This is a genomic window from Nonomuraea typhae (assembly GCF_009760925.1).
Classification (GTDB): Bacteria; Actinomycetota; Actinomycetes; order Streptosporangiales; family Streptosporangiaceae; genus Nonomuraea; species Nonomuraea typhae.
Genome location: NZ_VRLV01000018.1, coordinates 166292 through 221629 on the forward strand (window position 1 = coordinate 166292; position 55338 = coordinate 221629).

At 72.3% G+C, this 55338-nt stretch carries 53 protein-coding genes and 1 pseudogene (2 of these 54 only partly in view); 25 read left to right on the top strand and 29 right to left on the bottom strand.

Annotated elements, in window-relative coordinates:
* From FVE25_RS45485 to FVE25_RS45520, 8 genes are all read right to left on the bottom strand, one after another.
* On the bottom strand, positions 1 to 465 hold the beginning of the coding sequence (locus tag FVE25_RS45485) for a phospholipase A2 (protein WP_157253744.1). Its footprint begins 3636 nt before the window's first position; the window shows 465 of its 4101 coding nt (coding positions 1–465); the start codon lies at positions 463 to 465; the stop codon falls past the left edge of the window.
* 107 nt (positions 466 to 572) lie between these two features.
* Entirely contained in the window at positions 573 to 1880 is a 1308-nt protein-coding gene (locus FVE25_RS45490) for a tetratricopeptide repeat protein (RefSeq protein ID WP_181019922.1), read from the bottom strand.
* 232 nt (positions 1881 to 2112) lie between these two features.
* Entirely contained in the window at positions 2113 to 2619 is a 507-nt protein-coding gene (locus tag FVE25_RS45495) for a MarR family winged helix-turn-helix transcriptional regulator (RefSeq protein WP_157253746.1), read from the bottom strand.
* 94 nt (positions 2620 to 2713) lie between these two features.
* On the bottom strand, positions 2714 to 3667 hold the full coding sequence (locus tag FVE25_RS45500; RefSeq protein ID WP_157253747.1) for an ABC transporter permease: 954 nt from the start codon (positions 3665 to 3667) through the stop codon (positions 2714 to 2716).
* Positions 3664 to 4581, bottom strand: a complete 918-nt coding sequence (locus tag FVE25_RS45505) for an ABC transporter permease (protein WP_157253748.1) — start codon at positions 4579 to 4581, stop codon at positions 3664 to 3666. The genes FVE25_RS45500 and FVE25_RS45505 overlap by 4 nt, the downstream gene beginning before the upstream one ends.
* Positions 4574 to 6100 carry a sugar ABC transporter ATP-binding protein gene (locus FVE25_RS45510; RefSeq protein ID WP_157253749.1) on the bottom strand — a complete coding sequence of 509 codons (1527 nt, stop codon included), beginning with the start codon at positions 6098 to 6100 and terminating at the stop codon, positions 4574 to 4576. Before FVE25_RS45510 ends, FVE25_RS45505 begins: the two co-directional genes overlap by 8 nt.
* Complete coding sequence (locus tag FVE25_RS45515) at positions 6087 to 7151, bottom strand: ABC transporter substrate-binding protein (protein ID WP_157253750.1); 1065 nt, start codon at positions 7149 to 7151, stop codon at positions 6087 to 6089. Before FVE25_RS45515 ends, FVE25_RS45510 begins: the two co-directional genes overlap by 14 nt.
* A 12-nt stretch (positions 7152 to 7163) precedes the next feature.
* Positions 7164 to 9683, bottom strand: a complete 2520-nt coding sequence (locus FVE25_RS45520) for a PA14 domain-containing protein (protein ID WP_157253751.1) — start codon at positions 9681 to 9683, stop codon at positions 7164 to 7166.
* A gap of 144 nt (positions 9684 to 9827) precedes the next feature.
* Between FVE25_RS45520 and FVE25_RS45525 the strand changes: the two genes are divergently transcribed.
* The 4 genes from FVE25_RS45525 to FVE25_RS45540 all read left to right on the top strand — a co-directional run bounded on the left by FVE25_RS45525 (position 9828) and on the right by FVE25_RS45540 (position 14317).
* Positions 9828 to 10628: a DeoR/GlpR family DNA-binding transcription regulator gene (locus tag FVE25_RS45525; RefSeq protein WP_219825945.1), complete on the top strand. Its 801-nt coding sequence runs from the start codon at positions 9828 to 9830 to the stop codon at positions 10626 to 10628.
* Positions 10629 to 10676: 48 nt separating this feature from the next.
* Positions 10677 to 12167 carry a sugar ABC transporter ATP-binding protein gene (locus FVE25_RS45530; protein WP_157253752.1) on the top strand — a complete coding sequence of 497 codons (1491 nt, stop codon included), beginning with the start codon at positions 10677 to 10679 and terminating at the stop codon, positions 12165 to 12167.
* A 24-nt stretch (positions 12168 to 12191) separates the two neighbouring features.
* Positions 12192 to 12734, top strand: a complete 543-nt coding sequence (locus FVE25_RS45535) for an isochorismatase family protein (RefSeq protein ID WP_157253753.1) — start codon at positions 12192 to 12194, stop codon at positions 12732 to 12734.
* Positions 12735 to 12898: 164 nt separating this feature from the next.
* A complete protein-coding gene (locus FVE25_RS45540; protein WP_246268475.1) occupies positions 12899 to 14317 on the top strand; it encodes an amidase in 1419 nt (472 codons plus the stop codon).
* A 73-nt stretch (positions 14318 to 14390) separates the two neighbouring features.
* On the opposite strand, the gene FVE25_RS45545 is transcribed toward FVE25_RS45540, so the two are convergent.
* The 6 genes from FVE25_RS45545 to FVE25_RS45570 all read right to left on the bottom strand — a co-directional run bounded on the left by FVE25_RS45545 (position 14391) and on the right by FVE25_RS45570 (position 19670).
* Positions 14391 to 15062 carry a response regulator gene (locus tag FVE25_RS45545; RefSeq protein WP_157253755.1) on the bottom strand — a complete coding sequence of 224 codons (672 nt, stop codon included), beginning with the start codon at positions 15060 to 15062 and terminating at the stop codon, positions 14391 to 14393.
* The gene (locus FVE25_RS45550; protein ID WP_157253756.1) at positions 15059 to 15994 is read right to left on the bottom strand and encodes a sensor histidine kinase; all 936 of its coding nucleotides are present in this window, start codon (positions 15992 to 15994) and stop codon (positions 15059 to 15061) included. Before FVE25_RS45550 ends, FVE25_RS45545 begins: the two co-directional genes overlap by 4 nt.
* A 5-nt stretch (positions 15995 to 15999) precedes the next feature.
* Positions 16000 to 17523: an alpha/beta hydrolase gene (locus FVE25_RS45555; RefSeq protein WP_157253757.1), complete on the bottom strand. Its 1524-nt coding sequence runs from the start codon at positions 17521 to 17523 to the stop codon at positions 16000 to 16002.
* A 73-nt stretch (positions 17524 to 17596) separates the two neighbouring features.
* Positions 17597 to 18370, bottom strand: coding sequence for an alpha/beta fold hydrolase (locus FVE25_RS45560; RefSeq protein ID WP_157253758.1), 774 nt, complete (start codon positions 18368 to 18370; stop codon positions 17597 to 17599).
* 20 nt (positions 18371 to 18390) lie between these two features.
* The gene (locus FVE25_RS45565; RefSeq protein ID WP_157253759.1) at positions 18391 to 19227 is read right to left on the bottom strand and encodes a pyridoxamine 5'-phosphate oxidase family protein; all 837 of its coding nucleotides are present in this window, start codon (positions 19225 to 19227) and stop codon (positions 18391 to 18393) included.
* Positions 19228 to 19229: 2 nt separating this feature from the next.
* Positions 19230 to 19670, bottom strand: coding sequence for a VOC family protein (locus FVE25_RS45570; RefSeq protein WP_157253760.1), 441 nt, complete (start codon positions 19668 to 19670; stop codon positions 19230 to 19232).
* Between the two features lie 83 nt (positions 19671 to 19753).
* Here FVE25_RS45570 and FVE25_RS45575 point away from each other — a divergent pair, with 83 nt between their 5' ends.
* On the top strand, positions 19754 to 20281 hold the full coding sequence (locus FVE25_RS45575; protein WP_246268483.1) for a CGNR zinc finger domain-containing protein: 528 nt from the start codon (positions 19754 to 19756) through the stop codon (positions 20279 to 20281).
* On the opposite strand, the gene FVE25_RS45580 is transcribed toward FVE25_RS45575, so the two are convergent.
* On the bottom strand, positions 20278 to 21249 hold the full coding sequence (locus FVE25_RS45580) for an aldo/keto reductase (protein ID WP_157253762.1): 972 nt from the start codon (positions 21247 to 21249) through the stop codon (positions 20278 to 20280). The genes FVE25_RS45575 and FVE25_RS45580 overlap by 4 nt on opposite strands.
* 51 nt (positions 21250 to 21300) lie before the next feature.
* Here FVE25_RS45580 and FVE25_RS45585 point away from each other — a divergent pair, with 51 nt between their 5' ends.
* On the top strand, positions 21301 to 21753 hold the full coding sequence (locus FVE25_RS45585) for a hypothetical protein (RefSeq protein WP_157253763.1): 453 nt from the start codon (positions 21301 to 21303) through the stop codon (positions 21751 to 21753).
* Here FVE25_RS45585 and FVE25_RS45590 read toward each other — a convergent pair.
* The gene (locus FVE25_RS45590) at positions 21740 to 23326 is read right to left on the bottom strand and encodes an ABC-F family ATP-binding cassette domain-containing protein (protein WP_157253764.1); all 1587 of its coding nucleotides are present in this window, start codon (positions 23324 to 23326) and stop codon (positions 21740 to 21742) included. The two genes, FVE25_RS45585 and FVE25_RS45590, sit on opposite strands and share 14 nt — an antisense overlap.
* Positions 23327 to 23427: 101 nt before the next feature.
* On the opposite strand from FVE25_RS45590, the gene FVE25_RS45595 reads away from it, so the two are divergent.
* The gene (locus FVE25_RS45595; RefSeq protein WP_157253765.1) at positions 23428 to 24534 is read left to right on the top strand and encodes an epoxide hydrolase family protein; all 1107 of its coding nucleotides are present in this window, start codon (positions 23428 to 23430) and stop codon (positions 24532 to 24534) included.
* Here the strand turns inward: FVE25_RS45595 and FVE25_RS45600 are convergent.
* Positions 24531 to 25304, bottom strand: coding sequence for an IclR family transcriptional regulator (locus FVE25_RS45600; protein ID WP_246268485.1), 774 nt, complete (start codon positions 25302 to 25304; stop codon positions 24531 to 24533). The two genes, FVE25_RS45595 and FVE25_RS45600, sit on opposite strands and share 4 nt — an antisense overlap.
* A 126-nt stretch (positions 25305 to 25430) precedes the next feature.
* On the opposite strand from FVE25_RS45600, the gene FVE25_RS45605 reads away from it, so the two are divergent.
* Genes FVE25_RS45605 through FVE25_RS45635 form a run of 7 tightly spaced genes read left to right on the top strand, consistent with a single transcriptional unit; the run spans position 25431 to position 31641 of the window.
* The gene (locus FVE25_RS45605) at positions 25431 to 26405 is read left to right on the top strand and encodes an ABC transporter substrate-binding protein (protein WP_157253767.1); all 975 of its coding nucleotides are present in this window, start codon (positions 25431 to 25433) and stop codon (positions 26403 to 26405) included.
* Positions 26398 to 27387 (top strand): ABC transporter substrate-binding protein, encoded by a 990-nt coding sequence (locus FVE25_RS45610; protein WP_157253768.1) that lies wholly within the window; start codon positions 26398 to 26400, stop codon positions 27385 to 27387. The genes FVE25_RS45605 and FVE25_RS45610 overlap by 8 nt, the downstream gene beginning before the upstream one ends.
* Complete coding sequence (locus tag FVE25_RS45615) at positions 27384 to 28193, top strand: ABC transporter permease (RefSeq protein ID WP_157253769.1); 810 nt, start codon at positions 27384 to 27386, stop codon at positions 28191 to 28193. The genes FVE25_RS45610 and FVE25_RS45615 overlap by 4 nt, the downstream gene beginning before the upstream one ends.
* Positions 28190 to 28900 carry an ABC transporter ATP-binding protein gene (locus tag FVE25_RS45620; protein WP_157253770.1) on the top strand — a complete coding sequence of 237 codons (711 nt, stop codon included), beginning with the start codon at positions 28190 to 28192 and terminating at the stop codon, positions 28898 to 28900. The genes FVE25_RS45615 and FVE25_RS45620 overlap by 4 nt, the downstream gene beginning before the upstream one ends.
* On the top strand, positions 28897 to 29667 hold the full coding sequence (locus FVE25_RS45625; RefSeq protein WP_157253771.1) for an LLM class flavin-dependent oxidoreductase: 771 nt from the start codon (positions 28897 to 28899) through the stop codon (positions 29665 to 29667). The genes FVE25_RS45620 and FVE25_RS45625 overlap by 4 nt, the downstream gene beginning before the upstream one ends.
* Positions 29657 to 30757, top strand: coding sequence for an LLM class flavin-dependent oxidoreductase (locus FVE25_RS45630; RefSeq protein ID WP_157253772.1), 1101 nt, complete (start codon positions 29657 to 29659; stop codon positions 30755 to 30757). The genes FVE25_RS45625 and FVE25_RS45630 overlap by 11 nt, the downstream gene beginning before the upstream one ends.
* Positions 30754 to 31641, top strand: a complete 888-nt coding sequence (locus FVE25_RS45635) for an ABC transporter substrate-binding protein (protein ID WP_157253773.1) — start codon at positions 30754 to 30756, stop codon at positions 31639 to 31641. Before FVE25_RS45630 ends, FVE25_RS45635 begins: the two co-directional genes overlap by 4 nt.
* Positions 31642 to 31643: 2 nt before the next feature.
* On the opposite strand, the gene FVE25_RS45640 is transcribed toward FVE25_RS45635, so the two are convergent.
* A complete protein-coding gene (locus FVE25_RS45640; RefSeq protein WP_157253774.1) occupies positions 31644 to 32792 on the bottom strand; it encodes a TetR/AcrR family transcriptional regulator in 1149 nt (382 codons plus the stop codon).
* Positions 32793 to 32895: 103 nt separating this feature from the next.
* On the opposite strand from FVE25_RS45640, the gene FVE25_RS45645 reads away from it, so the two are divergent.
* Positions 32896 to 34083: a cytochrome P450 family protein gene (locus FVE25_RS45645; protein WP_157253775.1), complete on the top strand. Its 1188-nt coding sequence runs from the start codon at positions 32896 to 32898 to the stop codon at positions 34081 to 34083.
* Between the two features lie 20 nt (positions 34084 to 34103).
* On the opposite strand, the gene FVE25_RS45650 is transcribed toward FVE25_RS45645, so the two are convergent.
* From FVE25_RS45650 to FVE25_RS45675, 6 genes are all read right to left on the bottom strand, one after another.
* Complete coding sequence (locus FVE25_RS45650) at positions 34104 to 34493, bottom strand: GntR family transcriptional regulator (protein ID WP_157253776.1); 390 nt, start codon at positions 34491 to 34493, stop codon at positions 34104 to 34106.
* A complete protein-coding gene (locus FVE25_RS45655; RefSeq protein WP_157253777.1) occupies positions 34490 to 35293 on the bottom strand; it encodes a hypothetical protein in 804 nt (267 codons plus the stop codon). The genes FVE25_RS45650 and FVE25_RS45655 overlap by 4 nt, the downstream gene beginning before the upstream one ends.
* 62 nt (positions 35294 to 35355) lie before the next feature.
* Positions 35356 to 36678, bottom strand: coding sequence for a carotenoid oxygenase family protein (locus FVE25_RS45660; protein ID WP_157253778.1), 1323 nt, complete (start codon positions 36676 to 36678; stop codon positions 35356 to 35358).
* Between the two features lie 118 nt (positions 36679 to 36796).
* Positions 36797 to 37777 (bottom strand): hypothetical protein, encoded by a 981-nt coding sequence (locus FVE25_RS45665; RefSeq protein ID WP_157253779.1) that lies wholly within the window; start codon positions 37775 to 37777, stop codon positions 36797 to 36799.
* A 46-nt stretch (positions 37778 to 37823) separates the two neighbouring features.
* Positions 37824 to 40106 (bottom strand): ATP-binding cassette domain-containing protein, encoded by a 2283-nt coding sequence (locus FVE25_RS45670; RefSeq protein WP_181019923.1) that lies wholly within the window; start codon positions 40104 to 40106, stop codon positions 37824 to 37826.
* 81 nt (positions 40107 to 40187) lie between these two features.
* Positions 40188 to 40796 (bottom strand): TetR/AcrR family transcriptional regulator, encoded by a 609-nt coding sequence (locus FVE25_RS45675; RefSeq protein ID WP_157253781.1) that lies wholly within the window; start codon positions 40794 to 40796, stop codon positions 40188 to 40190.
* 66 nt (positions 40797 to 40862) lie between these two features.
* On the opposite strand from FVE25_RS45675, the gene FVE25_RS45680 reads away from it, so the two are divergent.
* The gene (locus FVE25_RS45680) at positions 40863 to 42068 is read left to right on the top strand and encodes a cytochrome P450 (protein ID WP_157253782.1); all 1206 of its coding nucleotides are present in this window, start codon (positions 40863 to 40865) and stop codon (positions 42066 to 42068) included.
* Here the strand turns inward: FVE25_RS45680 and FVE25_RS45685 are convergent.
* On the bottom strand, positions 42065 to 43228 hold the full coding sequence (locus FVE25_RS45685; RefSeq protein ID WP_157253783.1) for a DUF418 domain-containing protein: 1164 nt from the start codon (positions 43226 to 43228) through the stop codon (positions 42065 to 42067). The two genes, FVE25_RS45680 and FVE25_RS45685, sit on opposite strands and share 4 nt — an antisense overlap.
* Positions 43229 to 43364: 136 nt before the next feature.
* On the bottom strand, positions 43365 to 44243 hold the full coding sequence (locus FVE25_RS45690) for an SDR family NAD(P)-dependent oxidoreductase (RefSeq protein WP_181019924.1): 879 nt from the start codon (positions 44241 to 44243) through the stop codon (positions 43365 to 43367).
* 72 nt (positions 44244 to 44315) lie between these two features.
* Here FVE25_RS45690 and FVE25_RS45695 point away from each other — a divergent pair, with 72 nt between their 5' ends.
* The 3 genes from FVE25_RS45695 (at position 44316) to FVE25_RS45705 (ending at position 47486) form a co-directional block, all read left to right on the top strand.
* Positions 44316 to 45239 carry a LysR family transcriptional regulator gene (locus FVE25_RS45695; RefSeq protein WP_157253784.1) on the top strand — a complete coding sequence of 308 codons (924 nt, stop codon included), beginning with the start codon at positions 44316 to 44318 and terminating at the stop codon, positions 45237 to 45239.
* A gap of 88 nt (positions 45240 to 45327) precedes the next feature.
* A complete protein-coding gene (locus tag FVE25_RS45700) occupies positions 45328 to 46083 on the top strand; it encodes an NAD(P)/FAD-dependent oxidoreductase (protein WP_157253785.1) in 756 nt (251 codons plus the stop codon).
* Between the two features lie 2 nt (positions 46084 to 46085).
* Entirely contained in the window at positions 46086 to 47486 is a 1401-nt protein-coding gene (locus FVE25_RS45705) for an MDR family MFS transporter (protein ID WP_157253786.1), read from the top strand.
* On the opposite strand, the gene FVE25_RS45710 is transcribed toward FVE25_RS45705, so the two are convergent.
* The gene (locus FVE25_RS45710) at positions 47483 to 50608 is read right to left on the bottom strand and encodes an ATP-binding protein (protein ID WP_157253787.1); all 3126 of its coding nucleotides are present in this window, start codon (positions 50606 to 50608) and stop codon (positions 47483 to 47485) included. The genes FVE25_RS45705 and FVE25_RS45710 overlap by 4 nt on opposite strands.
* 85 nt (positions 50609 to 50693) lie before the next feature.
* Between FVE25_RS45710 and FVE25_RS45715 the strand changes: the two genes are divergently transcribed.
* Genes FVE25_RS45715 through FVE25_RS45725 form a run of 3 tightly spaced genes read left to right on the top strand, consistent with a single transcriptional unit; the run spans position 50694 to position 52566 of the window.
* Complete coding sequence (locus FVE25_RS45715; RefSeq protein ID WP_157253788.1) at positions 50694 to 51278, top strand: dihydrofolate reductase family protein; 585 nt, start codon at positions 50694 to 50696, stop codon at positions 51276 to 51278.
* A 21-nt stretch (positions 51279 to 51299) separates the two neighbouring features.
* Positions 51300 to 51785 (top strand): nucleoside 2-deoxyribosyltransferase domain-containing protein, encoded by a 486-nt coding sequence (locus tag FVE25_RS45720; RefSeq protein ID WP_246268487.1) that lies wholly within the window; start codon positions 51300 to 51302, stop codon positions 51783 to 51785.
* Positions 51786 to 51792: 7 nt separating this feature from the next.
* A complete protein-coding gene (locus FVE25_RS45725; protein WP_157253789.1) occupies positions 51793 to 52566 on the top strand; it encodes a carbon-nitrogen hydrolase family protein in 774 nt (257 codons plus the stop codon).
* 1 nt (position 52567) lies between these two features.
* Here the strand turns inward: FVE25_RS45725 and FVE25_RS45730 are convergent, their stop codons facing one another.
* Positions 52568 to 52912: a YciI family protein gene (locus tag FVE25_RS45730; protein ID WP_157253790.1), complete on the bottom strand. Its 345-nt coding sequence runs from the start codon at positions 52910 to 52912 to the stop codon at positions 52568 to 52570.
* A 74-nt stretch (positions 52913 to 52986) separates the two neighbouring features.
* On the opposite strand from FVE25_RS45730, the gene FVE25_RS45735 reads away from it, so the two are divergent.
* The 3 genes from FVE25_RS45735 (at position 52987) to FVE25_RS45745 (ending at position 54923) form a co-directional block, all read left to right on the top strand.
* Entirely contained in the window at positions 52987 to 53772 is a 786-nt protein-coding gene (locus FVE25_RS45735) for a class I SAM-dependent methyltransferase (protein ID WP_157253791.1), read from the top strand.
* 135 nt (positions 53773 to 53907) lie between these two features.
* Positions 53908 to 54432 (top strand): RNA polymerase sigma factor, encoded by a 525-nt coding sequence (locus tag FVE25_RS45740; RefSeq protein WP_157253792.1) that lies wholly within the window; start codon positions 53908 to 53910, stop codon positions 54430 to 54432.
* Entirely contained in the window at positions 54429 to 54923 is a 495-nt protein-coding gene (locus FVE25_RS45745; RefSeq protein WP_246268489.1) for a hypothetical protein, read from the top strand. Before FVE25_RS45740 ends, FVE25_RS45745 begins: the two co-directional genes overlap by 4 nt.
* A 192-nt stretch (positions 54924 to 55115) precedes the next feature.
* Here the strand turns inward: FVE25_RS45745 and FVE25_RS45750 are convergent.
* Positions 55116 to 55338: pseudogene (locus FVE25_RS45750) on the bottom strand (RNA polymerase sigma factor) (it continues 889 nt past the right edge of the window).

Consider the following 55338-nt stretch of genomic DNA (forward strand, 5'->3'; position numbering starts at 1 on the left):
GAGGTAGCGGCCGTAGATGACCTTGAGGGTGTTGCCCTCGACGGTGCCGTCGCCCACCCAGTAGAAGTCGTCGGGCGACTGGTCGGTGTCCACCAGCGACGTCGGCGCGGCGGCGGTGCCTCCGTGCAGCGTCGGGCCGAGGACCGAGCCGTTCTGGACGACCATCGAGTTGCGCAGGAACGGGGCGTTTTTGGGGCGGGAGTAGTCGGGGTTGACGGCGCCGAGGAAGGAGTCGGAGAAGATCCATGCGATGCGGCCGTCGGGGAGTGGGATGGAGACGGTGGCGTCACCGCCGGTCCAGTGGCCGCCGGCGTTGCCGTACCTGCCCCACATGTCGGCGAGGTCGAGGGGCGGCGTCTGAACGGTGGCGGTGGCGGCCGTGGGAGGCGCCTGGAGCAGCCCCATCGTGACGATCACGGACAGGGCTGCGGTGAGTAACCGGGATAACAGGGAGCCGTTGATCACGTCAGGATGTTAAGTCACCATATGACTCTCTGACTAGATGTCTGACAGGACGTGGGCCATGCCGCGGCCGGCCAGGCGGCCGGGCGGATCCGCGAGCTGCTCGAGGGTCAGGCGAGGTAGAGCTTCATGCCGGTGAAGTCGACGGTGACGGTGTGGGGCTTCCAGAAGCAGTGTGAAAACCAGCCCATCGTGTCGAACCCGGTCCCATACGGCAGGGGCACGTTCACCGGCTGGTTCGGGTTCGTGTAGCAGTAGACCTCCTTGGCGGCGGCCTTGCCGAGGCGGATCTCCTTCGGGTAGCAGGGGTAGGCGACGGCCGGGTGGCTTTGGGCGAACGTCCCGACCGGGCGGTCGTGGTCGATGCGGACCCCTAGCTGCTCGGCCGTCGCCCCGCGCATGCCCGCGGCGATCTCGCTGCCTCCGCCGAAGTTCACGCCCACCACCCCGGTGCGGGAGCCGGCGGCGCCGGTGAAGCCGCCCGTGGTGTGCAGGTACTGCTCACGGGCCAGCCACAGCGGCAGGGGTTCGGCGCCCGCCCGGCTGGCGGCGGCGCGTGCCCGCCTGGCCGTTTCCGGCGTGCGGCGGCGCAGGATCAGCTGCCGGCCCGCGTAGTCGAAGGTGGTCAGCAGGTGGTAGAAGACCCACGTGCCGATCAGGCCGTCGCTGTCGGAGTCGACGTCTTCGCCCGACTCCGTCGCCGACCAGCCCACGGGGACGTTGCGCAGGTCGATGCCGCCCAGCGTGAAGGAGTCCAGCACTCCGTAGTGCGCCCACATGGCGCCGCCCTCGAAGTCGATCTTCTGGCTGGCGAGGGGGTTCAGCCCGGCTTCCTTGGCCACCGACGCGCGGATGCTCAGATTCGGGGCGCCGGTGTAGAACGTGAAGCGCTTGGCCGGTCCGCCGTTGACCGACGCCTCGACCAGCGGCATCGGGTCCGTCTGCGTCCACGGCACCCGCGCGGTCTCGCCGTGGACCTGATACGCCTGGCCGCGGACCGCCGCGAACCACTGGGCGTAGCCGTCCTCGCCGGCCGCCTTCCAGTGGGGTGCGGACAGGCCGAGTTTGTCCTGCCGGATGTAGCAGTCGGCCAGGAGGTAGTTGGCGTCCTTGTCGCCGGGCGCCAGGGCGAGGGCCATCTTGAGGTATTTCTCGGCGTCGGGAAACCGGTTGCCCAACAGCGCCACATAGCCGCGCGAGCGGGCCGCGTGCAGGTTCTCGGGGTCTTTCTGGAGGATCTCCTCGTACGCGCGGCCGGCCCGCTCGAACTTCCCGGCCTTGAACAGCGCGTCCGCGTCGTCGCCGGCGGCCAGCGCGGTGGCCGCGCCGCCCAGCAGCGGCGCGGCCACGGCCGTACCGGCCAGCACGGCGGCGCCCCGCAGCAGCGAACGCCGGTCCCAATCTCCGCCGTCAAGCAAGACCTTCTCCTCTTCGTGGTCACCTTCGCCGATGTGATGGGTCCACTGAAGACGGAAGACCGTTGCCGTGACGTATGCGTTTTTCGATACGCCCGCGATACGCGCGTCCCGGCAGCGGGGTTGCCCTGCTGAAAAGCCGAAAGAGGGGCTTGGTGTCCAACGGGCGCCGCCCATCATCGAAGGGTGCGCCCCGTGACATGGACCCCGTGAACCCCGGGCCCATGTCACGCCGTCAAGCCCTGCGGGGTGCGACGTCGCCGTAGGACTCCAGCAGGGTGCTCAGGGCGGCGATCACCTGCCGGCATTCCGCGGGGCCCAGGGCCTGGAGCAGGCGGGCCTCGTTGGCGATGTGCAGGGGCAGGACGCGGTCGATGACCTCCAGGCCGTGATCGGTGAGGCGGATCTTGACCGAACGGCGGTCGTTGTCGTCGCGGGTGCGGGTGACCAGGCCCTTGTCGTGCATCCGGTCCACCCGCAGGGTGATCGCCCCGGTGGTGACCAGGGAGGTCTTGAGGAAGGTGCCCGCGGTCAGCTCGTACGGCGCGCCGGATCGCCGCAACGTGGACAGCACGTCGAACTCGCCGGGTTCCAGGCCGTGCCCGGCCAGGAAGTCTTTGATCTCCTTGTCCCACATGCGGGAGATGCGCATGATCCGGCCGACGACCCCGACCGGCCAGAAGTCGATGTCAGGGCGTTCGTGCTGCCACTGCTCCACCACCGCGGACACGGCGTCGGCCACAGGATCCTCCTACGATTCACGTGAGCGCTCATTTGGTTGCCACTCGTGCAAGTGCTGATTATCTTAGCGCTCATCTTATCGGAGGTGGCTCGGGTCACCCGATCCGCTGGGCCTTGCTGAGCAGGCGCTGGGCAACCACGACCAGCGCCAGGAAGGCTCCGCTGACCACCTGCTGGAGCGAGGAGGTGAGGTTGCCGACCTGGTTGATGAGGCTCTGGATCACGCCGAGGAGCAGCACTCCGGCCACGGTGCCGGTCACGCCGCCCGCTCCGCCGGTCAGGAGCGTGCCGCCGATGACCACCGCGGCGATGACGTCGAGCTCCATGCCGATGCCGAGGATGGTCACGCCGGAGGACAGGCGGGCCGCGTTGAGCGCGCCCGCCAGACCTGCCAGCAGGCCGGACATCAGGTAGACGTAGACCTTGGTGCGGACGACGGGCACGCCCATGAGGGCGGCCGCCTGCTCGTTGCCGCCGATGGCGTAGACGTTCTGCCCGAAACCGGTCCGCTGGAGCAGGACCATCGCCGCGAGCGCGAGGATGACCGTCAGATATACCGGATAAGTCAGCCCAAAGATCTCACCCTGCCCAAGAGCGGCGAAGGCAGGATTTTTCACGAGATAGGTGGTGGCGCCCTCGTGGGAGATCGCCAGCATCAGGCCCCGCACCCCCAGCAGGCCGGCCAGCGTGACGATGAAGGGAGCCAGGCCCGTCCTGGCGATGATCAGGCCCTGCACCAGCCCGGCCAGGCCGCAGACCGCCAGGGGCAGCAGCAGCGCCACGGCGAAGCCGTACCGAGAGCCGAAGGCCGCCAGCACCCCGCCGAGCACGAACAACGAGCCGACCGACAGGTCGATGCCCCCGCTGACGATGACGAAGGTCATGCCGATCGCGACGACGGCCAGAAAGGAGGACGAGACCACGATGCTGGCGGCGTTGTCCGCGGTCGCGAAGGAGTCGAAGCCCAGCGTGCCCACGACGACCAGCACCCCGAGCACCATCATCGCGCCGTGATGCTGGAGCAGGCGGCCGAGCTGTTCGCGGTTCATCGTTTGCCACGCTCCCTCGTCACGTAGACGGCGGCGAGGATGATGACCGCCTGGACCATCTGCGTCCACGACTGGGGCAGGTTGTGCTTGATCAGCGTGGCCGACAGCAACTGCATGAGCAGGGCTCCCATCACGGTGCTGGCGACCCTGATCCGCCCGCCCGACAGCGGGGTGCCGCCGACCACGACCGCGGTGATCGCCGACAGTTCGATGAACATCCCCAGCGAGGTGGGGTCGCTGGCCTGCAGCCGGGCCGTGGCCAGCACCCCGGCCAGCGCCGCCAGCACGCCGGAGATCACGTAGACGAGCACGAGGACGCGTTTGACCGGCAGCCCGGACAGCTCCGAGGCGGCCCGGTTGCCGCCGATCGCCACCACCTGCCGGCCGAACGTGGTCCTGCGCACCAGGAAGGCGACCAGGAGCGTCAGCACGGCCGCGATGATGACGACGAGCGGGACGCCGAACAGCGCGTCGCTGCCGAGGGCGATGAGGTCGGGGTTGCGGAACTCCACCAGTTGCGGCACCAGCACGTTGGCCAGCCCGCGCACCCCGACGAGCAGGGCCAGCGTGGCCACGATCGGCTGAATGCCCACATAGGCGACCAGCGCTCCCCCGGCCACTCCTGCCACGGCCCCGCCGATCAGGGCGACGACGATCGCGACGGCCGCGCCGTACCCCAGGTAGAGGGCGGTGAGGGCGGCGGCGAGGGCCATGACCGAGCCGACGGACAGGTCGATGCCCTGCGTGCCGATCACCAGGGCCATGCCCAGCGAGACGATCACGATGGGGGCGACCTGGACGAGCTGGGTGCGGAAGTTGGCCACGTCCAGGAAGTGCGGGGTGAACAGCACGTTGAACACCAGCAGCGTGAACACGGCCGCGTAGACGCCGTAGTCGCGGATCCACTTACTCATCGGCGTGCTCCGCGATGGCCGCCATGATCTTCTCCTCGGTCACGTCGTCGCCGGACAGCTCGCCGACGACCGTTCCGTCGCGCAGGACGAGGATCCGGTCGGCGCCCTCGACCAGTTCCTCGAGGTCGGACGAGATGAGCAGCACGCCCAGGCCCTCCTCGGCGAGCTCGTCGATGAGGGCCTGCACCTCCGCCTTGGCCCCGACGTCGATGCCGCGCGTGGGCTCGTCGAGGAGCAGGACCTTGGGGCGTACGGCCAGCCACCGCGCCAGCAGCACCTTCTGCTGATTGCCCCCGGACAGCTCCGACACCGCCTGGTACGGCGAGGCCGCCTTGATCCGCAGCCGTTTCATGAAGACCTCCACCACCCGGTCGATCCTGGCCTCGGAGACCACTCCGCCCCTGGCCAGCGCCGGCAGCGCGGCCAGGGCGATGTTGTCGCGCACCGACAGCCCGGGGATGATGCCCTCGGCCTTGCGGTCCTCGGGCAGCATGCTGACGCCCGCGCGGATCGCCGCCGTGGTCCTGCCGCCGGGCAGCGGCTGCCCCGCCACGAGCACCTGCCCGCCGTCGAGGGGCAGCGCGCCGACGATGGCCTTCGCCGTCTCGGTACGGCCGGCGCCCAGCAGCCCGCCGAGCCCGACCACTTCGCCGGGCCGGACGGAGACGGTCACGCCGGACAGCACGTGGCGCCGGGTGAGGTCGCGGGCCTCGACCACGGGCGCCCCGTCCACGCGGTCGTGGTCGCGGTTGAACCGGGTCAGCCCGCCCTTCTTCACCTCGGCCAGGTCGCGGCCGAGCATGAGCGAGATGAGTTTGAGCCGGTCGAGGCCGGCCAGGGGCCCGGTGTGCGCCACCTTGCCGTCGCGCAGCACGGTCACGGTGTCGCACACCTGGTACAGCTCGTCGAGCCGGTGGCTGACGTAGATCACCGCGATGCCGGCTTCGCGCAGCCGCCTGATCACGCCGAACAGCGTCTCGACCTCGCGCGGCTCCAGGGACGAGGTCGGCTCGTCCATGATGACGACCTTGGCGTCCACGGAGACGGCCCTGGCCAGGGCCACCATCTGCTGGGCGCCGATGCCGAGGCTGCGCAGGGGCCGCCTGACGTCGGTGTCGAGGCCGTAGTCGCGCAGGATGGCGCGGGCCTGGCCGTACAGGCTGGTGGTGTCGATCACCCCGAGGCGGCCGCGCGGCTCGCGGCCGAGCAGGAGGTTGCGCGCGACGCTCATCATCGGGACGAGGTTGACCTCCTGGTAGATGGTGGAGATTCCGGCCCGCTGCGCCTCCAGCGGGCTGGCGAAGGCGACGACAGCTCCGTCATAGGTCAGTTCGCCGTCGTCGGGGCGGTAGACGCCGGTGAAGACCTTGATGAGGGTGGACTTGCCGGCGCCGTTCTCGCCCACGAGGGCGTGCACCTCGCCCGCGCCGAGGGCGAGGTGCACGTCGTCGAGGGCGGTCACGCCCGGGAAGCGCTTGGTGATCCCCCGAGCTTCGAGCACTGCTTCAGTACGCTTCACCGAGCGAGTCCTTGGCGTTGGCCTGGTCGTATTCGCGGTCGGAGATGATCACTTTGTCGGCGATGCCCTCCCCGTCGAGGAACTTCCGCGCCGTCTCGAAGGCCAGGGGGCCGAAGCGCGGGTTGGACTCGATCACCGAGTGGAGCCAGCCGTCCACGATGGCCTGGACCGCGCTCCTGGTGCCGTCGATGGAGACGATCTTGATGTCGCCCGGCTGCTTGCCCGCGCCCTTCAACGCGGTCACGGCGCCGAGGGCCATCTCGTCGTTCTCTGCGTAGATGCCGTTGATGTCGGGGTTGGACTGGATGAGCTGCTCGGTGACCTGCTGGCCCTTCTCGCGGGCGAACTCGCCGGTCTGCTCGAAGCTGATCGTGAGAGCGGGCGCCTTCTCCTTGACGCGGTCCTTGAAGCCGTTGGTGCGCTCGGTGGTGACGTTGTTGCCCGGCGCGCCGAGCAGGATCGCCACCTTGCCCTTGCCGCCCAGCGCCTCGATCATCTTGTCCGCGGCCCGCTTGCCCTGCTCGTAGAAGTCGGAGCCGATGAAGGTCAGATAGTCGGTGCAGGACTTGGCGTTGATCTTGCGGTCGACCGTGATGATGGGAACCTTCTTGGCCGCCGCCTGCTGCAGGACCGGCTCCCAGCCGTCGGAGTTCAGCGGGGCGATCACCAGGAGCCTGGCGCCCTGCGCGATGAGCTGCTGGACGTCGGTGATCTGCTTGGAGAACTGCGACTGGGCGTTGGTGACCTTGAGGTTGGCGATGCCGAGCTTGGCCGCCTCGTCCTTGATCGACTTGGTCTCGGCGATGCGGAACGGGTTGGCCTCCTTCTCCGACTGGGAGAAGCCGACGGTGGCGCTCTCGAGCTCGAACCGCTCCCCGCCGAACTGGCTCAGGGTGCAGGTGGGGCCGGTCGTGCTGTCGGGGGTCTTGACGACCTGCCGGCCTGCCGTCCCGGTGGGGGCGGCGGCCGGCTGCGGCGCCTCGGCCCTGGCGCAGCCCGCCGCGGTGAGGAGAACGGCCAGCGCCAGGATCGTGGTGGTGCGGGGGGTCATGGTGGATCCTTCCTAGCAGGCGGGCGAGATCTCGTCGATGAGCGCCCTGTTGGCGGCCCTGACCCGCGCGAGGTCGGGCTTGATGACCGCCCGGTCGTAGGTCATGAGACCGTTGAGCTCCACCTCCACGTCGGTGGTCTGGGTGTAGATCGCCGCGCTGAGGCCCTCGCAGGCGTGCAGCCGCCGCAGCGTCTGGTCCATCTCGACGTAGCGGCTGGTCAGCGTCTCGGCGTCGGGTTCGACCCGGTAGCCCCAGCCGCCGCCGGAGTAGGTGTGGCCGAGCACCAGCAGGCCGAGCCCGCCGTACTCGCCGAGGACCGAGGCCCTGGTCGCGCTCGGCGGGGAGACCGGCGCCGGGCCCGGGTACATGTGCCAGTCGATGACGTCGCCGTTGCCGCCGTCCTGGGCGCCGCAGCAGTTGACGCCGCTCTGGTTGTCGACCAGCCGGGACGGGTCCCAGCTCTTGACCATGTCGGCGACCCTGGCCACCTCGTACTGGCCCCAGCTCTCGTTGAACGGCACCCACATGACGATCGACGGGCTGCTGCGGTGCTGGTCGACGATGCGCCTGAACTCCGCCTCGAACTGGGACTGGTTGGTGTTGCCCGAGGTCGAGGGCATGTCCTGCCAGACGAGCAGGCCGAGCTTGTCGGCGTGGTAGTACCAGCGGTCGGACTCGACCTTGACGTGCTTGCGCACCGCGTTGAACCCGGCCTGCTTGGTGACCTCCAGGTCGTAGCGCAGGGCCGCGTCGGTGGGGGCGGTGTAGATGCCGTCGGGCCAGTACCCCTGGTCGAGCGTGCCGAGCTGGAAGACGGGCTTGCCGTTGAGCAGCATCCGCGTCTTGCCGCCGGCCTGGCCGAGCGAGATCTCCCGCATGCCGAAGTAGGACTTCACGCGGTCGTCGCGGGTGGTGACCGTCAGGTCGTACAGGAAGGGGGTGTCCGGGCTCCAGAGCTTGGGGTTGCGGATCGGCAGGCTCAGCTCGGCGCCCGAGCGCCCGCTCACCCGGCCGACGATCCTGGATCCGTCGCGGGCCACGAGATCGACGCGGGTTCCGGCGAGCGGGGTGTCGACCGTCACCTTGAGCCGCTGACCGCTCAGGTCGGGCACGGAGTCGACCGCCAGGATCCGGTTGGGCGCCGCCGGCTCCATCCAGACGCTCTGCCAGATGCCGGAGGTGGGGGTGTACCAGATGTTGCCCGGGACCAGGCGCTGCTTGCCGGTCGGATAGTTGCCCTTGTCCGTGGGGTCGAAGACGCCGACGATCAGCTCCTGCCGGCCGTTGCGCTTGAGCGCGTCGGTCACGTCCACGCTGAAGCGGTCGTAGCCGCCGCGGTGGGTGGCCAGGCGGGTGCCGTTGACGTAGACGGTGGCCTCCCAGTCCACGGCGTCGAGGTGAAGGATGACCCGCTCGCCGCGCCAGGTTCTCGGGACCTCGAAGGTCCTGCGGTACCACATCCGGTCCTCGGTCCTGCCGATGCCGGACAGGGCGGACTCGACGGGGAAGGGGACGATGATGCGCTCGGCCAGGTCCTTGCCGATCGGGGGCTGCTCTCCCGCCTTGGCGGCGGCGAACTGCCAGGGCCCGTTGAGCCCCTGCCAGCGGTCGCGGACGAGCTGGGGCCGCGGGTATTCGGGGTGCGGGCCGGCCGGGTTCACGTCCTTGACGAACTTGCTGGCCAGGAGGTACTCGGAGCGGTTGAGCACGACCGCGCGCGGGAAGGCGCCCAGCGGGGTGCCGTCGGCGAAGGCGATGCCGCCCGTGCCGTCATAGGAGGCGCGCACGCTGTTGCCCGCCTTGAGCGGGATCTTCTCGCCCAGCGTCAGGGTCAGGGTGGCGCCGGCGGCGGTGGCGGACTTGATCGGCCAGGCCGAGCCGCCGGTGGTGAGCTTGAGGCCGGTGGGGGAGGTGACCGGCTTGAGCTCCTTGGCGAAGGTCAGGGTGGCGATGTCACCGGATTTCCTGATCTCGGCCGCGACCGGGCCCGGCGGGTCGAAGCCCTCGGGCAGATAGAACGCCTCCGTGGGCACGACGGTCTTGGCCAGTTCGGGGCTCTGCCAGCGCAGGCGCAGGTTGGCGCCGCCGTAGTGCTCGAAGTACTCGATCTTGACGTCGTACTTGCGGCCGGCCTCCAGCGCGATCGGGGTGCCGACCTGCTCGACGTCCCAGATGTCGCGCCAGTTGTCGATGACGAGCCGGTTGTCGACCCACAGGCGGAAGCCGTTGTCGCCGATCATGGAGAAGGTGTACGTCGCGGACGCCGGGACCGCGACCCGGCCGGTCCACCGCACGGTGACGTTCTCGTCACGGCCGGTCAGTTCACTTAGGGCCGGGTTGAGGTCCGCGAACTCGATGTTCGGCTCCACGACGGTCGCCTTGAGCTCGCCGAAGTCGAAGCGGCCCGGGCCGGTGCTCAGGTGGTAGTCGCCTTTGAGGCCATGCCGCTCCGCCTGGGCCGCCGCCGGCGAGGAGGGCAGCCACACGAAGCTGAGCAGGACGGCCAGGATTAAGGGGAGGCGTGTGATCACGGAACTGCCTTCCGATCGAAAACGAGCGCCATCTCGACCAAAGAAAGCACCGTTCCGACCGTCAGGTCAAGGAAAACCGATCAGATTCGTTCTGAGATGGTCAGAGATGGGCAGCCCTGCGTCCTTCGACTATGATCGGGCCACGTGAGCGACACGCAGAGTGAGAGCCGCAGGCCCGTGTTCGCCGCCGAGCGCCGCCAGCGGATCCTGGAGCTGGTCCGGGCCAACGGCGCGGTCTCCCTGCGCGAGCTCGCCCAGGCGGTGCGCTCCTCCGAGGTGACCGTCCGCCGCGATCTGCGCGCGCTCGAGTCCGAGGGCCTGCTCAACCGCCACCACGGCGGCGCCACCATGCCCGGCGACCTCACCCGCGAGCCGAGCCACATACAGAAGGCCGCCGCCTCCTCGGCGGAGAAGGCGGCGATCGCCGACCTGGCGGCCTCGCTCGTGGAGGACGGCGACGCGATCGTCATCGGCCCCGGCACCACCACCCAGGAGTTCGCCCGCAGGCTGACCCGGCACACCGAGCTGGCCGTGGTGACCAACTCCCTGCTGGTGGCCCAGGCGCTGGCCGGATGCCCGCGCATCGAGGTGGTCGTGACCGGCGGCTCCCTGCGCGGCGCCATCCTCGCCCTGGTCGGCAGCGCCGCCGAGAGCTCGCTGGCCGGGCTGCGGGTGCGCCGCGCGTTCGTCTCGGGCAACGGCCTGACCGCAGAACGCGGCCTGTCCACGCCCAACCTCCAGGTGGCCGCGGTCGACCGCGCGCTGGCCGCCGCGGCGGAGGAGGTCGTGGTGCTGGCCGACCACACCAAGGTCGGCCACGACACGATGGTCCAGACGATCCCGGCCGAGCGCATCGCCCATCTGGTCACGGATGACGACGCTCCCCGCGACGTGCTGGACGACCTGGCGGGCAAGGGCGTACGGCTGCACGTTGCCCAGACCTGACCGAATGTGATTGTTTCTTACTGTGGCCACCATCGGGTGGAGGCAACCGTGCTTCAACTTGCAGGCGTTCTCAAGACCTTCCAGGGCATCCCCGCACTCGACCACGTGACGCTCGCCGTACGCGCGGGGTCGGTCCACGCGGTCATCGGCGGCAACGGGGCGGGCAAGTCCACCCTGGTCAAGGTGATCTCCGGCGTCTACCAGCCGGACGCGGGCCAGGTCCGCTATCTGGGCGAGCCGGTCAGGTTCGCCTCCCCCGCGCAGGCCAGGCGGGCCGGCATCGCCACCGTCCACCAGGAGAGCGGCCTGGTGCCGACCATGAGCATCGCCCGCAACCTGTTCCTCGGCGACGAGCCGCGCGGCCGGTTCGGGCTGATCGACTTCACCGCCATGCACGCCCGCGCGGACGAGGTCCTGTCCCAGTACGGCTTACGCGTCGGCTCCCGCCATCCGCTCGGCTCCCTCACCCCCGGCGCCCAGCAGCTCGTGGCGCTGGCCAGAGCCGCCTGCGCGGACGCGCGGCTGGTCATCATGGACGAGCCCGCCACGGTCCTGGAACACCGCGAGCTCCAGACCCTGCTGGCCGCCGTGACCCGCTTACGCGAGGAGGGCCGGGCGGTGATCTACGTGACGCACCGCCTGGAGGAGCTCTACGAGATCTGCGACCGGGTCACGGTCCTGCGCGAGGGCCGCGTGGTCCACACCGGCCCGCTGGCCGGGCTCGACCGGCTCCGTCTCGTCTCCCTGATGCTGGGCCGCCCCTTCCACCCCTTGGACGCCCCCGCGGAGAGCTGGCCCGTGGACGAGCCCGCCGACCTGCCGGTTCTGGAGGCCAAGGGCCTGACCAGGTCCCACGTGCTCGCCGGAGTCTCGCTGGCGATGCGCCCCGGCGAGGTCATCGGCCTCGGCGGCCTGCTCGGCGCCGGTCGCAGCGAGACCGCCCGGGCCATCGCCGGCGCCCTGCCCGTCGAGTCCGGTCAGGTCACCGTGTCCGGCACGGCCAGCAGGAAGTGGTCCATCCGCAGCGCCATCAGGGCCGGAGTGGGCCTGGTGCCGGAGAACCGGACCACCGAGGGCATCGTCCCCAACCTGTCGGTCCGCGACAACATCGCGCTGGCCGCCCTCCCCCGCCTGTCCCATGCCGGCATCGTGGCCGACACCCAGATCGACAGGATCGTCTCCACCTTCATGAAACGGCTCGGCATCAAGGCCGCCTCCCCGCGCCAGCCCGCCGGCGAGCTCTCGGGCGGCAACCAGCAGAAGGTGCTGCTGGCCAGATGGCTGGCCATGCAGCCCAAGGTGCTCCTGCTCGACGAGCCGAGCAGAGGCGTGGACCTGGCCAGCAAGAGGGAGATCCAGGCCCTCCTGGACGAGCTGGCCGTCGACGGGCTGGCGATCCTCCTGATCTCCTCGGACGTGGGCGAGCTGGTCGACAACTGCGACTCCGTCGTGGTGCTGCGCGACGGCGCCATCACCCATCAGCTCACCGGACCCGACGTGACGGAGGACCACCTGCTCGCCGCGCTGGCGGGCGGATAGCCGCGGGCTATCTACGATGGTCCGATGACCTTTACCGCTGAAGCCCTCGTCGTCATCGACATGCAGCAAGGATTCCTCAGTGGACCGGCGGCGATCCCCGGCGCGGACGCCCTGGCCGCGACGGTGACCGGCCTGCTGACCCGCGCCCGCCGGGCAGGGGCGCTGATCGTGCACCTGCAGAACGACGGCCCCGAGGGCGAGCCGGACGAGCCGGGCACGCCGGGGTGGGAGCTGGTGCTGGCCGAGCCGGGTGAGCAGGTCCTGAGGAAGACCGACGACGACGGCTTCGAGGACACCGTCCTGGGCTCGTTGCTGGAGGAGCGCGGGGTGGAGCGGCTGACGATCTGCGGGTTGCTGTCGGAGATGTGCGTGAGCGCGACCGCTCGTACGGCGTTGCGGCACGACTACGAGGTGGCGCTCCCCCACGACGCCCACGGCACCTACGACCTGGACGACATCCCGGCGGCGGTCGTGGCCAGGGTCGCCGAGCACGCCCTGGGCGACGAGATCGACCTGCCGCGCTCGGGCGCCGACGTGCGCTTCACCGCGCCGCCGAAGGAGCTGTGACGGCTAAATCGCTCGACGGCCGCCGCCCGGGGCGGTCATCATGACGGAGATGTACCGAGCGTAGATCCACCTCGATTCCGCTGCGTTCCGACGGCAGCTCACTTCGTGCTGCCCCCCACGCATCCCCATCGAGAAACGGATTCCTCGTGAAATTTCATGAATACGTGAGGTATGACGCTGTCGCCCTCAGCGAGCTGATCAGGGCCGGCGAGATCTCCGCGGCCGAGGTGGAAAGCCTCGCCCGCACGGCCATCGGCCGGGTGAACGGCCGGCTCAACGCCCTGGCCACCCCGCTGTTCGAGACCACGCTCGCGCACGCCGCCGACGGGCCGCTGGCCGGCGTCCCCTTCCTCATCAAGGACATCGGTCCCATGGCGGCGGGCGTGCCCTTCTTCATGGGCAGCCGCAGCCTCGGCGCCGGCGTCCCCGCCCGGCACGACTCCGAGCTCATGCGCCGCTTCCGCGCCGCCGGGCTGGCCACGCTCGGCCTGACCACGATGCCCGAGATGAGCCTCGGCTTCAGCACCGAGCCGGTGAGAACCGGGCCCACCCGCAACCCGTGGCACACCGGGCGCGGAGCGGGCGGGTCCAGCGGCGGCTCCGCCGCGCTCGTGGCGGCCGGGGCCGTGCCCATCGCCCATGCCAGCGACGGCGCCGGTTCCATCCGCGTCCCCGCCTCCTGCTGCGGGCTGGTCGGGCTCATGCCGTCGCGCGGGCGCACACCCTGCGGGCCCGACCTGGGCGAGCCGGTCTTCGGGCTCTCCTGCGCCTTCGCCGTCACCCGGACCGTCCGCGACACGGCTCACCTGCTGGACGCGGTCCACGGGCCGGCCGCCGGGGACAAGTACACCGCCCCACCGCCGGCGCGGCCGTACCAGGACGAGCTCGGCGCCGATCCCGGGCGGCTGCGCGTCGCGGTCACCACCGAAGCCTGGTCGGGTGTGCCGGTCGAGGCCGAGGTGGCGGAAGCCGCCCTGGCGATGGCCCGGCTGCTGGAGGAGCAGGGACACCAGGTCGAGGCCGCCCGTCCCGCCCTTGAGTGGGAGGACGTCATCGAGGCGCTGGTCGCGCCGCAGCTGGCCTTCCTGGCCGGAGTCTTCCGGCACGCGCCCCGGCCGCCGGACCCGTCCCTGCTGGAGGGGATGTCGCGGCGGCTGTTCGAGGAGGCGGCGCGGTTGAGCGTCCTGGAACTGGTGGCCGCCTTCGATGCGCAGAACCGGGTCAGCAGGAGCGTGGGCGCCTTCTTCACCGGCTACGACCTGCTCGTGACGCCGTCTCTCGCCCGGCTGCCGCTGCCGCACGGCACGCTGCGCTACGACGATCCCGATCAGCCGGTCGCCGGCTTCGTGCGCGCGCAGTTCGCGTACGGGCCGTTCACGCCGCCGTTCAACGTCACCGGGCAGCCCGCGATCAGCCTGCCGCTCGGGCACAGCGCGGACGGGCTGCCCATCGGGGTTCAGGTGGTCGCCGGGTACGGCCGGGAAGACCTGCTCATCCGCGTCGCGAGCCGGCTGGAGCAGGCCGTGCCCTGGCACGACAGGATCCCTCCGCTTTCGGCCGCACGGGAGGACGCATGCACCTGAGTCGCACGCTGCCCGATCTCCACGCGAGACTCAGGAGGGCGAGCAGGAGTCTCGCCCAGGCGATCGGCCGCCGTTAGGAGGCGCCGGTGCGGATGACGCCGTTCTCGTAGGCGAAGACCACTGCGTGGGCGCGGTCGCGCAGGCCCAGCTTGGTCAGGACACGGCCGACGTGGACCTTCACGGTGGCCTCCGTGATGTGCAGCCGGGCGCCGATCTCGGCGTTGGAGCGGGCGCGGGCCAGCTCCAGCAGCACGTCCCGCTCCCGGGCGGTCAGGGCGGCCAGGGCGTCGAGTGGCGTCCTGGCCGCCGTCTCCTGCGGCGCCTGGGCGGCGAAGGCGGAGATCAGCCGGCGCAGCACCCCCGGGGCGACGGCCGCCTCACCGGAGGCGACCACGCGGATGGCGTTCAGCAGTTCCGCCGGGAGGGCGTCCTTGAGCAGGAAGCCGCTGGCTCCGGCGCGCAGGGCGGCATACACGTACTCGTCCAGGTCGAACGTGGTCAGCACGAGCACCCGGGCCGCCGAGCCGGAGTCGGCGATGCGCTGCGTGGCCTCGATCCCGTCCATCGCGGGCATGCGGACGTCCATGAGGACGACGTCCGGGCGCAGCGCCCGGGTCTGGGCCACGGCCTGGGCGCCGTCCCCGGCCTCGCCGACCACCTCGAGGTCGGGCTCCTGCTCCAGCACCGCCCGGAAGCCCAGCCGCAGCCAGGGCTGGTCGTCGGCCAGCAGCACCCGGATCGTCATGACGGCACCGGCAGCCGGACGCGGACCCGCCAGCCGCCGCCGGGCAGCGGCCCGGCCTCCACCTCGCCGCCGAAGGAGGCGGCGCGCTCCCGCATCCCGGCCAGGCCGTGGCCGGCGGCACCCCGCCGGGCGCCCCGGCCGTCGTCGACGATCTCCACCTCCACGCACGCCGGGCCACGCCGTACGCGCACGGTGGCCGCGGCGCCCGCGCCCGCGTGCTTGAGCGTGTTGGTGAGCGCCTCCTGAACCAGCCTGTACACCACGAGATCCAGGTGCCCGGGCACCGCGCCGTCGCGGATCAGCGTCACCGGCAGCCCGGCCTCGCGCACCTGCTCGGCCAGCGTGTCCAGCTCCAGGGCGGCGGCCTCGCCGTCGCGCAGCACCCCGACGAGCCTGCGCACCTCCGCCAGCGCCTCCCTTCCCGTCACGGACACCTTGGTGATCAGGTCGGCCGAGCGTTCCGGTACGGCTGCCGCGGCCTTGGCCCCGTCGGCCAGCGCGACCATCACCGCGAGGTTGTGCGCCAGGACGTCGTGCACCTCGCGGGCGATCCGGGCGCGTTCGGCGGCGGCGGTGATGAGGGACTGCTGCTCGCGGTCGCGCTCCAGCCAGCGGGCACGTTCCTCCAGCGCCCCGAGGTAGGCGCGCCGGGTCTGGAGGGTCACCCCCAGCAGCAGACAGCCCCCGAACCCGGCGACGATCATGACCGCGTCCCACCAGGGCCCGCCGTTCGTCACCCATCCGGCCACGAACGGCACCGCGGGGAGCCAGGCCGCCCACAGGTGGCGGCGGGGACCGTACCGGGCGACCAGGTACGCGGCCGCCATCGGGCCGAGCAGCAGCGCCGGGTTCAGCACGCGTGACCACACCAGGGCGAAGGCCACCACGATCACGCTCCAGTAGAGCGCGACCGGCCACCAGCGATCCGGCATGTCCATCATCGTACGGCTGACCAGCTCCGCGAGACGAAGCCGGCGATCTGCCCGATGGCCATGCCGCTCTCCGGCGCCTCCTCGACCACCAGCGGCCAGGCGTGCACCATCCCGGGCCAGACCTGCGTCTCCCCGGGCACCCCTGCCTGCCGCAGCCGGTCGCCGAGCCGGGTCGTGTCGCTGAGCAGCACCTCTTGGCTGCCGGCCATGAGCAGGGTCGGCGGCAGTCCGGTCAGGTCGGCGTGCAGCGGCGACAGCAGCGGGTCGCGCAGGTCGGCCGTGCCGCCGCGGGTGTAGCTGTCGAAGGTGAGCTTGCGGGTGCCGGGGGTCAGCACCGGATCGCGGTCCGTGAGCGTGCGGAAGGTCGGGCCGGTCATCGACAGGTCGGTGATGCCGGAGACCGACACGAGGGCGGACGGCTGCGCCGTACCACTGCCGCGCAGCGACAGCGCGGTCGCCAGCGTGAGGTTGCCGCCCGCCGAGTCGCCCACGACGGCCAGGCGCGCGGCACCCTGCCGCAGCAGCCAGTGGTAGGCGCGGACGCTGTCCTGGAGGGCGGCCGGGTAGGGGTGTTCCGGCGCCAGGCGGTAGTGGGCGAGCAGCACACAGGCGGCGGTTTCCCGGGAGAGGGCGGCGGCGAAGTGGCGGGGGCCGTTGCCCGCGGGCTCGATGAAGCCGCCGCCGGGCAGGTAGAGGATCATCTGCCGGGTGGTGGCGCCGCGGGCGCAGATGCGCTCGGCGGGCACGCCGTCGGCGTCGGCCTTCCACATCGTGGTGCCCGGCGGCAGGTCGGGCGGGGTGACCTGGTCGCGGCGCCGGTCGGCGGCCAGTTCGGTGAGGTCGGCGGGCATGGGCACGAGGCCGGGGACGGCCATCGTCATCAGGTAGAACAGCGACCCGACGGCGCTCGGCACGGCGGGGGCGCCCTGGCCGCGGGGCGCGGGCGCCAGCCCGATGGAGACGGCGACGAGGACGGGGGCCAGCACCCAGGCGAGCAGCTTCCCGCGCATCAGCCACGCCGCCCAGAGGGGGAAGGCGAGCAGCGCGGCCACGGTGAGGATCGCCGAGGTGAGGTAGAAGCCGCGGTCGGGCGGGAGCAGCGCGTTGAGCGCCCACACCGCGGACCGTGCGGCGACCAGCAGCAGCCCGACCGCCCCGAGCAGGCCGAGCACCCGGCCGCGCGCCGCGGCCCGCACGATGATCACCGTCCATACGGCCAGCAGGGCCGGGGCGGCGATCGCGGCGGCGGCGTAGGAGATCCACGACACCGCGGTGCCGTCCCAGGCCACGCCCAGCGCGCCCGCGCCCCAGCAGACGCCGGCGGCGGTGGCGATCCGGCGCCCGCCGTCCAGGCGGCGCGCGAGCACCACGAGCACGGCGCCGGAGGCGAGCAGGAGAAGCGTGAGGCCGCCCCTGACCGGGGCGCCCGCGTACGAGGGCGGGTCGAGCAGCATCTCGGGAAAGCGCAGCAGCACGAGTGCGGCGGCGACCAGGAGAAGGCCGAGGCCGCGGAGGTAGCTATCGGTCATGCGGCCGACGCTAGGAGCGGGACCGCGCCCCGCACATTGCCCGGAAGGCGAACGCCCCGGCCCGGCATACGGCCTAAGTCGTACGCAGGAACTCCGCGACCACCGGCGCCAGCACCTCGGGCGCGGCCACGTGTCCCTGGCCCTTGAGGACCACGTGCCGTCCGCGGGGAACCGCCTCGGCCACCCGCAGCCCCACCTCGACCATCCACTCGGGGCTGTCGCCACCCCCGATGACCAGCGTCGGCACCCTGATCCGCGCGGCCGAGGCCGTGGGCACCAGGTCGTCTCCCAGGCAGGCGTAGTCGTAGAGCAGCGTGTGCGCGAGAGCGACGGCCTCGGGCCACCAGGGCTCGGCGTGCATCCCCGCCACCGCCTCGTCCGGGCGGCCGGAGCCGGACATGTGCAGGTCGACGGCCTCCTCCCGTCGCCCTTGCGCGAGCAGCTCGGTGATCCGCGCGGTGTGCGCGGCGGACTCGGGGTCGGGCGCGGGCGCGTAGGGCGGTTCGTGCAGCACCAGCCCGGTCAGCGGGATCCCCGAGGCCGCGGCCTCCAGCGCCAGCCCGGCGCCGGAGGAGTGCCCGTAGAGCGCCGCCGTTCCCCCGGCCACGGCGACGAGCGCGGCCACGTCCTCGATCTCGCGCTCGACGGCATAGGGCGGGGTGTCGCCGCTGTCGCCTTTGCCGCGCCGGTCGGCGTTGATGACCTGGAAGTACGCGGCCAGCGCCGCGGCGTGGGGGCGGGTGGTGGCGCGGGAGCACAGGGCGCCGCCGAGCACGATGAGCGCCGGGCCGTCGCCGATGCGGTCGAAGGCGATGACGGTTCCGTCGGCCGAGGTCACGTGCTCCATTCCCGCAACCTACACGTGATCTATCCGGGGTTGAACGGCGAGGGTTCCAGGAACCTCCAGCGCAGCGGGCTGTCACCGGTCGTCTCGGCGACCTCCTCCACGGCGAAGTCGATCGTGCGCCGCTCTCCCTCCCAGTCGACCGTGGCCCGGCCGCCGACGCGCAGCGTGTGCCCGTGCTCCCAGTCGACGAACAGCAGCCCGGCGGCCGGTTCCAGCTCCAGGTTGCCGAGGGTGAGGAACATGAAGTTGCCCGTGTAGTCCGCCCAGCGCAGCCGCCGCGGGCCGAGAACCTGCACGAAGCCGGGCGGGCCGCCGCGATGGGAGACGTCGGCGCCCTGGCCGTCGGCCCGGGTGGCGATGAAGAAGGTGTCCGCCGCCGCGACCCAGCTCTGCTGTCCCTCGGTGAGGTGCGTGCCTTCCGCGGTACGGCGGGCGGCTCCGGGCACCACGGCGGCGATCTCGCGGGCCTGGATGTACTTGGGGCAGTTGGCGATGGCCTGGTCGGACTCGATGACCAGCCGCCCGGCTTCCCGCCGGACGCGGCCGTTGACCCGCATGCGCCGCCTGCTCCACGGCTCGATGGCCAGCGTGCCGATCTCCTCGCCCAGGTCGAAGGGCGGGGCGGCGTGGACGGCCAGCGTGGCCGGGCCGAGGGGCTCGATGAACCCGGGCGCGCCGGTCAGCAGGCCGGCGCGCGTGGTTCCGTCGTGGCCGGCCGTACCGATGACGAGCATGCGCTGGCGCCGCAGGAACTCCTGGGCGACCTCCGGTATCTCGGCCCGCGCGCGGGCCGAGCCGAGCGGCTTGGTGACGCCGGTGCGGCGCTGGGCGGCGACCTCGCCCGGGTGGATGCCCATGGCTAGAAGAACCCGCAGGTCGGAGCCTCGCCGTGGGGTGCGGGGGCGGTGAGGCCCTTGGTCACGTAGATCTCGAGCCGGGTGCCGTCCGGGTCTTCGAAGAACACCCCGCCCGACTCGCCGCCCTCGCGGTGGGCGGCCAGGCCGTCGTGGTGGAGGGGCACGTTCAGCTCGCGCAGCCGGGCCAGGACGGCCTCCAGTTCCGGCACGCCGGGGGCTTCGAAGGACAGGTGGTGCAGCCCGGGGCGGTCCGTGGCGAAGCGGCCGGAGCTCTGCCGCCACAGGGTGAGCACGAGCGTGTCGCTGGTGCCGAGCCGGGCGTAGCTCCAGCCGTCGCCGTCGGTGCGGCCGTTCAGGGTGAGGCCGAAGATCTGGCAGTAGAAGTCGATGGACCGGTCGAGCTCGGTGACGTTGAGCCCGATGTGCCCAGTCTGGAATGCCACGGGGCGCCTTCCTCTCTAATGGATGACGCCTAATGAAAACATTAGCGAGCTAATGGATGCAAGATGGCGATAGCATTAGCAGGGTGGTTCACATCGCCGTCGCCTTCGCCAACACCGTCCGCGCCTCCACCGGTGACGCGCTGGGCACGCCCGCCGGGCTGGCCGCGTGGTTGCGCGAGATGCGGCCGTACCTGGAGATCCGGCTCGACGAGGACGCGCTCGCGGCCGTCGGCGAGCATGAGGCCGCCGCCGCCCGGCGGGCCCGCGACGCCGTACGCGGACTGATGGCCGGAGCCGGGCCCGCCGGCGAGCACGTGCGCGCGCTCAACGAGGCGGCCCGGTCGGCGCCGCGCTGGCACGAGCTGTCCTGGGGCGACCCGCCCTCGGCAGAGGTGCGGACGAGCGGGCCGCCCGTGCCGGCCGCGCTGGCGGAGGTGGCCGGGCACGCGGTGCTGCTGCTGTCGGGGCCCGACCGGGAGCGGGTCCGGCCGTGTGGCGCGCCCGGGTGCGTGCAGTTCTTCCTCAAGGAGCACCCGCGCCGCGAGTGGTGCTCACCCGGGTGCGGCAACCGGGTGCGGGTGGCCCGCCACTATGCCCGCACCAAGGGCTAACCCTCGAACTCCCTGGCCCGGTACGGCTCGGCCAGGAAGGCCACCTCCTTGTCGGTCAGCACCACGTCCACCGCGGCCACCGCGTCGTCGACCTGCGCCTCCTTCGTGGCGCCGACGACCGGCGCGGTCAGGCCGGGCTGGTGCAGAAGCCAGGCCAGCGCCACCTGGGCCGGGGGCAGCTCCCGCTCGGCCGACAGCTGGACCAGCCGGTCGAGGATCTCCCGGTTGTTGGCGCTCTCGTAGGCGGCCGGAATGCGCCCGTCGCTGGCGCTGCGCGTGGTCCGCGCCTCGGCCGCCGCCGGGCGGGCCAGCACGCCGCGGTCCAGGGGTCCCCACGGGATCACGCCGACGCCCTGGTCACGGCAGAGCGGCAGCATCTCGCGCTCCTCCTCGCGGTAGAGGAGGTTGTAGTGGTTCTGCATGGAGACGAACTTGGTCCACCCGTTGAGCTCGGCCACGTGCTGGGCCTTGGCGAACTGCCAGGCGCTCATCGAGGAGGCGCCGAGGTAGCGGACCTTGCCGGAGCGCACCAGGTCGTGCAGCGCCAGCATGGTCTCCTCGATGGGCGTCTCCTCGTCCCAGCGGTGGATCTGGTAGAGATCCACGTAGTCGGTGCCGAGCCGCTCCAGCGAGGCGTCGATCGCGGCCATGATGTGCTTGCGCGACAGACCGCCGTCGTTCTGGCCCTCGCCCATCGGGAAGAAGACCTTGGTGGCCAGCACGTAGTCCTCGCGCCGCGGGAAGACACGCCGCAGCACGTTCCCCGTGATCACCTCGCTCCCGCCCGTGCTGTACATGTCGGCGGTGTCGAAGAACGTCACCCCGCCCTCGGCGGCCCGCCGTACGATCACCTCGGCGGTCTCCTCGGGCACGAACCAGTCCAGCAGCGCCGGATCGCCGAAGCTCATCATGCCCTGGCACACCCGGGACACCTTCAGCCCGCTGTTCCCCAAACGGATGTATTCCATGACATGGATCCTTCCATCCTGCGTTAAGTGTTCCGGCCATAGCGTGCGCCCATGACCGACCGAGACCCCGCGATCGCGGTGACCGAGATGGTGGAGCACGTCCTCACGCTGGCCGAGACCTGGACCCGCTGGGACGGCGTGCCCCGCCCGATCGACGACCGCGTCTACACCCCGCACAAGGCGATCCGGCGGGTGGCCGACCACCTGATCGACCACCTCGCCGAGATCGAGGCCCGCCTGGTGGGCATCCCGGCGATCCCCGACGCCTGGCACGCCTCCACGATCACCACGGCGGCGGACCTGGCGCCCTTCACCGAGGAGGACTACGAGGAGGCGGTCAGCAGGCTGACCAGGCTGGCCCGGATCTGGACCGTCCGCCTCGGCTCCCTCACCGGCGAGTTGCTCGACGACTCGCCGGGTGAGGGGTGGACGTTCCGCGAGATCGCCCTCCACGTGGCCGGATCGGACTACTACGCCGACGCGGTCGGCCTCATGCCAGAGTGACCAGATCGGCGTAGCCGGGGTTCCACAGATCCTCCACGCCGTCGGGCAGCACGAGCACCCGATCAGGCCGCAGCGCCTCGACCGCCTCCTCGTCGTGGGTGACCATGACCACGGCGCCCCGGTAGCCGCCGACCGCCGCCAGCACCTCCGCCCGCGAGGCCGGGTCGAGGTTGTTGGTCGGCTCGTCCAGCAGCAGCACGTTGGCCCGCGAGCTGACCAGCGCGGCCAGCGCCAGCCGCGTCTTCTCGCCGCCCGACAGCACCCCGGCCGGCTTGTCGGCGTCGTCACCGCCGAACAGGAACGCGCCCAGCACCGTCCGCGCCTCGCCGTCGCTCAGGTGCGGCGCGCAGTCGGCCAGGTTCTGCCGGACGCTGCGCTCCGGGTCGAGCGTGTCGTGCTCCTGGGCGAAGTAGCCCAGCCGCAGCCCGTGCCCGTGCACCACCCGGCCGGAGTCCGGCCGTTCGTGCCCGGCCAGCAGCCTCAGCAGCGTGGTCTTGCCGGCGCCGTTGAACCCGAGCACGACCAGCCGGCTGCCCCGGTCCACGGCCAGGTCGACCCCGGTCAGCACGTCCAGCTCGCCGTACGCCTTGGTCAGGCTGATCGCGCCCAGCGGGGTGCGCCCGCTCGGGGCGGGCTCGGGCAGCCGGATCCTGGCCACCTTCGAGGTACGGCGGGCCGGCCGTACCTCGGCCAGCATGCGGTCTGCCCGCCGGGCCATGTCCCGCGCCCGGGTCGCGGTGGACGACCTGGCCCGCATCTTGTCCGCCTGGGCGTGCAGGGCGGCGGCCTTGCGCTGGGCGACGGCCCGGTGGCGCGCGTCGCGGCGTTCGCCCGCGGCCCGGTCGGCCAGGTAGGTGTGCCAGCCGGTGTTGTGCACCTCCAGCGAGGTGTGCTCGGCGTCGAGGTGCCACACCCGGTTGACCACGTCGGCGACCAGGTCCGTGTCGTGGCTGATCATGACGAAGCCGTTCGGGTAGCCGCTCAGGAAGCCGCGCAGCCACGCGACGGAGTCGCCGTCGAGGTGGTTGGTGGGCTCGTCGAGCAGCAGCGTGCCCCGGTCGGAGAAGAGCACGCGGGCCAGCTCGACCCGGCGGCGCTGGCCGCCGGACAGGGTGCCGAGCGGCCTGGTCATGACCCGGTCGGGCAGGCCGAGCCCGGCGGCCACGCGGGCCGCCTCGGCCTCGGCCGGGTAGCCGCCGCGCGCCTGGAACTCGGCCTCGGCTCGCACGTACCCGGCCATCTCCCGCTCGCCGCCGGTGCCGAGCGCCTGCTCGGCGGCGCGCAGCTCGCGGACGGCGGCGTCCATGCCGCGCACGGACAGGATGCGGTCGGTGACGGTGATCGCCGGGTCGGCGGCGGCAGGATCCTGCGGCAGGTAGCCGACCGGCCCGCTCGCGCTGATCGTGCCCGCGGCGGCGGGCAGCTGCCCGGCCAGGGTACGCAGCAGGGTGGTCTTGCCCGCGCCGTTGCGGCCGACCAGGCCGATGCGGTCGCCGGGGGCGATGTGGGCGGTGATGCCGGAAAGGAGAAGACGGGCGCCGACGCGCACGTCGACCCCACGGAAGGTAAGCATGGGATGACACTCCGGAACTGCTCAGGGACACACAGGTGGCGGGAAACGTGCGTGTGAGTTAAGACATCCGGGGTGTAGACATATGTGCATTATAAAGGACCATGACTATAGAGGCATTCGATATTTCCGTGGCCGACGATGTCCTGGTTGACCTGCGGGAACGCCTGCGCCGCACCCTCTACACGACGCCCTCCGACTCGGCCTTCTGGGCGGCCGGCGTCGATCCCGGCTACCTGCGTGAGCTGGTCGCCTACTGGGCCGGGGAGTTCGACTGGCGGGCGGCCGAGGCCGGGCTCAACGCCTTCCCGCACTTTCGCGCCGAGGTCGCCGGCCGCAAGGTGCACTACGTGCATCTGCGCTCGGAGCGCCCCGGCGGCGGTACGCCCCTGGTCCTGACGCACGGCTGGCCGAGCAGCTTCGTGGAGATGCTCCGGGTGGCGCCGCTGCTGACCGACCGGTTCGATGTGGTGATCCCTTCGTTGCCCGGTTTCGCCTTCTCCGAGCTGCCCCGCGAGAAGTTCACCCGGCGCGGCGTGGCCGAGATCTGGCACAAGCTGATGACCGAGACGCTCGGTTACGAGCGCTTCGGCGCCTTCGGCGGGGACATCGGCGGCGGGGTCACCCAATGGCTGGGCGCCCTCTACCCGCAGTCGGTGATCGGCGTGCACGTTACTTCGGCGGTGCTCACCGCGGACTTCAGCGAGCGGCCGGCCACCCCCGAGGAGCAGGCGTACCTGGACCATCTGGCCGCCTACGACGCCCGCGACCAGGGCTACAGCGAGATCATGTGGACCCGGCCGGACACGATCGCCGCCGCGCTGGCCGACTCCCCCGCCGGGCTGATCGCCTGGATCATCGACAAGTACCGCGACTGGAGCGACTGCGACGGCGACCTCGAGAGGAAGTGGGACAAGGACACCCTGTGCACGGTGGCCACCCTGTACTGGGCCACCGGCACCATCGGCAGTTCCTTCCGCCAGTACTACGACTACCCCGCCAACCGCCCGGTCCCGCCGATCTCGGTCCCGGCCGCGGTCACGCTGAGCTGCGAGCCCGCCTTCGCCGGCCTGCCCCGCTCGCTGCCCGAGCGCCTGTGCTCCGACCTGCGCCACTGGAGCACGCCCGGGCGCGGCGGTCACTTCATGGCGCACGAGGAGCCCGAGCAGGTCTCGCGCGAGATCCACACCTTCTTCGGCCCGCTGTCCTAGTCCGCGACGCGGGGCCTGCGCTCGGAGGGCGGAAGGAGGAGCACCTCCAGCGCCCGCGCGCAGGCCCGGCCGTGCGCCACGAACCAGCCGATCCTGGCCTCGCTCATGACCCGGGGCGTGGATCGGACGGCCAGCGCGTACCGCACGTGGTCGGCGCGGTCGAGGACCGGCACCGCGATCGTGCGGATACCGTCGTGGGATTCCTCGTCGTTGAGCGCGTATCCGGCCTCGCGGACCCGCCGCAGCTCGGCACGGAGTTCTTCGTGGTCCACGATGGTGCGTCCGGTCAGCGCGGGCAGAGGGCCCAGCGCCCGCACGTCCGCCCGGCCTTCCGGCGCCCAGGCCAGCAGCACCTTGCCCAGCGCGGTGGAGTGCAGGGGGCGGCGCAGGCCCGCGCCGCTGTCGGGGTTCAGTGAGCCGCCGGCCAGGATGACGGCGTGCCGGTCGTTGCGCACGGCCAGGTCCACGGTGGCGGAGGTGACGCGGGCCAGCTCGGCCAGCTCGGGCGCGATCCGGTGCAGGCCGCGCCGATGGAAGGAGAGCTGGCCCAGCTCGGTGACCGACGGGCCCAGGCGGTAGTGGCCCGTGCGCGCCTCCTGCTCCAGGAAACCCGCTCCGCTCAGGGTCCTGGCCAGGCGGTGGGTCGTGGAGGTGGACAGCTCCATCCTGCGTGAGAGATCGGACAGGCTGAGCGAGGCGTCCCCGCCGCCGAAGCAGTCGAGGATGCCGATGGCCCGGCGCACCGCCTGGACGCCGCCTTCTGCTGCCATGCGGGAATCTCCGGTTTCCGAGTAGGGAGGACCAGGGCCAGGTCGGCCGCGGTCCGGCATCGAGGGCTTCCCGCATCGCGGGATATTCTTTGCATTTCCTACCAAATTACTAGCAAACTCTCGAGCATGACCACCGCCGCACTCGAGACCATCTGGTTCACCCGTTGTCCCGTCCCCACCGCCACCGGCATCGCGGCGGATCAGGGCTGGCTGGCCGGGGAGTTCTCACCCGACGGGATCGAGGTCCGCTCCCTTCAGGACGGCGCCCCGGGCACTCCCCGCGAGACGCACTACACCCACGCCCTGACCGGCCTGTTCCGCGAGGGCGGCAACGTTCCCGCGCTGTGGGCACGCTCGCGCGGCGAGGCCACCCGGCTCATCGGCCTGACCTGGATCGAGGAGCGGCAGGCGATCCTCGTGCGCGCCGGAACCCAGCTGGAGCGCCCCGAACAGCTCAAGGGCCGGCGCCTGGCCGTGCCCCGGCGCCCGATCGCGATCGACTTCTGGCGGGCCATGGCGCTGCGCGGCTTCCACGGAGCACTGTCCCTGGCGGGACTCGGCCTAGCCGACGCCGACCTGGTCGACGTCGAGGCAGCGCCGGACGGCGGCCAATGGGAGGCCGAACTCCTCGCGCTGGCCGCCGGCCGCGTGGACGCGGTCTACGTCAAGGGCGCGCTCGCGGTCGAGGCCGCCCTCCGCCACGGCGCCGAGGTCGGCATCGACCTGGACGCCGTGCCGGACCGGCGGGCGCGCGTCAACAACGGCACCCCGCGCCCGATCACCGTCCACCAGCGCCTGCTGGACGAGCACCCCGACGTGGTCGGCCGCTTCCTGGGCGTGCTCCTGCGCGCCGCCGGCTGGGCCGCGGAGCACCCGGCCGAGGTCGCCAGGATCCTCTCCGCCGAGACGGGCGCCGGGGCGAGCGGCGTGGCCGCCGCCTACGTCCCCGGCGCCTCCCTCCACCTCGACCTGTCCGCCGAACGCCTCGACCTGCTGGCCCGGCAGGAGCGCTTCCTGCGTGACCACGACTTCCTCGCCGCGCCCGTGGACGTCGCCGCCTGGGCCGATCACACCCCACTGCAAGGACTCACCCATGCGTAAGCTGCTGCTCACCACCGTCCCCCTGGTCCTCCTGGCAGCGGCCTGCGGCAGCACGCAGGCCGCCACCGCGCGCGAGCAGGTCGTCGTCCGGATCGCCGACCCCGGCAACAGCGGTTTCCTGGCCGTCGCGAAGAGGGACGGGAGCCTGGACGCCGCCCTGGCCAAGGTCAACGCCAAGGTCAAGTGGGCAGGGGACTTCTCCGTGTTCGCCCCGGCGGCTCAGGCCATCAACGCGGGTTCGCTGGACATCGCCACGGGCTCGATCACCGCCGGGGTGACCGCGCTGGCCGTCAAGCCCAGCTTCAAGATCTTCGCCACCGTGCCGCCCGACCTGGCGGGCGAGGGCATCGTGGTCAAGAACGGTTCGCCGATCAGGTCCGTGGCCGACCTGGCCGGGCGCAGCGTCGCCGTCGGGCACGGCGGCACCAGCGAGTACCTGCTGCTCAGGGCGCTGCAGACGGCCAACGTGCCGGTGGAGAGGGTCAAGCGAGTCTACCTCCCGCCGCCGCAGACCGCCCCCGTCTTCGGCTCCGGGGAGGTGGACGCCTGGGCCACGTTCTCCACCTTCCTCATCCCGGCCGTCACCGACCTGGACGCGCGCATCCTGGCCGACGGCGAGGCGATCAAGTCCGACAACTACGTCATCTACGTGGCCGCCAACAAGCTGCTGCAGGAGCATCCGGAGGTGGTGAAGACGCTGTTCGGCTTCCTGCGGGACGGCAGCGCCAAGGAGATCGCCGATCCGGCCGCCTACCTCAACGTCTTCACCCAGGCGGGACCGCAGGCCGTACAAGGTGAGCAGAAGGACTTGGTGGTCTCCATCCAGCGGAAGGGCAAACCGGCCCAAGCAGTCACACCCCTCGAAATCACGAAATTTCAGGAGGTGGCGAAGTTCTTCCTTGACCAGAAGGTCCTCACCACGCCCCTTGACGTCGCTCCGCACGTCGTCGACGTGACCAAGCTCGGGCAGGCGAAGCCGTGAGCAGCCTCGTCGCCCCCAGGGCGCCACGCGCCGCGGGCCGTCATCCCGCGGTGACGCTCGGCCTGCGGGCCATCGGGCCCGTCCTGCTGCTGGCGGTGTGGTACGCCGCCACGGCCTCCGGCGCGCTGACCAAGGACGTGCTGGCGGGCCCGCAGGACGTCGTCACGACCTTCGCCGAGCTGTGGGCCGACGGCCAGCTCCCGGAGGCGCTGCGCGTGTCGATCACCAGGGCCGGGCTCGGCCTGGTCCTGGGCGCCTCCACCGGACTGCTGCTCGGGCTGGTCTCCGGCTTCACCAGGCTCGGCGAGGAACTCGTCGACTCCTCGATGCAGGCGCTGCGTGCGATCCCGTTCCTGGCGCTGACCTCGCTGTTCATCGTCTGGTTCGGCATCGAGGAGGCGTCCAAGATCCTGCTCATCGGCGTGGCGTGCACGTTCCCCATGTACATCAACGTCTCCAGCGGCGTGCGCAACGTGGACCGCAAGGTCGTCGAGGCCGCGCGCGCGTTCGGGCTCGGCCGGATCGCGATCGCCCGCGAGGTCGTGCTGCCGGGCGCGCTGCCGTCCATCTTCGCCGGGCTGCGCCTGTCCACCACGCTCAGCGTGATCGCGCTCATCGCCGCCGAGGAGATCAACGTGACCGCCGGGCTCGGCTATCTCATGGCCAGGGCCACCGACTACCTGCGCACCGACATCCTGGCGCTGTGCGTGCTGCTGTACGCGGTGATCGGGCTGGTGGCCGACCTGACGCTACGGCTGGCCGAACGCGTGACCATGCCCTGGCGCAAGGTGGTGACGATCCGATGAGCCTCGCCGTACGCACGCGCGGGCTGCGCAAGGTCTTCGGCGAGCGCGCCGTGCTCGACGGGGTGGACCTGGACGTGCGCCGCGGGGAGTTTCTGGCGCTGCTGGGCGCGAGCGGCACCGGCAAGACCACGCTGCTGCGCATCCTCGCCGGACTCGACGCCGCCGGCGGCGGGGACGTGCTCGTGGCGCCGGCACGCACGGTCGTCTTCCAGGAGCCCCGGCTGATCCCCTCCAAGAGGGCGCTGGCCAACGTGATCATCGGGCAGGGGCGCGGCGCCCGCGCCAAGGGGCTCGCGGCACTGGCCGAAGTGGGGCTGAGCGGGCACGCCGACGCCTGGCCGGCGACGCTGTCGGGCGGTGAGGCCCAGCGGGTCGCGCTGGCCAGGGCCCTGGTCCGCGAGCCGGAGCTCCTGCTGCTGGACGAGCCGTTCGCCGCGCTCGACGCCCTGACCCGGCTGCACATGCAGGACCTGATCGCCGAGCTGTGCGCCCGGCACCGCCCCGCCGTGGTCCTGGTCACCCATGACGTGGAGGAGGCCATCCTGCTCGCCGACCGGATCGCGGTACTGCGCGACGGGCAGTTCGCCACCGACCTCGCGGTCGGGCTGGACCGCCCCCGCGACCGCACCGATCCCGCCTTCGTCGAACTGCGCCGCCGCCTGCTCGCCGACCTCGGCGTGCACACGCACGCGGGGGTGACGGCATGACGCGCCTCCACGTGGTCCTGCCGACGAGGTCTCCCGCGGCCGCCGAGCTGCCCGCCTTCGTCACCGACGTACGGCCGGCACGCACCGACCCCGCAGGGCGGGCGGCCGTGGCGGCGGACCTTTCCGGGCTGGCCGGAGCGCTGGTGCCCTTCGACCCCGGCGGGCAGGAGTCGCTGACCGTCGCGGGCGGCGTCCTGCGCCGCACCCGCCATCTCCGGGTCGTCGCCGAGTTCCACCCCGGCGTGGCCACCCCGGTCTACGCGGCCAAGCTCTCGTCCTCCCTTCAGCGCTTCGCCGCCGGACGGCTCGGCTGGCGGCTCGCGGTGGACCTCGACCCGGCCGTGGCCCGGGCGCACGGCGACTTCCTGACCGGCGCCGAGCGCTACGCGCGGGCGGCGGAGTTCCTCACGGTCGCCAAGGGGGTCTGGAACGGGCCGTTCGACTTCCGTGGCGCGTTCTACGAGGTCGTCGCGGGCGGCTTCGCCCCGCCGCTTTCGGCGCCGCCGTTCCCCGAGGTGCACCTGAGCGGCACCTCGCCCGAAGCGCTGGAGCTGTCGCGCCGCCACGCCGACGTGCACGTCTTCTCGCCCGGCGACGACCTGGCCGCCCTGACCCGCGAGCTGCCCGGCCTGCGGTACGGCATGCACGTGACCTCCCTGGACGAGGCCGAGGAGTACGCCGCCAGGGGCGTCACCGAGTTCTTCCTCCCTGCCGAGGACGTCTACCACCTCGGCGAGCACGCGAAGGAGCGAGCCCTTGCCGGTTGACATCTACTGGCGCATCCACATGGAGGGCGACCAGCCGTCGCTGCGCCGCCGGGTCAACAGCCGCGGCGGTTTCACCCCCGGCGGCACCGCCCCCGGCACCCGGGACGGCCGCGACGACGGCTACACCCATGCCGACTACATGGCCGAGGTCGCCAGAGCAGCCGAGGAGTCCGGTTTCGCGGGCGGCCTGCTGCCGAACTTCCCCCACACCGACGACCCCTGGGCGGCCGCCGCGTCACTGGCCCGCGAGACCACGTCGTACCGCTTCATGGTCGCCTTCCAGCCCGGGTTCCTGCACCCCGTCCAGGCCGCCCGGATGACCGCCACGCTCCAGAAGGCCACCGGCGGCCGGATCGTCTACAACGTCATCTCCGGCGGGGGCGGCCCCGCGCAGCTCTGGTGGGGCGACAAGGTCGAGCACGACGACCGTTACGCCCGCACCTCGGAGTTCCTCGACGTGCTCAAGGGCGTGTGGGCCGGAGGCCACACCCATCACGGCCGCTTCTATCGGGTGGAGAACGCCGGGCTGCCCGCCGAACTGACCGGCCAGCCCTTCCCCGAGATCTTCTTCTCCGGCTCCTCGCCCGCCGCGATCGACGCCGCCGGACGGCACGCCGGCTACTACCTGTCGTGGCTGGAGCCGTTCGAGTCGCTGGCGGCCAAGTTCGACGCGGTCCGCGCCCACAGCGACACCCCGCCGAAGTTCGCCGTCCGCGTGGACATCCTCGCCCGCGAGAGCGAAGAGGAGGCGTGGGTGGAGATCGAGCAAGGCTGGCGGGCCCGCCCCGTGACCGGCGAGGACCATCAGGGCGACTCAGAAGGGGTACGGCGCAGCCGCTCGTTCCTGGCCGCGGCCGGGGACGACCATCGCCGCCTGGAGGTCGCCCCGAACGTGTGGGGCGGCTTCGGCCACCTGCGCGACGGGCCCGCCTTCGGCCTGGTCGGCGACTACCACCAGGTAGCCGAACGGCTCGACCGGCTCCTGGACCTCGGCGTGGACGCCTTCATCCTGGCCGGAATCCCCCATCTCGAAGAGGCCCGCCGCGTGGGCCGCCACGTGTTGCCCCTGTTGAAAGGACGTACCTCATGACCACTCGCGTCGGCTTCTTCCCGCAGAACAACACCCTGTGGGTGGCCCGCCACCGGGACCTGCTCCCCGGCGTGGAGTGGGTGGACCTGAACTCCCTCGGCCGGGGCGAACGCGTGGACCCGGCCCGCGCGCTGCCCTCCGCCCACGGCGACCACCTGTTCGACGGCGGCTACGACGTCATCGGCACCGGCTCCACGCCACCGGTCACCGCCCAGGCCAAGGGCCACGACATCGTGTACGTGGCCATCTCCGGGCCCAGGGTCGAGAACGGCCGCCTGGTGGTCCGCGCCGACTCCCCCATCGGCTCGGTGGCGGAGCTGAAGGGCAAGAAGGTCGCGCTGGGCCACGGCTCGTGGCAGACCACGCTGCTGCTGCTCGCGCTGGAGCGCGCCGGGCTCGGCTGGGGCGACATCGTGCCGGTGGACGCGTACGGCAACGCCGCCGAGCTGCTCGTGGACGGCGCCGTGGACGCCTGGGTCGGCTCCTACCCGTACCTCACGCCCGTGGAGTCGCGCACCAGGACGCTCATCGAGACCGACGGCCTGTTCAGCCATCGCTCGTTGTGGTTCACCCGCCGCGACTTCGCCCGTGAGCAGCCCGAGGAACTGGCCGCGATCGTCGCCGGCCTGCAGCGGGCCGACCGCTGGACCGAGGCGCACCCGCGCGAGGCCGCGGCCCTGTTCCCCGGCGGCGATCTCGACGCGTGGGAACACGCCTTGCGCACCCGCCCGTGGGGCCTGCTGCCGGTGAGCGCGGAGTTCGTGGCCGAGCAGCAGCACGCCGCCGACCTGTTTCACGCCAACGGGCTGGTGGAGCGCGGGATCAGGGTGGCCGACGCCGTACTGCCCGAGATCGTCGACCTCGTGAAGGCGGCCACGGCGTAGGCTCAGCCCTCCTCTCCGCGCCGGCCCGGCACTTCGTTGTCACGACGGAGAACCTGCGCTTCACTTTCGCGGCGCCGGACCTGCGCTTCACTTTGGCGGCGCCGCACCGGACCCTCACCCGCGACCGACGCCGCATGACAGGCGCCGTAACCGTCGGCGCGGGCCACGATCCGGCCCGCGGCGATGCGGATCGCGGACTGCGTGGTGCCGGAGATCTCGCGCACCCCGGCCGCGGCGGCCAGCGTGCCGCTCTCGTCGATCACCACGCGCACCTCGGGCAGAGCCGCGGCGGGGAACGCCTGCCGCAGGCACGCGGCGACCTCGGCCACGGTCAGCCGCGCCAGGGGCGCCAGCTCGGCGGGTTCCGGGGTGACCAGCACGGCCGTCACCGGGCCGCCGCCGGCGCGCACCGCCTCCTCGACGGCCTCGATCCGGTGCAGCCCGAGCACCGCCACCACCCCGTCGGGGACCGGCGCCACCCCGCCGCCCACCTCGTCGCGCACGAGCGGGGCCGCCCACGGCTCGTCCACCTCGGCCGCGACCGGCGCGAACGCGAGGTGGGGCGGTGGCCAGCCGTCCTCCAGATCGGCCTCCATCAGCTGCCCGATGGCACCGGCCACGGCGAACGGCTCCACGAACCCGGGCGCCGCCGCCGACAGCTGCACGGCCCCGTGCAGGATGGTCAGCGCCGTCTCGGCCAGCTTGACCCGCCGCCCGCCCTCGGGGCCGAGCCGCTCCAGGGCTAGCGCCAGCAGCAGTCCCTGCAGCTTGAGCAACTGTGCGTATGGCCGGCGGGTGAGCTCGTCGGCCATGATCTCGGAAATCAGGTCGCTCCCGACCGGCGCGGCCTCCTCGGCCAGGGGCAACCGCGCCAGCCACGCACGGGCGAAGGCCCGCAACGCCTCCTCATCGGTACGGCCCGCCGCTCCAGCAGGCTCCGCCCCGGCCGCCTCTTCCGCCAGGACCGCGAAGTACAGGGCCCGCTTGCCCGGGAAGTTGGAGTACACCGCGCCCCTGGTCAGCTCGGCACGCTCGGCGATGTTGTCGATCTTCGCCTCGCGGTAGCCGTACTCGGCGAACTCCCGTCTGGCCGCGGCCAGCACCTTGGCGCGGTTGAGCTCCTGCAACTGGGCGCGGGTGAGCCGGGCCATCGTCCTCCTCCAGGGGCGTTTGCCGTACCTGGGCAACCAAGATAGCGTCACCATCCAGATGACAGCATCATCCGAATGATTTCATCATCCAGGAGGCAGGCCCATGGACGTTCCCCCGATCGACCTCACCGACCCCGAGGTGATCCGCGATCCGTTCACCGCGTACGGCCGGGCCAGGGAAAGCGCCCCACTGGCGCGCATCCAGGTGCCGGGGATGCCCGCGTGGTGGGTGGTGCTGCGCCACGCCGACGCCCGGGCCGCGCTGGGCGACGCCCGCCTGGAGATCAAGGCCGGCAGCTTCATGCGGCCCGACGCGCCCGAGGAGGCCCAGCCGTACCTGCGCACGATGTCGGAGCGGCCGGGCCCCGAGCACGCGCGGCTGCGCAGGCTGGTGGCGCCCGCCTTCACACCGCGCCGGGCCGGCGAGCACGCCGGCCGTATCGAGGCGATCGTCGAAGGACTGCTCGACGAGACCGAGGCGGCGGCCGGCGGCGGCGAGGTCGATCTCATCCCGCACTTCACCCGGCCGCTGCCGATGGACGTGATCTGCGCGGTCGTCGGCATCCCCGACGCCGACCGGCCGCTGTGGCGCGTCTGGGGAGCCAGCGTCGCGGGCGGGCGGGGCGGGGAGTTCGCCGCCGCGATCCCCGGCATCCTGGACGGCGCCCGGCAGGCCATCGCCAGGAAGCGCGCCGAACCCGGTGACGACATGCTGTCCGACCTGATCGCGGCCCGGGAGGCCGACGGCGACCGGCTGGCCGAGGAGGAACTGGTCTCGCTCGTCTGGCAGCTCGTGCTGTCCGGGCAGACCCCCACGAACCTCATCGCCAACGCCGTGTGCGCGCTGCTGTCCCATCCGGCCGAGCTCGACCGGTTGCGCGCCGACCCGGGGCTCATGCCGTCGGCCGTGGAGGAGCTCATCCGCTGGTGCGGCCCGACGCTGCTGGTCATCCCCCGATACGCGCGCGAGGAGGTCGAGGTGGCCGGCCGTACCGTGCGCGAGGGCGAGGCGGTCACGGTCGCGGCGGTCTCGGCCAACCGCGATCCTCGCGTCTACACCGAACCCGAACGGCTGGACGTGGGCCGTGACGAGGCCGCCCACCTCGGCTTCGCGCACGGCGCCCATTTCTGTCCCGGCGCCCACCTCGCCCGCGTCACCACCCGGGTGGTGCTCGCCGCCCTGCTCGCCCGCTACCCGCGCCTGGCCCTGGCCGCGAAGCCGGCGGAACTACGCGCGCCCGACCCCGGCACCCTGCGCCTGACCGCGCTGCCGGTCACCCTGGGCCGCTGAACTCTGCGTACGGCGGGCGGTCACGGAGAAGCGTCCTCGGCCACCCCCGCATACTCCGCGATTCCCAGGGCTGCCTCGACGATGCTGAGGGCCTCGGCGTCATCGAGGCCCACGCTCGCCACGACGGCCGCGAAGTCGGCCGCGGCCCGCCGGACGCGTTCGCGGGCCTCCTCGCCCGCCGCCGACACGAACGACCCGGCGCGCCCCCGCGTCTCGATCAGCCCCGCCTCCTCCAGTTCCCGGTAGGCCCGGCCGACCGTGTTGACGGCCAGGCCGAGGTCGGCCGCGAGGCGGCGGATGGTGGGCAGCCTGGCGCCCACGGCCAGCGTGCGGTCCTGGATCTGCCGGGCGAGCTGCGCCCTGAGCTGCTCGAACGGCGGCACCGGGGAGCCCGCGTCGACGACGATCATCGGGCGGCCACGACGTGCCGCGCCATCGCCACACACCCGGGCGTCCTGGCGTGGACGACGACGTAGGCGGCCAGGCCCAGCAGGACGAAGCCGACGGCGGCCGCGGTCCACCAGGAGGGCGCGGAGCCGAACAGCAGGATCGGGGGCAGCGACCACACGACGGCCGGCGACGTGCTCTCGCGCGCGTCCTCGATGCGCAAGACGAAGTCGGCCGTCAGCGAGTCCTCGTCCTCGGCCACGATCGGCCGGGCCAGCAGCTCACGCAGTTGCAGGACGGTGCCCACGCCGACCCCGGCCAGGGCGACCAGCAGGACGATGGCGCCGTATCGCACCGACTCCTCCCCCACGGCCAGCGCCGCGGCGCCCAGCGCGAGCGCCGTGACGAAGGTTCCGGCCGCCACGAGCGCGTACGGCCGCCCGAGCAGTTCGAGCCAGTCCGGCTGGATCGGGTGCGCCGCCCGGCGGGCCAGCGTGGCACCGGCCCGGCGGTCGGCCCGCCGTACCCATGCGTCCAGGAGCGCCCGGAGCAGGAGCAGCCCGACGATCAGCACGCCCAGCACCAGCACGGGCGTGGACCGGTGCGGCCCGGACGCGCCGGCCACCAGGTCGGCCGCCCGCACCGCCGAGGCCCCCAGGATCAGTACGGCCAGCAGGACGCTGCCGAGAGCGCGGGCCCGCAGCCGTACCGTCACCCGTGCGGCCAGCAGGGGCGTCAGCGGGGTGTCGCCCAGGCCGTGCCGCAGCAGCCAGGCATCGGCCAGCCGGGCGGCTGCCGGGCGCCTCACGATGGAGCGCTTCACCTTGCCTCCTCATTTTGTCGCAACCTTTGTAGCAAGATAGTGAGTCATAGGTTGCGACAAAGTCAAGGAAGGCCGGGAAGCCAGGAGCCGTGGAAGCCGGCGGGGACGCGGACCGGCAGCCGCACCTCCGCGATCGGCCGGGCGGACAGGTCGGCGGCGTCCAGGATCGCCAGATAGCCGGCACCCCGGGGGCGGTCGTGGACGAAGGTCATCAGGTAGCCGTCGCCCGGCGTCCCGCCCCGGGGGACGAAGACCGCCTCGCCGCAGGTGTGCCCGGCGGGCAGCCGGTGGACCTCCCGGGCAGCGCCCGCGGCGAGGTCGTACCGGTAGATCTCCGAGCGCTCCGGCTCGGCCTCCAGCGAGAAGCTGGTGACGTACCCGAAGCGGTAGGGCTGCCCGACCTCGGCGTCGGCGACCCGCGGATACTCGACCGCCGCATCGTCCAGCCGCCGCTCGGCGACCGTGCCCGCGGCCAGATCCAGCCGCCATTCGTGCAGGGCGGAAACGCCGCCGCCCATGTCCTGCGGGCCCTCGCGCCACAGCACCGGCACCCGGCAGCCGACGATCGTGATCACGCCGCCGGCCGCCGAAGCGTTCATGGTGTGCCAGACGTAACACGGCTCGACCTCGAACCACCGCACCGGCCCGCCGTCCCGGCGCATCACCCCGAACCGGGCGCCGTGCCCGTCGTCCCACCGCCACGGCAGCCCGGCCGCGGCCATCGCCGGGTCGAAGACCACGGGCAGGTCCATGAAGATCGCGTACTCGCCGGTGATGGCGAAGTCGTGCATCATCGTCGCCCGCGGCACCTCCACCACCTGCGCCTGAAGCAGCTCGCCGGTCGGCGTCGCGCGGTAGTAGGTCAGGTACGGCGGGCGCAGCCGTGACCCGAAGAAGACCAGCTCACCGGTCGCCGGGCAGACCTTGGGATGGGCGGTCATGGGCGTGCGCAGCGCGCCGCCGAAGGTGTACGGGCCGACCGTCTCCAGCTCCGGCGTGATCTCGTAGGGAAAGCCGCCTTCCTCCAGGGCCAGCAGCCGGCCCGCGTGCCCGACCAGGTGGGTGTTGGCGGTGGTGACCCGGTAGTCCATCCGTCCGCTCACCTGGTCGAAGGCCAGCGCGAGCCGGGACCGGCCCGGGTGCTCGTACAGCGGCGTGCGCACGTACCGGTTGCGGTACCAGCGGGCCCGGCCGCCCTCCAGCGCCACCGCGTGGACCATGCCGTCACCGGCGAAGTAGTGCGGTGACCACCCGGTGCGCGGGTTGGGCCCGTTGCGCAGGTACACGCCGTGCAGGTCCTCCGGGATGGCGCCGGCCACCTCGGCCGGCTCCAGCGTGACCTCTTCGGTGACCGGTGCGTTGTTGCCCGTCAGGTGAAGGGACATGAGCGTCGTCCTCCCGTCGTCCGGATGCGGCCGGGCCAGGATGCAGGGAAGACTCCGCGAGAAACAGTCTTGTTCTTATCGGCGCCGTCAGCCGCCCTCAGCCGCCGGCCGCCGGCCGTCAGGCCCAGACGACCGAGACGCCCAGCTGACGTTCGACCTCGCCGATCAGCGACATGATGCCGAACGTCCCCCCGAGCTCCTCGCCCCACAGCAGGCCGAGCGCGGTGGGCTCGTGCGCGTCCAGGACGAGCGAGCCGGAGTCGCCTTTGGCGCAGAACCGCTGGCCGCCGCCGTAGATCTCCACCTGGTGCATCAGGTAGTTCTGCGCGCCTTCGAGCGGCCACTTGATCGTGGTCCACATGCCGGCGATCTGGGCGGGCTGGACGCCACCCGTGGTCGGGCCGGTCATGTACCCGCGTTTGCGCACCGGCTGGAAGAACGCCGGCTCGGCCGTCGCGGTGACCGCGGAGACGAGGTCCGGCTGCCCGGGACCGCCCTGGCCGGCGATCGCGCGGGAGAAACCCCTGAGGTTCTTGGCCGCCACGTCGAGGCGGAAGACGGCGGAGTCGGTCATGCTCACCCGCACCGGCGAGAACGGCAGCGGCGGCACGTTCGGGAAGTCCGCCCTGGCCACCTCGCCGAGGTTGTTCCCGTCCGGGACCGGGAAGACCAGCGGCGGGTTCGCCGGCTGCCACACCGAGTGCGGGAAGCCCGAGCCGGGCCCGCCCACCACGTGGTAGCAGCTCAGGCCGAGCAGCTCGCCCGTGGTGGTGTCCTCCACGATCGCGCCCATGGTCCCGTCGCCGCGCAGCGGCATCCCGACCTTGATGCCGCCGCGCAGCTCCGGATAGTGGGCCTCGTCGGGGAAGGAACACGGCTCGTAGCGCCGCTCGATGACGCACACGCTCACGCCGCCGATCTCCACCGGCAGCTCGGGCACGCTGGTGGCGTCCTCCACGAGGATCCGTACGGCGGGCTCGTCGAAGAGCTCGCCGCCCTCCTCCCTCGCGCCCAGCCCGATGCCCACGACTCCGGGCAGTGCCAGCACCGCCCACTCGACGGCCTGCTTGGCGGCGATCAGTTCCAGGGGAATCTCCATGCCGCCCAGCGTCCGCCCGGCGGCGGGCGATCACATGAGTAGGCCCCTACTCACCCGCCCCGACGTAGGCGCGCAGGTGCTGGGCCGTCAGCGTGGAGCCCTTGTCCACCAGGTCGGACGGCGTGCCGGAGAAGACGATCTGGCCGCCGTCGTGCCCGGCGCCGGGGCCCAGGTCGATGATCCAGTCGGCGTGGGCCATGACGGCCTGGTGGTGCTCGATGACGATGACCGTGTTGCCGGCGTCGACCAGGCCGTCCAGCAGGGCGAGGAGCTGGTCCACGTCGGCCAGGTGCAGGCCGGTGGTGGGCTCGTCCAGGATGTAGGTGGTGCCGTTCTTGGCCATGTGGATGGCGAGCTTGAGCCGCTGGCGCTCGCCGCCCGACAGCGTGGTCAGGGGCTGGCCGAGGCCGAGGTAGCCGAGGCCGACGGAGTTGAGGCGGTCCAGGATGGTCTTGGCCTGACCGGTGGTGAAGTGCTCGCGGGCCTCGGCGGCCGACATGGCCAGGACCTCGCTGATGTCCTTGCCGTGCAGTTTGTAGGACAGGACCTTGGCGGTGAAGCGCTTGCCGTCGCACTCGTCGCAGATCGAGCCGACGTCGGCCATCATCATCAGGTCCGTGTAGATCATGCCGATGCCCTTGCAGGCCGGGCAGGCGCCTTCGGAGTTGGCGCTGAACAGGCCGGGCTTCACGCCGTTGGCCTTGGCGAACGCGGCGCGGATGGGGTCCAGGACACCGGTGTAGGTGGCCGGGTTGCTGCGCCGGGAGCCGCGGATCGGCGACTGGTCGGCCACGACGACGCCGTCGCGGCCGGCGACGTAGCCGTGGATGAGCGAGCTCTTGCCCGATCCGGCCACGCCGGTCACCACCGTCAGCACGCCCAGCGGGACGTCCACGCTGACGTCGCGCAGGTTGTGCAGGGTGGCGCCGGTGACCTGGAGGTGCCCGGACGGGGTGCGGACGTCGTCGCGCAGCCGTACCTTGTGGTCGAGGTAGCGGCCGGTCAGCGTCCCGGAGGCGCGCAGCCCCGCGAGGTCGCCGGCGTAGCAGAGCTCGCCGCCCGCGGCGCCGGCCCCGGGGCCGAGGTCGATCACGTGGTCGGCCACCTCGATGGTCTCCGGCTTGTGCTCGACGACCAGGACGGTGTTGCCCTTGTCGCGCAGTTGCACCAGCAGGTCGTTCATGCGCTGGATGTCGTGCGGGTGCAGGCCGGCGGTGGGCTCGTCGAAGACGTAGGTGACGTCGCTGAGCGGGGAGCTCAGGTGGCGCACCATCTTGACCCGCTGCGACTCGCCGCCGGACAGGGTCGAGGACTCGCGGTCCAGGCTCAGGTAGCCGAGGCCGATCTCGACGAGGGAGTCCAGCGTCATGCCGAGCGTGTCGATCATCGGGCCGACGCCGGTGGCGCCCTGGAGCCCGCGCACGAAGGCGGCCAGGTCGCTGATCTGCATGGCCGAGCACTCGGCGATGGTGCGGCCGTCGATGCGGCAGCCGAGCGCGGCCTGGTTGAGGCGGGTGCCGCCGCAGGCCGGGCAGCCGGTGAGCTTGACGGCCCGGTCGGCGAAGGAGCGCGCGGCCGACTGCATCGTCTCGCGGTCCTTGCCGATGTACTGCTTCCTGATCTTGGGGAGCAGTCCTTCATACGTCATGCTGCCGGAGCCGATCTTCACCTTGGAGGCGGGCGCGCGCAGGAGCCTGTCCCATTCCTCCGTGGTGTAGTCGCGCAGCTTGCGGCCGGTGTCGAAGAAGCCGGAGTGGGCGATGACCTGCCAGTACCAGGTGTTCACGGCGTAGCCGGGCGCGGTGATCGCGCCTTCGTCGAGCGACTTGTCCTTGTCGATCAGCTCGTCCACGTCCACGTCGGTGATCCGGCCCAGGCCCTCGCATTCGGGGCACATACCCTCGGCCCGGTTGAAGCTGAAGTGCGGCGCCGGTCCGACGTACGGCCGGCCGAGCCGGCTGAACAGGATGCGCAGCATGGTGTAGGCGTCGGTGGCGGTGCCGACCGTCGAACGGGCGTTGGCCCCCATCCGCTCCTGGTCGACGATGATCGCGGCGCTCAGGTTGTGCAGCGCCTCCACCTCGGGGCGCGACAGGGGCGGCATGAAGCCCTGGATGAACGCGGTGTAGGTCTCGTTGATCAGCCGGCGTGACTCCGCGGCGATCGTGTCGAAGACGAGCGAGGACTTGCCCGATCCGGATACGCCGGTGAAGACGGACAGCCGCCGCTTGGGAATGTCGAGGGAGATCCCTTTCAGATTGTTCTCGCGGGCGCCGCGGACCTGGATGAAGTCGTGGCTGTCCGCGGCGAGGTGCTCCGAAGGCTGCATATCCTCCATTGTTTCATTGACGCCGCCATTGAAGGTTTTTGCGGGAGAACACCATGAGACGGGAGGAAAAGCCTCAACAGCCTAGGTAAGGCGGGCGCTGCCGAACAGGTGGGAGATCGCGGTCAGGTAGTCCGCCTTCACCCTTTCCTTGTCCTCCTCCGCCGCCTCGGCCAGCGCCATCCCCGCGGCACCCAGGATGTGGAAGGTGATGCGGGTCATCGGCTCGCGCGGCAGCTCGGGAAGCTGCCCGGCCGCGATCAGCCCGCCGACCAGCTGCTCGATCAGCCCGTAGGCGTAGACCCCCTCGAGCTCCTTCCAGCGGTGCCAGCCGAGCGCGAGCGGCGCCTCCTGCCAGACCACCCGGCCGTAGGCCGGGTCGCAACAGCACTGCAGGAACTGGTCGGTGGCCGCCATGGCCGCCTTCCACGGATCGTCGCCCGCCGCCTCGGTCGCCTCGATCACCTGGCGGACCATCCAGCCCTCCAGCTCGCCGGCGACCGCCTCGAACAACGCCGTCTTGCTGGCGAAGTGGTGGTAGACCGCGCCCCGGCTGGCGCCGATGTCGGCGGCCACGTCCTCCAGGGCCGTGGCGGCGAAGCCCCGGTCGGCGAATCGGCGGGTGGCCGCTTCCAGCAGGGCGGCCTTGGTCGCCTGGGAGTACTGCTCCCGGCGGCTCTTGACAGACGACATACGCGGAGATTACTACATACACAGCGTATGTTTCCGACACAGAGTAGGTCACCCGAGGAGACGTCGATGACGGAACTGCTGTTCAACCCCTTCGAGCCCGGGTTCACCGACGACCCGTACCCCGCCTATCGCCGGCTGCGCGAGACCGAGCCGGTGCACGAGAGCCCGTTCGGCTTCTGGGTCATGAGTGGGTACGAGGACATCCACGCGCTGCTGCGCGCCGGGATGTCGGTGGACGACCACAAGCTCGCCTCCGGCCCGGTCCGCGAGCAGCGCGAGCAGCTCGACGCCGCCACCAGCGGCGGCGTGCTCGGGCTGTCCATGCTCGAGCGCGACCCGCCCGACCACACCCGGCTGCGCTCGCTGGTGAGCAAGGTGTTCACCCCTCGCAAGGTCGCCGCCCTGGAGCCGGAGATCACCGCGCTCGTCGACGCCCGCCTGGACGAGATCGCCGGGGCCGGGCGCGTCGACCTGATGGCCACGCTGGCCTTCCCCCTGCCGTTCGCGGTGATCTCGAAGCTGCTCGGCATCCCCGAGGCCGGTCATGAACGCGTGCGCGACCTCAGCGGCCTGCTCGTCCGCACCCTGGAGCCGGTCGCCGACCAGGAGCTGCTCGACGCGGTCGCCAAGGCGGGCATCGAGATGACGGAGATCATCCGCGAGATCATCGCCTGGAAGCGCGCGCACCCGGCCGAGGACCTGCTCAGCGCCCTCATCGCCGCCGAGCAGGACGGTGACCGGCTCAGCGACGACGAGCTGATCGCCCAGGTCACGCTCCTGTACGTGGCCGGGCACGAGACCACCATGAACCTCATCGCCAACGGCGTCACCGCCCTGCTGCGCAACCCCGGCCAGCTCGCGCTCCTGCGTGAACGGCCGGAGCTGGCCGCCAACGCGGTGGAGGAGTTCCTGCGCTATGACAGCCCCGTCCAGCAGACCCGGCGCATCACCCTCGAGCCCTACACCGTGGCCGGCCGTACCATCCCGGCGCGCACGTTCGTCATCGCCGCCCTCGCCGCCGCCAACCGCGACTCGCGCTTCTGGGGTGACGACGCCGAGGAGCTGCGGATCGACCGGGAGCTCGCGCGCAACCACATCTCCTTCGGCGCCGGGGCCCACCACTGCCTCGGCCCGGCCCTGGCCAGGCTGGAGGGCAGGGTGGCCATCGAACGGCTGGTCCAGCGCTTCCCCCGCCTCGGCTTCGCCGGCGAGGTGGAGATGAACGGCCGGATGAACCTGCGCGGACCTCAGCATCTGCCCGTCTCCGTCTAGCCGGTCTTCTTGTACGAGAGCTTGCGCAGCAGCACCTCCCCCGGCCCCCGCCAGCCCGCCCGGCGCATCCACTCGGCCAGCAGGAGCGAGACCACCCACACCCCGGCCGCCACCGCCCAGGTGGCGGCCGCGCCCATCGCGTCGTGCAGGCCCAGCGTGAAGGGGTAGAACAACGCCAGCCACACCACGGACTGGAAGATGTAGAACGTCATCGACCGCTGCCCGAGCGCGACCAGCGCGGTGGTGAAGGGGCCCCGGCGCTCGCCGATCGCCACCGCCGCCAGCCCGACGGCCGCCGCCATGCCGACGCCGCCGAGGTAGCCGGTCAGATCGTGCGCCACCGCCACCAGCCACTGCACCGGAACCGACTCCGTCGCCCACACGCCGGACACCAGCAGCGCCGCGGGCAGCCGCCCGGCCACCGCCAGCAGCAGGAACCCCCAGGTGACGCGGCGCAGCAGGCTGACGTGGCGCTCGGGCTCGTCGAGGATGCGGCGGCGGGCCGCCCAGATGCCCATGAGCATGCCCGGCAGCACGATGAGGCAGGCGATGAGCGTCTCGACCGGCCAGGACGGCAGGCCGGCCACGAGGTGGGTGAGGAAGTCCGGCTCCATGTAGCTCGCCAGCGTCTCCGGGGTGCCCGCGGCGGCCAGGGTGTTCGCCCGGACGCTCTGCCAGGCCAGCAGCAGGGTCGCCGGGATGAGCGTGAGGCCCGCCGTCCAGCCCAGCACCGCGTCGCGAGCCCTGACCAGCGGCGCGGCCATCAGCAGGGTCAGGCCGTAGACGGCGATGATGTCGATCGGGACCAGCACCACGGCGTTGAGGGAGCCGATGACCAGCAGCCAGAAGCCCCTCCTGCGTAGGAGCTTCCTGACCGAGATCCACTCCTCTCCCCTGGCCTGCTGCCGGTAGGCCAGCTGGCCCAGGCCGTAGCCGAACAGGAAGACGAACATCGCGCGGGCCTGGTTGTCGGCCAGCAGGGACTTCAGGAAGCCGACGGCCGTGTTGAGCGCCGCCGGGCCCAGCGACCAGTCGCCGACCAGGGCCGGGGCGTGGGCCAGGGCGATGGCCAGGAGCATGAAGCCTCGGGCCAGATCGGGGGCCAGGGACCTGGCCGAGGTGCTGATCGCCGCACCGGAGGCGTTGAGTGTTTGCGTCATGCCGATCAGCGTCGCCGTCAGGGCTGACAGCGCCCTGATGAGCCCTGTCAGCGGCCGGCGAGCAGGTCTTCCGACAGGGGGCTCAGGCGCCGGACAGGGTCATCCGCCGTGCTGGGGACACCGAAGGGGGTGGTGATCACGTGTGAGCTTCCCTGAGCATGCGGTCCTGCTCGACCGGTGGCGTGCCGCCGTACCAGTCGAGGACCTTGCCGAAGCGGACCAGCTCGCCGTACAGGGCCGGGTCGGCGCGCTCGGCGAAGACGAGGTCGAGGACGGCACGGGCCGCCGCGGCGGGCGATTGGGCGTGGCGGTAGTCGCTGAACCACGGCCGGGAGGTCGCGGTGTCGACCATGCCGGGGCAGACGGCGGCGACGAGGATGCCGGCGGCGAGGTCGCGCTCGCGGCGGGTGGCGGCGAGCGCGCGCACGGCGGCGACCTGGGCGACCTTCGAGGGCACGTTCAGCCAGCGCGGCCAGCCCGCCTCCTCCGCGGTGTTGGTGTGGATGGCGCTGCGCCAGGACTCCACGGCGTACTCGACCTGTTCGAGGCCGGCGCCGTCGAACAGGTGGCGCAGCCGGGGGTTGAGGTGGCCGAGGGTGCCCAGGGTGCTGGCCACCACGAGCAGCCGGCCGCCGGGGCGCAGGATCGGGCCGAAGGCGCGCAGGATCGCGTGGGTGGCGACGTTGGAGACGTCGATGAACTCGTCGGCGCGTTCCTTCGGCGACTCCTCCGGCAGGACGCGGGCGATGGCGTTGGAGATCACGATGTCGGCGGAGCCGAGTTCGCCGGCCAGCCGCGCTATCGCGTCGGTGTCGGTGACGTCGAGGACCCGGGGCCGCACCCGGGCGCGGGTCCCGGCCAGCCCCGCCACCTCGTGGGCGGCCTCGGTGACGCGCCGCTCGTCGCGCCCGGTGAGCAGGACCAGGTCCTCGGCTTCCATGCGGGCGGCGAGCCCTTCGGCGAGGGCCCGGCCGAGGCCCTGGTTGGCGCCCGTGACTAGAGCGATTCTGTTCATGCCCACCACGCTAGGAACGGCGGCCTCCATGCGTCCAACGAGACTTCCGCACGGCTAGTATGCGTAAATGTCATGGACTTCTCGGATGTGTCGCTGACCGCGCTGCGGGTCTTCCGCGCCGTGGCCGAGCAGGGGACCTTCACCGCGGCCGCGGCGTCCCTGGGATACACCCAGTCGGCGGTGTCCAGGCAGATCTCCTCGATCGAGCGGGCCGCGGGCGCGGAACTGCTGGAACGGCGGCGCGACGGGGTGCGGCTGACCGCGGCCGGGCGGCTGGTCATGCGCCGCGCGAGCGTGGTGCTCGAAGAGATCGACGCGGCCGCCCGCGAGCTGTCCGGCCTGCCCTCACCGGGCGGCGTCGTGCGCCTCGGCTGGCTGCCCAGCTCCGGCACGACGGTGGTCCCGCGCGCCCTGGCCACGTTGCGGCGCAGCGATCCGGGCGTGCACGTCGTCAGCCGGGAGGGCACCACGCCGGTGCTGGCGCGCGCCCTGCGGGCGGGAAGCCTCGACCTCGCCCTGCTGGCCTCGGCGCCGCCGTTTCGCGCGCCGGACGACGAGTCGCCGCCGCTGGTGCTGCAGACGCTCACCGAACGCGCGCTCTGCCTGGCCGTGCCCGCGACGCACCCGCTGGCCCGCGGGGACTTCGTCGACGTGGCCGACCTGCGCGGGCAGCGGTGGATCGCCGGTCCGTCCTCCGGCGAGGACCGTCTCATGGGCGTGTGGCCCGGCCTGGACGAACGGCCCGAGATCGCCCACACGGCCCGGGACTGGCTGGCCAAACTGCACCTCGTGGCCGCGGGCTGCGGGTTGACCACGGTCTCGCCCGCGATGGCCGCCGCCGCGCCGCCCGGGGTGCGCGTCCTGCCGGTGCGGGGCGGGCCGCAGGAGCTGCGCCGCCTGCTCCTGGCCCGCCTCCCCGGACCGCCGCCGGGCGAGGCCGCCCTCCGGCTCGCGGCCGCGCTCCGGGCCGCCGCGCTGGCCGCCGTCGATCCGTAAGCTCCCGGCCTGCTCCCTTTGGGGCACTTGACTTCATGTTGACCTGAACCACCAGACTTGCCGCCACACCCATGACTGGAGGCACGTCATGTTCGACGTCGTCATCGTCGGCGGGGGCCCGGCCGGCATGGCCGCCGCGCTGGCCCTCGGGCGGGTCCATCGGCCGGTCCTGATGATCGACGCCGGGAATGGACGCGGCGCTGTCGCCGGTGCCACGCACAACTTCCTGACCAGGGACGGCACGCCGCCCGCCGAACTGCGCAAGCTCGGCCACGAGGAACTGGCCGCCTATCCGGCGGTGCGGGTGCGGGCCGGGACGGTCACCGGGGCGCGCGTGCTGGAGGACGGCTTCCGCGTGGACGTGTCCGGCGGCGAGCCGGTCCGGGCCAGGCGGCTCCTGCTGGCCACCGGGCTGGCCGACGAGTTCCCCGGCCCGCGCGGCGTGGAGGCGCTATGGGGCCGTTCCGCCTTCCACTGCCCCTACTGCCACGGCTACGAATGCACCGGCAGGCGCGTCGCCGTGCTCGGCGCGGATCCGTCGCGGGTACGGCTGGCCCTGCAGCTGAGCCGCTTCGCCGCCGAGGTCGTCCTGTGCGCCGACGGCCGGCCGATCGACGCGGCGGTGCCGGCCGCGCACGGTGTGGCGGTGCGCGGGGAGGCCGTCGCCCGCCTGGAAGGGACCGGCGGCCAGGTGGAACGGATCGTGTTCGAGTCCGGCCCCGCCCTGGCCACGGACGCGGTGTTCGTCGCCAACGTGGCCCGCCAGCGCTCCGACCTGGCCAGGCGGCTCGGCTGCGCGACCGACTTCAACCTGCCCAACCCTCTCGCGCAGACGAGGAGCTGATCGTGGTGGCCGCAAACCTCGCGCCGACCGCCGGCCCGCCGAAGGGCAGCATCGTGCCGCTGGCCACGGCCGGGCTGCTGATCGGCATGCTGCTGTCCGTCCTGGACCAGACGGTGGTCGCCATCGCCTTGCCCGCCATCGCCGACGAGCTGGGCGGCATGGACGCGATCGGCTGGATCGTCACCGCCTACGTGCTGGCCATGACCGCGACCGGCACGCTCTACGGCCGCATCAGCGACCGGTTCGGCCGGCGGCCGGTGTTCGTCACCGCGGTCGCCCTCTTCGTCGTGGGCTCCGTGCTGTGCGGCATGGTCGACACGGCGCCTCAGCTGGTCGCCGCCAGGACCTTCCAGGGCATCGGCGCCGGAGCGCTGTTCGTGCTGCCCACGATCGCGCTGTCGGAGCTGTACCCGCAGCGTCTGCGCAGCCGGGTGCAGGGCTTCACCGGCGTCGTCTTCGCGCTGGCCACCGTGGGCGGCCCGCTGGCCGGCGGCGCGATCACCGACGCCTGGGGGTGGCGCTGGATCTTCTTCATCAACATCCCGCTCGGCCTGCTGGCCATAGGTCTGGCCGCCTTCGCGCTGCGGCTGCCCAAGCCGGGCCGAGGCGGCAAGATCGACCTGCCCGGGGCCGTGCTGATCGCCGGCGCGACGGTCAGCCTGCTGCTGGCCGCCGAATGGGGTGGCCGCACGTTCGCGTGGACCTCCGGCGTGATCCTGGGACTCTTAGGCGCCGTGGCGGTGCTGGTGGCGCTGTTCGTGTGGTGGGAACGCCGGGCGGCCAACCCGCTGCTGCCGCTGCGGCTGTTCGCCGACCCCACGGTGCGGGTGGTGCTCCCGGCGACCTTGCTGCTCGGCGCGCTGCTGAGCGGTTCCCTCGTTTACCTGCCCACGTATCTGCAGGGCAACTACGGCATGGGAGCCACGCAGGCGGGACTGGCGCTTAACCCGTACGTGCTGACGTTCATGGCGGTCTCCTCGATCGCCGGCGCCCGCATCGGCGCGAGCGGCCGGTTCAAGCCCTACCTGATCGGCGGCGCGGCGATCACGGTGGTCGGGCTCGTGCTGTTGAGCCGCCTCACGCCCGGCACCCCTTACCTCGTGCTGGCCCTCGAAATCGCGGTGCTGGGGGTGGGGTTCGGGCTGCTGGCGCAGAACCTGGTGGTCGTCGCGCAGAACGCGGTCTCGCCGGAGGACCTCGCCGCCACCACCTCCGCCGTGGTGTCCGTGCGCGGGCTCGGCCTGTCGATCGGCGTGTCGATCTTCGCCACCCTCCTCACCCGGGAACTCCAGACCCAAGGCACCACCCAGGCGGCGGCGGTCATTCCCGATGTCCTGTTCTGGGGCATCCCGGTCGCCGTGCTCCTGGTCGCGCTGATCACCCTGCTGCCCCGGAAGACCTAAGCCCGCGCCAGCCGCTGCAGCGCCTCGTCCCTGGACAGCGTGGCGCCCCTGCGGTAGGCGGCGGCATAGGCGGATTCGCCGAGTTTGCGGCCGAGCCGGTTGCGCAGGCCGGTCAGTTCCGGGTCACCGAGGTCGAAGACGCCGCGGATCGCCTCACTCATGCCGAGCGCCTGCGCCGCCCCCTCCGGGTCGCCTTCTGCCAGCAGCAGGCGGGCCAGGAGCTGCGCGGAGGCCGCCGGGTCACGGTCGTTCAGCGAGACGGCCATGGCCCGGGGCCACAGCAGCCGGGCCGCCGCGGGCCGGCCGGTGTCGAGCAGGATCGCCATCCGCGTCGGCGCCGCCCGGCCCGCCCCCGCCTCGTCGGGCAGGGTCAGTTCGCCGGCCAGCGCCGTCACCTCGTCCAGCGCGCGCTCGGCCGGCTCCGGCTCACCCGCGCGGCGATGCAGATCGGCGGCCAGGAGCAGGAACTCGATCCGCGCGTGGCGGCGGCCGGCCACCCGCCGCCTGGCCTCCTCCACGTCCTGCCAGGCGCCCTCGGGGTCGCCGCCGCGCAGCCGCTCCCCGGCCAGCCACATCAGGGAGGTGACATCCTCTTCGGTGCCCAGTTCCGCGGCGAGCCGGGCGCTGCGCTCGGCGGTCGCGACGGCTTCGCCGTACTCGCCCTTGACGGAGTGGGCGTGGGCGGTGGCCATCAGCGTGATCGACAGGCCGTAGCGCTCGCCCACCTCCTCGAAGGCGTGGAGCGCGCGGGCGCGGGCGAGTTCGCCGCCGCGCCAGTCGCCGCGGTCGGTCTTGGCGAAGGCGTCCAGCCAGTGGGCGCAGGCGCGCACCCAGGGGTGGGGGTGGACGAGGGCGCGCGGCAGCTCGCGCTCCCACAGGTCGGTGAAGCCGTACAGATGGGCGGGGGCGAGGGCGATCACCGTCATCATCGGGTAGTGGTCGAGGGCGCCGGTGCGCAGACACTCCTCCACGATCGGCCGGACGACCTCCGGCGGCGGCATCGTGCCGCTGTTGTTGGCCAGGAGGTGCGCGGCGGTGAACGTCGCCCGGACGTGCGCGGGCAGCCGCTCGCCGAAGGCCAGCACCTCGGCCACGAAGGTGTCGGAGCGGGCGTCGTACTGGGCGTTCCAGTAGAGGTAGAGCGGGCCGAGCAGGCGCCAGGCGGTCTCGGCGTCGCCGCCGTCGATGGCCGCGCGCAGGGCGAAGACCAGGTTGTCGTAATCGGCGGCGAACGCCGCGCCGACCTCGAGCTGCCGCGCGGTCAGCATCAGCGGCTCCTGCGCCGTGGCGAACTCCACGTAGTGGCGGCGGAAGCGGGCGGCCACCTGCTCGTGCTCACCGGCCAGCCGCAGCTGCTCGGCGGCATAGGCGCGGACGGTCTCCAGCATCCGGTATCGAGGCTCGGCCGCGCCGTCGCTGTCCGCGAACGACTTCTCCACCAGCGAGCCCAGCACGTACACCACGTCCTCGGGGGGCAGCGAGTCGTCGGCGCACACCGCCTCCGCCGCCGCGGCCCGCGCGCCCGCCGGGAACATCGACAACCGGCGCGCGAGCGTGCGCTCCTGCTCGGTGAGCAGATCCCAGCTCCACTCGACCACCGCCAGCAGCGTGCGCTGCCGGGGCAGCGCCGCCCGATCGCCCGAGGTCAGCAGCCGGAACCGGTCGTCGAGCCGGCGGGCGATCTGCTCGACGCTCATCGAGCGCAGCCGGGCCGCCGCCAGCTCCAGGGCCAGCGGCAGCCCGTCCAGGCGGCGGCAGATGTCGGTGACCGGACCCGTGGTCAGCTCGTCCAGCCGGAACTCCGGCCGCACCGCCGCGGCCCGGTCACCGAACAACCGCGCCGCCTCACTCTCCGGCAGCGGTCCCAGCCGGCACAGCGCCTCGCCGGTGATCGCCAGCGCCTCCCTGCTGGTCGCGATCATCCCCAGGTACGGCAGGCGGTCCAGCAGCCCGCTCGCCAACTCGGCGGCGGCCGGTACCAGGTGCTCGCAGTTGTCCAGCACGAGAACGGCGGGCTCGGGGCCGATCAGTTCCGCGACCCGCTCCATCGGATCGGCGCCGGCGCCCGGGTCGTCGGCCGTTCCAGGGGCGGGCATCCTGGGATCGCCTGGCCGCCGACCGGCCGCGCTGAGCACCCCCAGCACCGCCTCGGCCACCCGCGCAACGTCCGCTTGCGCCGGCACGCTCACCCCGGCCAGCGAGGCGAACCACACCCGCTGCCGCCCGGCCATCGCCTCGACGGCCAGCCGGGTCTTGCCCGCGCCGCCCGGCCCCACGATGGTGACCAGGCGGTGCCGTTCCATCAGCTCGGCCAGCGCGGCCAGCTCCGCTTCACGGCCGACGAAGCTGGTCAGCCGCCGCGGCAGCCGTACCGGAGAAGGGGCGGGACCCTCGCCCTGGAGCACGAGCAGGTGGGCGGCACGCAGCTCGGCCGACGGGTCGGCGCCCAGCTCGTCGGCCAGGGCCAGCCGTACCCGCTCGAAGACCGCGAGCGCCTCGGCCTGGCGACCGGCGGCGTGGAGGGCGCGCATGAGCAGGGCGGCGGCGCGTTCGCGGAGAGGGTCGTCCTCGACGGCGGCCTTCAGGTCGGTCAGGACGCCGAGATGGCGGCCGAGCAGGATCTCCGCCTCGCAGCGGTCCTCCTCGGCGCTCCGGCGGAGATCGGCCAGGCGGGCGGCGGCCGACGCGGCGAACGGGACGTCCGGCAGGTCGGCCAGCGCGCTTCCCCGCCACAGCGCCAGGGCCGGGCCGAGGCTGGCGGCGGCCGGGGCGGGGCGTCCCTCGGCCAGCTCCCGGTGGCCCTGCGCGGCGAGGGTCTCGAAGCGCTCGGCGTCCACGTCCGCCGCGGCCACGACCAGGCGGTAGCCGCCGGTGGCCGACTCCAGCGGCGCGGCGCCGTTGATGGCCCGGCGCAGGCGCGACACCAGGGCCTGCAGGGCGTTGGCGGCGTCGGCGGGCGGAGCGTCTCCCCACAGGTCGTCGATCAGCGTCGCGGCCGGGACGACGGCGCCCGGGGCGAGCGCGAGCCTGGCCAGCAGCATGCGCAGCCGGACGCCGCCGATGTCGATCGGCGCGCCGTCTTCCGTGTATGCCTGGACAGAACCCAGCAAAGCAACCCGCACGCCCCCATCTTCCCCTGTTCTTGAGGCTGTGCCGCGACTGGCTGAGAATCGACAGGCAAGCTCGCCGACTTTCCCGGGAGATGTGATGGGTTCCGTGGTCATGCACAACGTGGTATCCGTGGACGGCTTCATCGCCGACGAGAACGACCAGGTCGGGCCGTTGTTCGACTGGTACGCCAACGGCGAGGCCCCGCTCGTCGAGGACGGCTCGATCAAGGTGTCGCAGGTCTCGGCCGCCTACGTCAAACCCGTGTGGGCCAAGATCGGGGCGATGGTGATCGGGCGGCACCTGTTCGACATGACCAACGGCTGGGAGGGCAGGCCGCCTGCGGGCGACCACGTGGTCGTGCTCTCGCACCGGCCCAAGCCCGACGGGTGGCATCCGGAGGCGTCCTACCACTTCGTCGCCGACGTCGCGAAGGCGGTCGAGCTGGCCAGGGAACTGGCCGGGCCGGACCGCAACGTCGCCGTGGCCGCGGGCGAGGCCGGCGGGCAGGTGCTCGCCCTCGGCCTGGTGGACGAGGTGGCAATGGACGTCGTGCCCGTGGTGTTCGGCTCGGGCAAGCGGTACTTCGGGTCGGTGAACGCCCAGCACCTGCTCGAGGACCCGCATGTGGTGATCCAGGGTGACCGGGTGCTGCACCTGGCCTACCGCGTCCGCCGCCCGTAGCCGGCAGAACGGAACCGTGTCGTGAGCATCGCCGTCGTCATGGCCCGCGAACCCCTCCCGGCCACCGGGCCGTCGGTGTTCCTCGCGGGTCCCACCCCGCGCGCCGCCAACGTGCCCTCCTGGCGGCCGGCCGCCATCGACGCCCTCGCCGGCCAGTGGACCGGCGAACGGCCGCTGACCATCCTGAGCCCCGAGTCCCGGGACGGTAAACGGGCCGAGCACTACGAGGACCAGGCCGACTGGGAGAGCGCGGCGCGTGAGGGCGCCGGCGCGATCCTCTTCTGGATCCCCCGCGACCTGCGCACGCTGCCCGGCTTCACGACCAACGTCGAGTTCGGCCTCGACGCGGGAACCGGGCGCGCCGTGCTCGGCTGCCCGCCCGGCTGTCCCAACCCGGAGCGCAACCGCTACCTCATCTACGTCGCCCACCGTCTCGGCGTGCCCGTCCGCACCACCCTGGAGGAGACCGTGGCCGCCGCCCTCGACCTCGTCAGAGGGGCTCTATGATGCGCCCGTGACACTGATCGTGGCAGTTGCCCAGATTTCCGTGGAGTTCGGGGACGTGGCGGCCAACGCCCGCACGTCCGCCGCCCTCATCCAGGAAGCCTCCGAATCCGGGGCGAAGCTCGCCCTCTTCCCCGAGCTGTCGCTGACCGGCTACGACCTCGCCCTCTTCGACGACCCCGCGGCCTGGGTCGGCCGGGACGATCCCCGGCTCGACCCGGCCCGCAAGGCCGCGCAGAACACCGGTGTCACCGCCGTGGTGGGCGCCGCCTACCGCCACGAGGACGGCACTGCGTGGATCGCCTCCCTGGCCCTGCTCCCGGACGGCGAGATTCACGTGCACGGCAAGCGGTACCTGCACGGCCGTGAGCGCGAGCTGTTCCGCCCGGCGGGTCCCGGCCGCCTCCTGGAGGTGGACGGCTGGCGGGTCGCCCTGGCCATCTGCTACGACGCCGGCGTCCCCGCCCACGCGGAGGACGCCGCCCGCCGGGGCGCGGAGGTGTACGCCGGATCCGTCCTCTACACCCTGGAGGAGACCCGCCGCATCGACCTGCACTTCGGGGCGCGGGCCATGGACCACCGCATGTACGGCGTGGCCGCCAACTACGCGGGATCCGGGCCCGGCTGGGTGTCCTGCGGCGGAAGCGGCGCCTGGCACCCGGACGGCACCCGGATGACGCAGGCACCGGCCACCCCGGGCCTGACGACCGTGTCCCTGTCACGTGCCCAGGTGCGGGCGATCCGCGACAAGGACGCGAAGGCCGGTTACCCGCGCGGCGCCTGACTCACTCCGGCGTGGCGTCGAACAGCGGCCGCACCTCGACTCCGCCGCCTTCGAGCACGACCGGATTGAGCTTGCAGATCTTGAGCGCCACGTCCAGATCGGGCGCCTCCAGGATGAAGAACCCGGCGACGACCTCCTTGGTCTCGATGAACGGCCCGTCGGTGACGGCCTCGCCGCGCACCGCCGTGGCCGTGGTGCTGGGCTGCAGCGCGTACCCGCGCACGGCCCGGCCGCCGAGTTCCTCGATCTGCGCAGGGTAGTGCTCCAGCGCCTGCTGGTACTCGGGCGAGATCTGCAGGGGGTCGGCGGGGGCTGGCTGGTAGATCAGAATCGCGTACTGGGGCATGGTGCCCTCCTTTCCTTCTCTGACCTTCCGACAAAGGAGATGCGCGGGGATCGACAGCCACGTCATGATCGACCATGGACGTCACCGCGGAGCTTCACGCCTACTACGAGCAGGACAAAGAACACCTCAGGCTGCGCGAAGGCGCTCAACGCCTGGAATTCTGGCGCACCCAGGACGTCCTGCGCCGGATCCTGCCTGCGGCGCCCGCACGTGTCCTGGACGTGGGCGGCGGCCCGGGGGCGCACGCCGAGTGGCTGGCCGCCGACGGCTACCGGGTCGCCTTGCTGGATCCCATCCCGCTGCACGTCGAGCGCGCCGCCGGCCTGCCGGGAGTCACCCCGGTGGTGGGCGACGCGCGCCGCCTGCCGTACCCGGACGCGAGCATGGACGCGGTCCTTCTCCTCGGCCCGCTCTACCACCTGGCCGACCGCGCCGACCGGCTGCTCGCGCTGAGCGAGGCGCGGCGCGTGGCCCGGCCGGGCGCCCCGGTGGCCGCCGCCACGATCAACCGGCATTCGGCGGTGCTCGGCATGATCCGCCTGGGCCAGTACGTCCACGAGCCGGATCGGCGGGCTGCCCGGGCCGCCGCAGAAGGCGGGAGCATGCTGTCACCCAGGGGGTTCACCGCGTACTTCCACGACCCCGATGAGGTGGCCGGCGAGTTCGCCGACGCCGGGTTCGGCGACGTCGCACGCTACGGCCTGGAGGGGGCGTTCTGGCTCTACGGTGACGTCGACGACTGGCTCGACGATCCGGTCCGCAGGGCGCTGATGCTCGACGCCCAGCGCTCGATGGAGTCGGAGCCGTCCTTGCTCGGCGTCTCCGGCCACCTGCTCACCGTCGCCCGCAAGCAGCGGTAATGGCAAGCTGCGCTCGTGCGAAGGGTCGTCCTCGGTGCTGTTCAGACCTTTGCCGATGACGGCGCGCCGGCCGAGATCGGCGGCGTGAACCCGATCGTCCTCCCGCCCGACTGTGCAGGGTGACGGGAGGACGAGATGACCGATGAGCTGCTCGTGGTCCGCGCCCAGCTGGGTGAGCGCGCGGCGCTGAACGAGCTGGTGACACTCTGGCAGGTGCCGGTGTGGACATACGTCCGGCGCATGCTGGACGCCGAGCGGGCCGACGACGTCAGCCAGGAGATCTGGCTGGCGGTCTTCCGCGGCCTGCACCGCCTGCGGGAGCCGGGCAGGTTCGCGCCCTGGTTGTTCACCATCGCCCGCCGGTCGGTGACCGATCGCCTGCGCGGCGAATACGCCCGTGAGGCGGAGGAACACGCCGCGGGCGAGGCGGTCACCGGCGACCCCGGTGACGCGGTGGTGAACCGCGCCGACCTGATCGGCGCGCTGGCGGGCCTGCCTCTGCTGGAGCGGGAAGTGCTCGTCCTGTACTACCTGGAGGACCTTCCGGTGGAGGACTGCGCCCAGATCTGCGGCGTCCCCGCCGGCACGGTCAAGTCCCGGCTCAACCGCGCCCGTCGGCTGTTGCGCGCGCATCTGGAGGAGAAGGGGTATCGGCCATGACCGAGGACCAGCCGCGGCTGTCGGCGCGGGAGATGATCGAGAAGCTGGAGCCGTCGCTGTCGCGGTGGCGGCGCGTTCGCGCGGTGACGGCCCTGCTGGCCGGGCTGGCCGGGCTGGTGTTCGTGGCCGCGCTCTGGTGGAGCGAGCCCGGTCCCCTGCCCGGCCGCACCCAGCTGGGGTTCGCGATGTTCGTGGTGTTCTGCCTGGCCTGGGCCGGGTACGGCGCGTGGCTGCTGACGCGCCGGGTGCCGATGTTCGTCACCGACCGGGTGATCGCCGCGTGGATCGCGGTGGCCGCCTCGGTGACCACCACCACGCTGCTGGCCGTCGTGGCCGTGCAGCGGGGCACCGGCCTGGTGCTCGCGCTGGTGATCGGGGGGGTGTTCATCCTGGTGTCGGCGGCGCTGGCCGTACGAGCTCATGGACGGCGGGCGGCGCTGCTGCGGCGCATCCGCGAGCTCCAGTCTCCGGGTGAGCAGACGTCCTCGTAGGGGCGCCGCCACCATTCTCTGAACGGAAGTTGTGGCCTGGGCCCGGGGTTCGCGGGGTCCAGGCCACAACGCGTGGCCCGCCACCAGAACGCTTTATATGAATGGATATATCGGGCCATATCAGGATTTGCATCGGTTGTGCCGGCGCAACACTTCGCCAAATCCCGGTGGCGACACAAAACCGGGAACTATTTATGGGCCGTGGAGTTCGCCCGCCTTACGCAACAGCACCCGCCGCTCACGGACGTTCCCGCACAACCTCGCCGCCAGCTCCAGCTCCGCCCGCGCCTCATCGGTACGGCCCAGCCGCGCCAGCAACTCACCCCGCACGCTCGGCAGCAGATGAGACCCGGAAAGCCGCGCGGAGGCGGCCAGCTCGTCCACGAGGGCCAGCGCCTGCCGCGGCCCGTGGGCC

Bases quoted from the DNA above. Each gene is read 5' to 3' on its own strand.
- FVE25_RS45610 (WP_157253768.1), top strand. From the start codon at position 26,398: ATGCGTAAGCTGCTGCTCACCACCGTCCCCCTGGTCCTCCTGGCAGCG.
- FVE25_RS45635 (WP_157253773.1), top strand. From the start codon at position 30,754: ATGACCACTCGCGTCGGCTTCTTCCCGCAGAACAACACCCTGTGGGTG.
- FVE25_RS45595 (WP_157253765.1), top strand. From the start codon at position 23,428: ATGACTATAGAGGCATTCGATATTTCCGTGGCCGACGATGTCCTGGTT.
- FVE25_RS45670 (WP_181019923.1), bottom strand. From the start codon at position 40,106: ATGCAGCCTTCGGAGCACCTCGCCGCGGACAGCCACGACTTCATCCAG.
- FVE25_RS45550 (WP_157253756.1), bottom strand. From the start codon at position 15,994: ATGCCGGATCGCTGGTGGCCGGTCGCGCTCTACTGGAGCGTGATCGTG.
- FVE25_RS45730 (WP_157253790.1), bottom strand. From the start codon at position 52,912: ATGCCCCAGTACGCGATTCTGATCTACCAGCCAGCCCCCGCCGACCCC.
- FVE25_RS45625 (WP_157253771.1), top strand. From the start codon at position 28,897: ATGACGCGCCTCCACGTGGTCCTGCCGACGAGGTCTCCCGCGGCCGCC.
- FVE25_RS45690 (WP_181019924.1), bottom strand. From the start codon at position 44,243: ATGAACAGAATCGCTCTAGTCACGGGCGCCAACCAGGGCCTCGGCCGG.
- FVE25_RS45605 (WP_157253767.1), top strand. From the start codon at position 25,431: ATGACCACCGCCGCACTCGAGACCATCTGGTTCACCCGTTGTCCCGTC.
- FVE25_RS45660 (WP_157253778.1), bottom strand. From the start codon at position 36,678: ATGTCCCTTCACCTGACGGGCAACAACGCACCGGTCACCGAAGAGGTC.
- FVE25_RS45640 (WP_157253774.1), bottom strand. From the start codon at position 32,792: ATGGCCCGGCTCACCCGCGCCCAGTTGCAGGAGCTCAACCGCGCCAAG.
- FVE25_RS45565 (WP_157253759.1), bottom strand. From the start codon at position 19,227: ATGGGCATCCACCCGGGCGAGGTCGCCGCCCAGCGCCGCACCGGCGTC.
- FVE25_RS45715 (WP_157253788.1), top strand. From the start codon at position 50,694: ATGGGTTCCGTGGTCATGCACAACGTGGTATCCGTGGACGGCTTCATC.
- FVE25_RS45745 (WP_246268489.1), top strand. From the start codon at position 54,429: ATGACCGAGGACCAGCCGCGGCTGTCGGCGCGGGAGATGATCGAGAAG.
- FVE25_RS45650 (WP_157253776.1), bottom strand. From the start codon at position 34,493: ATGATCGTCGTCGACGCGGGCTCCCCGGTGCCGCCGTTCGAGCAGCTC.
- FVE25_RS45515 (WP_157253750.1), bottom strand. From the start codon at position 7,151: ATGACCCCCCGCACCACCACGATCCTGGCGCTGGCCGTTCTCCTCACC.
- FVE25_RS45735 (WP_157253791.1), top strand. From the start codon at position 52,987: ATGGACGTCACCGCGGAGCTTCACGCCTACTACGAGCAGGACAAAGAA.
- FVE25_RS45560 (WP_157253758.1), bottom strand. From the start codon at position 18,370: ATGGAGCACGTGACCTCGGCCGACGGAACCGTCATCGCCTTCGACCGC.
- FVE25_RS45585 (WP_157253763.1), top strand. From the start codon at position 21,301: ATGACCGACCGAGACCCCGCGATCGCGGTGACCGAGATGGTGGAGCAC.
- FVE25_RS45665 (WP_157253779.1), bottom strand. From the start codon at position 37,777: ATGGAGATTCCCCTGGAACTGATCGCCGCCAAGCAGGCCGTCGAGTGG.
- FVE25_RS45700 (WP_157253785.1), top strand. From the start codon at position 45,328: ATGTTCGACGTCGTCATCGTCGGCGGGGGCCCGGCCGGCATGGCCGCC.
- FVE25_RS45545 (WP_157253755.1), bottom strand. From the start codon at position 15,062: ATGACGATCCGGGTGCTGCTGGCCGACGACCAGCCCTGGCTGCGGCTG.
- FVE25_RS45505 (WP_157253748.1), bottom strand. From the start codon at position 4,581: ATGAGTAAGTGGATCCGCGACTACGGCGTCTACGCGGCCGTGTTCACG.
- FVE25_RS45645 (WP_157253775.1), top strand. From the start codon at position 32,896: ATGGACGTTCCCCCGATCGACCTCACCGACCCCGAGGTGATCCGCGAT.
- FVE25_RS45590 (WP_157253764.1), bottom strand. From the start codon at position 23,326: ATGCTTACCTTCCGTGGGGTCGACGTGCGCGTCGGCGCCCGTCTTCTC.
- FVE25_RS45580 (WP_157253762.1), bottom strand. From the start codon at position 21,249: ATGGAATACATCCGTTTGGGGAACAGCGGGCTGAAGGTGTCCCGGGTG.
- FVE25_RS45685 (WP_157253783.1), bottom strand. From the start codon at position 43,228: ATGACGCAAACACTCAACGCCTCCGGTGCGGCGATCAGCACCTCGGCC.
- FVE25_RS45600 (WP_246268485.1), bottom strand. From the start codon at position 25,304: ATGGCAGCAGAAGGCGGCGTCCAGGCGGTGCGCCGGGCCATCGGCATC.
- FVE25_RS45680 (WP_157253782.1), top strand. From the start codon at position 40,863: ATGACGGAACTGCTGTTCAACCCCTTCGAGCCCGGGTTCACCGACGAC.
- FVE25_RS45740 (WP_157253792.1), top strand. From the start codon at position 53,908: ATGACCGATGAGCTGCTCGTGGTCCGCGCCCAGCTGGGTGAGCGCGCG.
- FVE25_RS45500 (WP_157253747.1), bottom strand. From the start codon at position 3,667: ATGAACCGCGAACAGCTCGGCCGCCTGCTCCAGCATCACGGCGCGATG.
- FVE25_RS45620 (WP_157253770.1), top strand. From the start codon at position 28,190: ATGAGCCTCGCCGTACGCACGCGCGGGCTGCGCAAGGTCTTCGGCGAG.
- FVE25_RS45675 (WP_157253781.1), bottom strand. From the start codon at position 40,796: ATGTCGTCTGTCAAGAGCCGCCGGGAGCAGTACTCCCAGGCGACCAAG.
- FVE25_RS45695 (WP_157253784.1), top strand. From the start codon at position 44,316: ATGGACTTCTCGGATGTGTCGCTGACCGCGCTGCGGGTCTTCCGCGCC.
- FVE25_RS45535 (WP_157253753.1), top strand. From the start codon at position 12,192: ATGACCTTTACCGCTGAAGCCCTCGTCGTCATCGACATGCAGCAAGGA.
- FVE25_RS45555 (WP_157253757.1), bottom strand. From the start codon at position 17,523: ATGACCGATAGCTACCTCCGCGGCCTCGGCCTTCTCCTGGTCGCCGCC.